General features: G+C 61.7%; 50 protein-coding genes (1 of these 50 only partly in view). 26 read left to right on the top strand and 24 right to left on the bottom strand.

From position 1 onward, the window contains the following. A protein-coding gene (locus ACIOVD_RS04345) for a dermonecrotic toxin domain-containing protein (RefSeq protein ID WP_401126323.1) crosses the window boundary here: on the top strand, window positions 1–1,355 show its final stretch. The gene continues 2,956 nt to the left of window position 1, outside the view; only the last 1,355 of its 4,311 coding nucleotides appear in the window; the start codon falls outside the window, past its left edge; it ends in the stop codon at window positions 1,353–1,355. A 147-nt stretch (window positions 1,356–1,502) separates the two neighbouring features. On the opposite strand, the gene ACIOVD_RS04350 is transcribed toward ACIOVD_RS04345, so the two are convergent. The 5 genes from ACIOVD_RS04350 to ACIOVD_RS04370 all read right to left on the bottom strand — a co-directional run bounded on the left by ACIOVD_RS04350 (window position 1,503) and on the right by ACIOVD_RS04370 (window position 7,205). Then, window positions 1,503–2,846, bottom strand: a complete 1,344-nt coding sequence (locus ACIOVD_RS04350) for an imelysin family protein (protein WP_401126324.1) — start codon at window positions 2,844–2,846, stop codon at window positions 1,503–1,505. 190 nt (window positions 2,847–3,036) lie between these two features. Then, entirely contained in the window at window positions 3,037–5,091 is a 2,055-nt protein-coding gene (locus ACIOVD_RS04355; RefSeq protein ID WP_095165867.1) for a bifunctional diguanylate cyclase/phosphodiesterase, read from the bottom strand. Between the two features lie 332 nt (window positions 5,092–5,423). After that, window positions 5,424–6,020 (bottom strand): superoxide dismutase, encoded by a 597-nt coding sequence (locus ACIOVD_RS04360; protein WP_095165865.1) that lies wholly within the window; start codon window positions 6,018–6,020, stop codon window positions 5,424–5,426. Window positions 6,021–6,195: 175 nt separating this feature from the next. Then, window positions 6,196–6,798, bottom strand: a complete 603-nt coding sequence (locus ACIOVD_RS04365) for a LysE/ArgO family amino acid transporter (RefSeq protein WP_095165863.1) — start codon at window positions 6,796–6,798, stop codon at window positions 6,196–6,198. Between the two features lie 5 nt (window positions 6,799–6,803). Continuing rightward, window positions 6,804–7,205 carry an ACT domain-containing protein gene (locus tag ACIOVD_RS04370; protein ID WP_401126327.1) on the bottom strand — a complete coding sequence of 134 codons (402 nt, stop codon included), beginning with the start codon at window positions 7,203–7,205 and terminating at the stop codon, window positions 6,804–6,806. A 96-nt stretch (window positions 7,206–7,301) separates the two neighbouring features. On the opposite strand from ACIOVD_RS04370, the gene ACIOVD_RS04375 reads away from it, so the two are divergent. The 4 genes from ACIOVD_RS04375 to ACIOVD_RS04390 all read left to right on the top strand — a co-directional run bounded on the left by ACIOVD_RS04375 (window position 7,302) and on the right by ACIOVD_RS04390 (window position 11,168). After that, window positions 7,302–8,201 (top strand): LysR family transcriptional regulator ArgP, encoded by a 900-nt coding sequence (locus ACIOVD_RS04375; protein ID WP_401126329.1) that lies wholly within the window; start codon window positions 7,302–7,304, stop codon window positions 8,199–8,201. Window positions 8,202–8,297: 96 nt separating this feature from the next. Further along, the gene (locus ACIOVD_RS04380; protein WP_095165858.1) at window positions 8,298–9,305 is read left to right on the top strand and encodes an NAD(P)-dependent oxidoreductase; all 1,008 of its coding nucleotides are present in this window, start codon (window positions 8,298–8,300) and stop codon (window positions 9,303–9,305) included. Window positions 9,306–9,398: 93 nt separating this feature from the next. Continuing rightward, window positions 9,399–10,232 (top strand): ATPase, encoded by an 834-nt coding sequence (locus tag ACIOVD_RS04385; RefSeq protein WP_401126331.1) that lies wholly within the window; start codon window positions 9,399–9,401, stop codon window positions 10,230–10,232. A gap of 87 nt (window positions 10,233–10,319) precedes the next feature. Next, window positions 10,320–11,168 carry a cache domain-containing protein gene (locus ACIOVD_RS04390; RefSeq protein WP_095165857.1) on the top strand — a complete coding sequence of 283 codons (849 nt, stop codon included), beginning with the start codon at window positions 10,320–10,322 and terminating at the stop codon, window positions 11,166–11,168. Between the two features lie 2 nt (window positions 11,169–11,170). Here the strand turns inward: ACIOVD_RS04390 and ACIOVD_RS04395 are convergent, their stop codons facing one another. Next, window positions 11,171–12,688 (bottom strand): MDR family MFS transporter, encoded by a 1,518-nt coding sequence (locus tag ACIOVD_RS04395; protein WP_320332918.1) that lies wholly within the window; start codon window positions 12,686–12,688, stop codon window positions 11,171–11,173. A 286-nt stretch (window positions 12,689–12,974) separates the two neighbouring features. On the opposite strand from ACIOVD_RS04395, the gene ACIOVD_RS04400 reads away from it, so the two are divergent. Further along, window positions 12,975–13,877 carry a helix-turn-helix domain-containing protein gene (locus ACIOVD_RS04400; protein ID WP_095165853.1) on the top strand — a complete coding sequence of 301 codons (903 nt, stop codon included), beginning with the start codon at window positions 12,975–12,977 and terminating at the stop codon, window positions 13,875–13,877. A gap of 293 nt (window positions 13,878–14,170) precedes the next feature. On the opposite strand, the gene ACIOVD_RS04405 is transcribed toward ACIOVD_RS04400, so the two are convergent. Then, complete coding sequence (locus ACIOVD_RS04405) at window positions 14,171–15,076, bottom strand: LysR family transcriptional regulator (RefSeq protein WP_095165850.1); 906 nt, start codon at window positions 15,074–15,076, stop codon at window positions 14,171–14,173. A gap of 115 nt (window positions 15,077–15,191) precedes the next feature. Between ACIOVD_RS04405 and ACIOVD_RS04410 the strand changes: the two genes are divergently transcribed. The 4 genes from ACIOVD_RS04410 to ACIOVD_RS04425 all read left to right on the top strand — a co-directional run bounded on the left by ACIOVD_RS04410 (window position 15,192) and on the right by ACIOVD_RS04425 (window position 19,514). Next, window positions 15,192–16,076 carry an MBL fold metallo-hydrolase gene (locus ACIOVD_RS04410; RefSeq protein ID WP_401126334.1) on the top strand — a complete coding sequence of 295 codons (885 nt, stop codon included), beginning with the start codon at window positions 15,192–15,194 and terminating at the stop codon, window positions 16,074–16,076. Window positions 16,077–16,122: 46 nt separating this feature from the next. Further along, on the top strand, window positions 16,123–16,737 hold the full coding sequence (locus ACIOVD_RS04415; protein ID WP_401126336.1) for an NAD(P)-dependent oxidoreductase: 615 nt from the start codon (window positions 16,123–16,125) through the stop codon (window positions 16,735–16,737). A 495-nt stretch (window positions 16,738–17,232) separates the two neighbouring features. Continuing rightward, window positions 17,233–18,459 carry an alpha-xenorhabdolysin family binary toxin subunit A gene (locus tag ACIOVD_RS04420; RefSeq protein ID WP_401126338.1) on the top strand — a complete coding sequence of 409 codons (1,227 nt, stop codon included), beginning with the start codon at window positions 17,233–17,235 and terminating at the stop codon, window positions 18,457–18,459. A 32-nt stretch (window positions 18,460–18,491) separates the two neighbouring features. Further along, entirely contained in the window at window positions 18,492–19,514 is a 1,023-nt protein-coding gene (locus ACIOVD_RS04425; protein WP_095165842.1) for an alpha-xenorhabdolysin family binary toxin subunit B, read from the top strand. A gap of 63 nt (window positions 19,515–19,577) precedes the next feature. Here the strand turns inward: ACIOVD_RS04425 and ACIOVD_RS04430 are convergent, their stop codons facing one another. Then, window positions 19,578–20,477: a LysR substrate-binding domain-containing protein gene (locus ACIOVD_RS04430; RefSeq protein WP_095165840.1), complete on the bottom strand. Its 900-nt coding sequence runs from the start codon at window positions 20,475–20,477 to the stop codon at window positions 19,578–19,580. Between the two features lie 160 nt (window positions 20,478–20,637). Here ACIOVD_RS04430 and ACIOVD_RS04435 point away from each other — a divergent pair, with 160 nt between their 5' ends. The 6 genes from ACIOVD_RS04435 (at window position 20,638) to ACIOVD_RS04460 (ending at window position 28,014) form a co-directional block, all read left to right on the top strand. Continuing rightward, window positions 20,638–22,275 (top strand): 5-guanidino-2-oxopentanoate decarboxylase, encoded by a 1,638-nt coding sequence (locus tag ACIOVD_RS04435; RefSeq protein WP_095165838.1) that lies wholly within the window; start codon window positions 20,638–20,640, stop codon window positions 22,273–22,275. Continuing rightward, complete coding sequence (locus ACIOVD_RS04440) at window positions 22,272–23,720, top strand: aldehyde dehydrogenase family protein (protein ID WP_401126342.1); 1,449 nt, start codon at window positions 22,272–22,274, stop codon at window positions 23,718–23,720. The genes ACIOVD_RS04435 and ACIOVD_RS04440 overlap by 4 nt, the downstream gene beginning before the upstream one ends. A gap of 216 nt (window positions 23,721–23,936) precedes the next feature. Next, window positions 23,937–25,040, top strand: coding sequence for an ABC transporter substrate-binding protein (locus ACIOVD_RS04445; protein WP_095165834.1), 1,104 nt, complete (start codon window positions 23,937–23,939; stop codon window positions 25,038–25,040). 146 nt (window positions 25,041–25,186) lie between these two features. Next, a complete protein-coding gene (locus ACIOVD_RS04450) occupies window positions 25,187–26,095 on the top strand; it encodes an ABC transporter permease (RefSeq protein WP_401126344.1) in 909 nt (302 codons plus the stop codon). Beyond that, the gene (locus ACIOVD_RS04455) at window positions 26,092–26,940 is read left to right on the top strand and encodes an ABC transporter permease (RefSeq protein WP_095165831.1); all 849 of its coding nucleotides are present in this window, start codon (window positions 26,092–26,094) and stop codon (window positions 26,938–26,940) included. The genes ACIOVD_RS04450 and ACIOVD_RS04455 overlap by 4 nt, the downstream gene beginning before the upstream one ends. Window positions 26,941–26,958: 18 nt before the next feature. Beyond that, entirely contained in the window at window positions 26,959–28,014 is a 1,056-nt protein-coding gene (locus tag ACIOVD_RS04460; protein WP_095165829.1) for an ABC transporter ATP-binding protein, read from the top strand. A gap of 61 nt (window positions 28,015–28,075) precedes the next feature. Here the strand turns inward: ACIOVD_RS04460 and ACIOVD_RS04465 are convergent, their stop codons facing one another. After that, entirely contained in the window at window positions 28,076–29,005 is a 930-nt protein-coding gene (locus ACIOVD_RS04465; protein WP_095165827.1) for an AraC family transcriptional regulator, read from the bottom strand. A gap of 336 nt (window positions 29,006–29,341) precedes the next feature. Between ACIOVD_RS04465 and ACIOVD_RS04470 the strand changes: the two genes are divergently transcribed. Then, window positions 29,342–29,707: a putative quinol monooxygenase gene (locus tag ACIOVD_RS04470; protein WP_159997667.1), complete on the top strand. Its 366-nt coding sequence runs from the start codon at window positions 29,342–29,344 to the stop codon at window positions 29,705–29,707. A gap of 9 nt (window positions 29,708–29,716) precedes the next feature. Further along, window positions 29,717–29,980 (top strand): hypothetical protein, encoded by a 264-nt coding sequence (locus ACIOVD_RS04475; RefSeq protein WP_174244595.1) that lies wholly within the window; start codon window positions 29,717–29,719, stop codon window positions 29,978–29,980. Between the two features lie 9 nt (window positions 29,981–29,989). On the opposite strand, the gene ACIOVD_RS04480 is transcribed toward ACIOVD_RS04475, so the two are convergent. From ACIOVD_RS04480 to ACIOVD_RS04505, 6 genes are all read right to left on the bottom strand, one after another. Continuing rightward, window positions 29,990–30,622: a flavin reductase family protein gene (locus tag ACIOVD_RS04480; protein ID WP_095165822.1), complete on the bottom strand. Its 633-nt coding sequence runs from the start codon at window positions 30,620–30,622 to the stop codon at window positions 29,990–29,992. A 127-nt stretch (window positions 30,623–30,749) separates the two neighbouring features. Next, window positions 30,750–31,007, bottom strand: coding sequence for a hypothetical protein (locus tag ACIOVD_RS04485; protein ID WP_095165820.1), 258 nt, complete (start codon window positions 31,005–31,007; stop codon window positions 30,750–30,752). Window positions 31,008–31,320: 313 nt separating this feature from the next. Further along, a complete protein-coding gene (locus tag ACIOVD_RS04490) occupies window positions 31,321–32,640 on the bottom strand; it encodes an MFS transporter (RefSeq protein ID WP_095165819.1) in 1,320 nt (439 codons plus the stop codon). Between the two features lie 171 nt (window positions 32,641–32,811). Next, window positions 32,812–34,140 carry a sigma-54 dependent transcriptional regulator gene (locus ACIOVD_RS04495; RefSeq protein ID WP_159997663.1) on the bottom strand — a complete coding sequence of 443 codons (1,329 nt, stop codon included), beginning with the start codon at window positions 34,138–34,140 and terminating at the stop codon, window positions 32,812–32,814. Then, complete coding sequence (locus ACIOVD_RS04500; protein WP_401126348.1) at window positions 34,140–35,900, bottom strand: ATP-binding protein; 1,761 nt, start codon at window positions 35,898–35,900, stop codon at window positions 34,140–34,142. Before ACIOVD_RS04500 ends, ACIOVD_RS04495 begins: the two co-directional genes overlap by 1 nt. Before the next feature lie 146 nt (window positions 35,901–36,046). Then, the gene (locus tag ACIOVD_RS04505) at window positions 36,047–37,570 is read right to left on the bottom strand and encodes a fumarate hydratase (RefSeq protein WP_401126349.1); all 1,524 of its coding nucleotides are present in this window, start codon (window positions 37,568–37,570) and stop codon (window positions 36,047–36,049) included. A gap of 371 nt (window positions 37,571–37,941) precedes the next feature. On the opposite strand from ACIOVD_RS04505, the gene ACIOVD_RS04510 reads away from it, so the two are divergent. The 3 genes from ACIOVD_RS04510 to ACIOVD_RS04520 are packed head-to-tail and all read left to right on the top strand — an operon-like array spanning window position 37,942 to window position 40,753. Beyond that, a complete protein-coding gene (locus ACIOVD_RS04510; RefSeq protein WP_095165812.1) occupies window positions 37,942–39,048 on the top strand; it encodes a diguanylate cyclase in 1,107 nt (368 codons plus the stop codon). Then, the gene (locus ACIOVD_RS04515; protein WP_095165811.1) at window positions 39,041–39,976 is read left to right on the top strand and encodes an iron-sulfur-binding ferredoxin reductase; all 936 of its coding nucleotides are present in this window, start codon (window positions 39,041–39,043) and stop codon (window positions 39,974–39,976) included. Before ACIOVD_RS04510 ends, ACIOVD_RS04515 begins: the two co-directional genes overlap by 8 nt. Before the next feature lie 27 nt (window positions 39,977–40,003). After that, window positions 40,004–40,753, top strand: coding sequence for an enoyl-CoA hydratase-related protein (locus ACIOVD_RS04520; RefSeq protein ID WP_095165809.1), 750 nt, complete (start codon window positions 40,004–40,006; stop codon window positions 40,751–40,753). A 139-nt stretch (window positions 40,754–40,892) separates the two neighbouring features. Here the strand turns inward: ACIOVD_RS04520 and pyk are convergent, their stop codons facing one another. Next, window positions 40,893–42,344, bottom strand: coding sequence for a pyruvate kinase (pyk, locus tag ACIOVD_RS04525; RefSeq protein WP_095165807.1), 1,452 nt, complete (start codon window positions 42,342–42,344; stop codon window positions 40,893–40,895). A gap of 156 nt (window positions 42,345–42,500) precedes the next feature. On the opposite strand from pyk, the gene ACIOVD_RS04530 reads away from it, so the two are divergent. Then, entirely contained in the window at window positions 42,501–42,872 is a 372-nt protein-coding gene (locus ACIOVD_RS04530) for a hypothetical protein (RefSeq protein WP_095165805.1), read from the top strand. A 230-nt stretch (window positions 42,873–43,102) separates the two neighbouring features. Further along, entirely contained in the window at window positions 43,103–43,462 is a 360-nt protein-coding gene (locus tag ACIOVD_RS04535; protein ID WP_095165803.1) for a PilZ domain-containing protein, read from the top strand. A gap of 24 nt (window positions 43,463–43,486) precedes the next feature. Here the strand turns inward: ACIOVD_RS04535 and ACIOVD_RS04540 are convergent, their stop codons facing one another. From ACIOVD_RS04540 to ACIOVD_RS04565, 6 genes are read right to left on the bottom strand one after another with little or no spacing between them, the layout of a single operon-like run. Then, complete coding sequence (locus ACIOVD_RS04540; RefSeq protein WP_401126352.1) at window positions 43,487–44,818, bottom strand: DUF58 domain-containing protein; 1,332 nt, start codon at window positions 44,816–44,818, stop codon at window positions 43,487–43,489. Window positions 44,819–44,858: 40 nt separating this feature from the next. Then, the gene (locus ACIOVD_RS04545; protein WP_095165800.1) at window positions 44,859–45,860 is read right to left on the bottom strand and encodes a MoxR family ATPase; all 1,002 of its coding nucleotides are present in this window, start codon (window positions 45,858–45,860) and stop codon (window positions 44,859–44,861) included. Then, window positions 45,857–47,017, bottom strand: a complete 1,161-nt coding sequence (locus ACIOVD_RS04550) for a DUF4350 domain-containing protein (protein WP_401126354.1) — start codon at window positions 47,015–47,017, stop codon at window positions 45,857–45,859. The genes ACIOVD_RS04545 and ACIOVD_RS04550 overlap by 4 nt, the downstream gene beginning before the upstream one ends. Continuing rightward, window positions 47,014–48,555, bottom strand: a complete 1,542-nt coding sequence (locus ACIOVD_RS04555) for a DUF4129 domain-containing protein (RefSeq protein ID WP_401126355.1) — start codon at window positions 48,553–48,555, stop codon at window positions 47,014–47,016. Before ACIOVD_RS04555 ends, ACIOVD_RS04550 begins: the two co-directional genes overlap by 4 nt. Continuing rightward, complete coding sequence (locus tag ACIOVD_RS04560; RefSeq protein WP_401126356.1) at window positions 48,542–49,522, bottom strand: stage II sporulation protein M; 981 nt, start codon at window positions 49,520–49,522, stop codon at window positions 48,542–48,544. The genes ACIOVD_RS04555 and ACIOVD_RS04560 overlap by 14 nt, the downstream gene beginning before the upstream one ends. After that, window positions 49,519–50,244, bottom strand: a complete 726-nt coding sequence (locus ACIOVD_RS04565) for an RDD family protein (protein ID WP_401126358.1) — start codon at window positions 50,242–50,244, stop codon at window positions 49,519–49,521. The genes ACIOVD_RS04560 and ACIOVD_RS04565 overlap by 4 nt, the downstream gene beginning before the upstream one ends. 185 nt (window positions 50,245–50,429) lie before the next feature. Between ACIOVD_RS04565 and sbcB the strand changes: the two genes are divergently transcribed. Beyond that, the gene (gene sbcB, locus ACIOVD_RS04570; RefSeq protein ID WP_401126360.1) at window positions 50,430–51,857 is read left to right on the top strand and encodes an exodeoxyribonuclease I; all 1,428 of its coding nucleotides are present in this window, start codon (window positions 50,430–50,432) and stop codon (window positions 51,855–51,857) included. 99 nt (window positions 51,858–51,956) lie between these two features. Here sbcB and mvaT read toward each other — a convergent pair whose 3' ends face one another. Further along, entirely contained in the window at window positions 51,957–52,331 is a 375-nt protein-coding gene (gene mvaT / locus ACIOVD_RS04575) for a histone-like nucleoid-structuring protein MvaT (RefSeq protein ID WP_005790963.1), read from the bottom strand. 346 nt (window positions 52,332–52,677) lie between these two features. Between mvaT and purU the strand changes: the two genes are divergently transcribed. Then, window positions 52,678–53,526, top strand: a complete 849-nt coding sequence (gene purU / locus ACIOVD_RS04580; protein ID WP_095165714.1) for a formyltetrahydrofolate deformylase — start codon at window positions 52,678–52,680, stop codon at window positions 53,524–53,526. A 71-nt stretch (window positions 53,527–53,597) separates the two neighbouring features. Next, on the top strand, window positions 53,598–53,771 hold the full coding sequence (locus ACIOVD_RS04585; protein ID WP_174244594.1) for a hypothetical protein: 174 nt from the start codon (window positions 53,598–53,600) through the stop codon (window positions 53,769–53,771). 18 nt (window positions 53,772–53,789) lie between these two features. Here ACIOVD_RS04585 and ACIOVD_RS04590 read toward each other — a convergent pair whose 3' ends face one another. Further along, window positions 53,790–55,679: a methyl-accepting chemotaxis protein gene (locus tag ACIOVD_RS04590; RefSeq protein WP_095165712.1), complete on the bottom strand. Its 1,890-nt coding sequence runs from the start codon at window positions 55,677–55,679 to the stop codon at window positions 53,790–53,792. Window positions 55,680–55,770: the final 91 nt, after the last annotated feature.

Consider the following 55,770-nt stretch of genomic DNA (forward strand, 5'->3'; position numbering starts at 1 on the left):
TGGGAGGTTTTTCACCGGAGCGCGCACTCAGGGACCTTTATCCATTTCTTGACGAGTTCCAGGCCCGGCGTGTGTTTGAGTCCTTCGCGTTTCCTCCTGGGCGCGAAATCGAGTTCAGATTGAGCCTGGTTCATTACTTACGCACAGGGGGGGCGTTAGGCATTTTCGACACCTACCTGATCGTGAGCCCCGCGCGATTCCAGATGCGCCTCAGAGGTCTGGATTGGGCGAATGCATGGAGTGGCGGTGGTATTGTTGATCCGGCTGCTCGACCCATCGCCGTCGAGCCAGTCCCAGGCCCAAGTCGTCCACGTCCGGTAGAACCGATTCCTGGGCCAAACCAACCGGTGGTCGTGCCGTCACGCCCAGCCAGGCCTGCCAGCGAGCAGTTTGTCGATTGGGGGCAAACCCTGGATCCGGCTCATGTTCAGTTACAAGACCCGCAGATGGGCATCTATCGGCGTATCGGTGGCGATCCGCAATGGATCGGGCGTGACTACGTCAAGATTGATGAGCGCTATTTCCCTGTTCTACCTTCAGGCGCCGCGATCAATACCGGTGTCGTGCTGATGCATGATCCACAGATGCCCACCAACAGCTTTGTGGCGTTCGAGCGGATGCTCAGTACTGATCTCTACAGGCAGCCAAGATTGGCGACGTTCGAGCAATCACTGTCTCGATGGATGCATTCAATTGAGTTGCCTTTCATCAAATCACTGGTCGCTTATGTGGCGGACGCGTTCCCGACATTCACGTCAATCTCTCAGACGCAGGTTGCCAACATGCTGTTCAACCTGGGCAATCCTACAGGCCTGACGGCCTGGGGGATTGCCGCCCTCCAGCGCACACTGCAGGGCTGGCGCTCTTTATCAGCCCAGGCGCTGCCTATGTTGGGCGAGCCGCTGTCCTTGCTCCCGATCACCCGCAAGACCGCAGGTGCATGGCGACTCGAAACCTTTCCCGACTTGTACCACCGCCTGAATTTCAGTACGGATGGCGTCCCAGTGCTGATGCATGAGGCGGTGGTCTCGGGGACCGAAAGAGCGCTGAAGACGCTGATGGTCGAGCGGCTGGTGGGCAGCCGTTACGAAATGGTCGCGGGGTTCAACCAGCCGTCCGAACTGCTGTTCAGGCGTGCGGGCAGCGATCAGTTGTTTTGGATGACGTTGCGTAGAGCGTTGGGCGAGGTGGTTGAGGGCCCCCATGATGTGACACTGAGAGTTGACCTGATGGAGCCAGCGACTCGAACCCTGGTCAGCCAGGCGCAAGCCAGCAACCACTTGGTACAGTTGATCGGCGGCATTCATCTGCCGGCGGTGGGTGCCCAGGCGAATATCTTTATTTTCCGGATCTGATCGGGCTCTACGTCGATCATGGTCGTGCACCTTAAAACGAGAAAAGCCCTGCAAGCGTGAGCCTGCAGGGCTTCTTGATCAGGCTGACCGGCTCATTGGCCCCGCGCGAGGCGGGGCATTTTCATGACGGGACTTGGCCTGGGTTGATCAGAACTCGTGATCAGCGTTATCCGGGTTCAGGTCGCTGATACCCAGCTTGCCAGCAGCCTGCTCGATCGAGCCGGTCTGCTTGACCAGGGCGGCGATGGCGTCGCGCACGATCTGGTTGCCTGCGGTGTTGCCAGCGGCGATCAACTGGTCGTAGTGCTCACCCTTGTTGGCATGATCGACCATGACCTGCAGCTTGGCTTCGGTCGCAGCCAGGTCCGCCTTGAGGGCGGTATCGGCAGCCGGGTCGGCCTTGGTCACCAGCGACGACAGGCTGGCGCCGGTCATCTTGGTGCCGTCGGTACGGGTGTATTCGCCCAGGTACACGTTACGCACGCCCTTGGCGTCGTAGAAGTGCGAGTTGTGGGTGTTGTCGCTGAAGCAGTCCTGCTCGTCTTCAGGCGAGTTGGCTTCCAGGGACACTTTCATCCGCTCGCCGGCCAGTTCGCCCAGCGAGAGGCTGCCCATGCCGAACAGCATTTTGCGCAGGCCGGTCTCGCCTGGCTCGGCTTCCAGGGTGGCGCGGTAGTTGTCGGCCACGTTCGGCTTCCAGTTACCGACCATTTCTTCCAGGTCGCTGACCAGCAGTTGGGTCACGGCCTTGAGGTAGGCGCGACGGCGATCGTTGTGGCCGCCGGTAGCGCCGGTGCCTTCCAGGTAGTCCGAGGCTGGACGGTTGCCAGCGCCTGGGCCGGTGCCGTTCAGGTCCTGGCCCCAGAGCAGGAATTCGATGGCGTGGTAGCCGGTGGCGACGTTCGCCTCGGAACCGCCGAGCTCGTTCAGGCTGGCGAGTTTTTCCGCGGTGATGTCTTTCACGTCAACTTTGTCTTCACCCACCTGGACTTCGGTGTTGGCGATGATGTTGGCGCTGGCACCCGGGTTACCCAGGGCGTGCTCGTAGCTCTTGTCGACGTAGTCGATCAGGCCTTCGTCCAGGGGCCAGGCGTTAACCTGACCTTCCCAGTCGTCGATGATGGTGTTGCCGAAGCGGAACACTTCGCTCTGCAGGTAAGGCACACGAGCGGCAACCCAGGCAGCCTTGGCGGCTTTCAGTGTTTCGTCGTTCGGCTTGGCGAGGAAGGCGTCGATCGCGGTTTGCAGGGTTTTCGCGGTGGATTCGGCATCGCTGTAGACGGCGAAGACGATATCGGCGTAATGCGCGACTACGGCCTTGGCAGCGGCTTCGTCGACTTTGCCTGTGGCAGCCGGAGCAGCAGGTGCTGCGGTGCTGGCGGCTGGAGTAGGCGCTTGAGGAGCAGCAGCCTTGTCTTTACCTTCGCCGCAACCGGCGAGGGAAATAGCGATGGCCAGCAAACTGGCGGTAGCCAGAGGCATACGAATCATGGCGAACATCCTGCTTCGGTAGATGAGGGACAAGCGCGGTGGACGCGCAAAACTGCGACATAATGCAAATCTTTCGCATTATGTGTAAAGGGTTGTACCTGGAAATATTTCTTATTCATCGACGCGGGATCAAGCGCGCCACGCACTTGTGTAGCAGCGGCCTCGCGGGCTCGACCGCTGCTACACGCTGCTACAGCGGGCTCAAGACGTTGCTGCGTTGCGCCTGTTTCAGGTACGCACTCAATTCCCGGGCCGGCAGCGGCTTGCTGTAGAAGTAACCCTGACCTTCGTGGCAGCCCTCAGAGATGATGTAGGCCTCTTGCTCAGCGGTCTCCACTCCCTCGGCAATCACCTGCATGCCCAGGCTTTTGCCCAACTGGATGATCGCGCGCACGATGGTGGCATCGTCATCGTCGTCCAGCAGGTCCTGGACGAAGCTCTTGTCGATCTTGATCTTGTCCAGCGGCAGGCTTTTCAGGTAGCTGAGGGAGGAGTAGCCGGTGCCGAAGTCGTCGATGGCGATCAAGGCGCCGGAGCGGCGCAGGCTGAGCAGGTGCTGGGCGGCGGTGCTGATGTCTTCCATCAGGCCGGTCTCGGTCACTTCCAGCTCCAGGCTGCGCGGCGGCAGGCGGTACATCTGCAGCAGGTTGTTGACCACCCGTGGCAGCTCGGCGTGGTGCAGTTGCACGGTGGAGAGGTTGACCGCCATGCGCAGGTCGCTGAAGCCCTGGTCGTGCCAGTCGCGCAACTGGCGACAGGCCTGATCCAGGACCCACTCGCCGATGGCGATGATGCTGCCGTTCTGTTCTGCCAGCGGGATGAACAGGTCTGGCGGTACCAGTCCGTGCTCCGGATGCTGCCAGCGAATCAGCGCCTCGACCCCTACCACCCGGTGATCGCGATAGCTGATCTGCGGTTGATAGACCAGGAACAGCTGTTCGCGACGCAGGGCCTCGCGCAGGTCCTTTTCCAGTTCGCGGCGCCGGCGCATTTCGCTGTCGACGCTGGCAATGTAGAACTGGTAGCGGTTGCGCGAGCGGGTCTTGGCCAGGGTCATGGTCTGCTCGGCTTTCTGCAACAGCTTTTCGGTGCTGTCGCCGTCCTCCGGGAACAGGGTGATGCCGATGGTGGCGCGCAGGCGGATCTCCTGATGATCAAGGGCAAACGGCTCTTCCAGGTCATCAAGAATGCTTTGCGCCAGTTCGGCGGCTTCATAGGGTTGCTCGATATCAGCCTGCACCAGGGCGAACTGGTCGCCACCCAGGCGTGCCAGCGCGCCGAGGCGACCGCTGTGGGCGCGCAGGCGGTCGGCCAGGGCCAGCAACAGTTGGTCACCGGTCTGGTAGCTGAATTGCTCGTTGATCCCCTTGAAATCGTCCAGGCCAACGCAGATCACCGCGACCCGGCGTTGCAAGCGCCCGGCATCCACCAGGATCTTGTCCAGTTGCTGCTGCAGCTGCTGGCGGTTGGGCAGGCCGGTGAGAAAATCGTACTGGGCCATGCGCAGCAGGCTGTTTTCCGCTTCATGGCGCAGATGGGTATTGCGTTCGATGGATTCGAGCAACTGATTGGCGGTATTGATCCACAGCCCCAGTTCGTTTTTCTCGTGGCCTTTGAGCTGGGGGATCTTGTGTTCGCTGGGGCGGTCGGGGTTGATGGTGGTCAGGTGCTCGATGATCCGCGACAGCGGCTTGGTCAGCAGCCAGTGATAGACCAGGTACAGCACCAGCCCCATGGCCAATGCCCGCAATACGCCGGAAATGAAGATGATCACCGAGCTGACAATAAACCCCTGGCCATAGGTGGCGGTGTCGAGGGTAATGCTCAGGTCGCCGTAGTACTCACTGTAGGGACCGCGACCCACCAACTGGGTGGTGAAGGTGCGCTCCTTGCCCAGGATCAGGTCGGTCAGCCAGCGACTATCGGAATGCTGCAGTTCACGGCTTTTTTCCGCCAGCATGGTTTCATTGGGATGGCCGATGGAGGCCATGCGCACGGCGTCATCCTGGAACAGCCCTTCGATCACCTGCATGCCCATTTCCCGATCCAGACTGTAGACGGCCTGGGTCGATGGGTCGCGAAACATGTCGAGGATGCGTTCGGCGTCGTTGGCCACTGCCTGGCGCGTCTTGTAGGCATCAAAGACGATCTGTGCGCAGCTCAAGACCACACCCACGATCAATGCCGACAACAGCACAACCCGGAGCAACTTCACCGACAAGCTGTTTTTGAGTTCCAGCTTCAAAGGGTAATTCCTTGTTCCGTGCGGGTAACGTCAAGATGCCATGAGTATTGGCAATCCCGTGATGGCAGTCAAAGGGACAATCGAGCCAGGTGGATGTTGTCCGCCGGCCTGGCCGCATAACCTTGGGTAAGCGGTTATTGAAGCCCATTTGTATTGTGTCGGTACGCACCTCCTGCAACTTGAGGGGCAGGGGAGAATATTTGTATTTGCTAGATGGTAGCCGCCTGCGGCGCTGGAGCAAGGGCAGGAGTGTTTTGCGTGGGGACAGGTGCCAGCCACAGGCATAAAAAAACCCGGCAATGCCGGGTTTTTTCACAGCACAGCAAGCGGACTCAAGCGGTGAAGGTTTTGCCTTCGAACTGCTCAGCCACGAACTTCCAGTTGACCAGGTTCCAGAACGCTTCCACATACTTTGGACGCACGTTGCGGTAGTCGATGTAGTAGGCGTGTTCCCAGACGTCGCAGGTCAACAGCGGGGTGTCGCCGTTAGTCAGCGGGTTGCCGGCGCCGATGGTGCTGGCCAGGGCCAGGGAACCGTCAGCCTTTTTCACCAGCCAGCCCCAGCCGGAACCGAAGGTACCGATGGAGGTTTTGCTGAACTCTTCCTTGAACTTGTCGAACGAACCGAAAGCAGCGTTGATGGCTTCAGCCAGCGCGCCGGTTGGTTGACCGCCGGCGTTTGGCGCCAGGCAGTTCCAGTAGAAAGTGTGGTTCCACACTTGAGCGGCGTTGTTGAAGATGCCACCCGAAGAAGACTTGACGATTTCTTCCAGAGTCTTGCCTTCGAACTCGGTGCCTGGCACCAGGTTGTTCAGGTTCACGACGTAGGTGTTGTGGTGCTTGTCGTGGTGAAACTCCAGCGTTTCCTTGGAAATGTGCGGCTGCAGTGCATCGTGTGCGTAAGGCAGTGGCGGCAATTCGAAAGCCATGGTGATTCTCCTAATCAGGTCAGTTGCGGTGAGCGCAAGGCCGATCACGGGCGGCCAGACTAGCGCCGGGGAGTTTGTACTCTTTGCGGCGCAGGTGTCGGATCATAGCACCGGGGGTGCGGCATAACCACGCAACAACTGTGTGGGATAGAGGTTCCAGAGCCTTTTGCGATATTCAACTGGCGACAATTAATTGAAAGGCCACCGCGAACATCATCACCGCCACCAGCAAGTCGAGAATCCGCCAGGTGCTGGGGCGAGCCAGCCAGGGAGCGAGCCAGGCCGCGCCGAGGGCCAGGGTGAAGAACCACAGCAAAGAAGCACTGGCCGCGCCGACCACATAGGCCCCGGGCTCGGTCTGTTGGGCGCCGAGCGAGCCGATCAGCAACACCGTATCGAGGTAGACGTGGGGGTTGAGTAGGGTCACCGCCAGTGCGCTGAGCAGCACTGCGCGCAACGAGCGCACAGTCTGGTCCTCACCTTGTTGCAGGCTCTGTTTCGAACAGGCCCGGCGCAACGCCAGGCTGCCGTACCAGAGCAGGAACGCCGCGCCGCCCCAGCGCGCGATGGCCAGCAGGGTCGGGTTCTGCGCGAGCACGGTGGCCAGGCCAAACACCCCGGCCGCCACCAGCAGCGCGTCGCAGACCACACACAGTGCGGCCACCGGCAGATGATGTTCACGGCGCAGGCTTTGCGCCAGGACAAAGGCGTTTTGCGTGCCGATCGCCATGATCAGGCCGAACGCCACCAACAGGCCGTTTACATAGCTTTGCCACATGAGCCTTACTCCGCGTTCGCCGCCAGTTGCGTCAGTACGATCATGGCGCGTTCTGCATCGCCCTGGCCGACAAACAGATGGTCGTGGTAGTAGCCGGCAATCACGTTGCAACTGATACCGGCCTGGCCCAGGGCTGTGGTGAAGGCGGCGGTGAGGCCGACAGCTTCCAGGGCCGAGTGCACGTTGAGGGTGATCCAGGCCGCCACGTAGTCGAAGGCCAGCCCACATTTCAGGGCGCTGGAGCGTTCGAGGATCACCGTCAGGCCTTCCTGTTCACGAAAGCTGCCGATGATTTCGCAGCCAACTGGCAGTTGCCCGTCGGCAATCGTGCAGAACACGTATTCGCCGTCGTTCAGGTGCGGGCTCATGCTGCGCAGCAAGGTGTTGAGTGAGGTTTCGCCAGCCATGTCGCTGATCCTTGGGCAAGAGTGGATGCTGGCTATTCTCCTGTTCCAAGCTGTATAAGAAAAACCAATATTGCTGATCGCTCATTAGGAAAACTGATGTTCGACTATAAATTGTTATCCGCTCTGGCTGCCGTGGTCGAGCAAGCCGGCTTCGAGCGCGCGGCGCAGGTGCTGGGACTCTCGCAGTCGGCGATTTCCCAGCGGATCAAGCTGCTCGAAGCGCGGGTCGGCCAGCCAGTGTTGGTGCGGGCCACGCCACCGGCACCGACCGAGATCGGCCGGCGTCTGCTCAACCATGTCCAGCAGGTGCGCCTGCTTGAGCGCGACCTGCAAAGTCTGGTGCCGGCGCTGGATGAAGCCGGCCTGCCCGAGCGCCTGCGCATCGCCCTCAATGCCGACAGCCTGGCGACTTGGTGGGCGGGGGCGGTGGGGGATTTTTGTGCAGAACAGCATTTGCTGTTGGATCTGGTAGTAGAGGACCAGACCGTCGGCCTCAAGCGCATGCGTGCCGGAGAAGTGGCGGCCTGCCTGTGTGCCAGTGAGCGCCCGGTGGGCGGTGCGCGTAGTGTCTTGCTGGGCGCCATGCGTTATCGGGCCCTGGCCAGTCCGGCCTTTATAAGCCGGCATTTCCCGCATGGGGTGCAAGCCGAACAACTGGCTCGCACCCCGGCACTGGTGTTTGGTCCTGACGATTTCCTGCAGCATCGCTACCTGGCGTCCCTGGGCGTCGAGGGCGGTTTTGAGCATCATTTGTGCCCGTCTTCCGAAGGTTTCATTCGCCTGACCGAAGCGGGCCTGGGGTGGGGCCTGGTGCCGGAATTGCAGGTGCGCGAACAACTTGAGCGCGGTGTGCTGGTGGAGTTGTTGGCAGATAAACCGATCGATGTGCCGCTGTACTGGCATCATTGGCGCAATGGTGGCCAACTGCTCGGCTTACTCACCGAGCATCTGGTGCGTTTATCCAGCCAATGGTTGGTGCCGTTGGAGCAGCGGTAAGCGTCAAGCAGCAAGCGATAAGTGAAGAGCTTGCGTACCGTTTTTAACTTGCAGCTTGTGGCTTGAAGCTTGGAACTGCATCTGTAGGAGCAATACATGAAAATTCTGGTCACCGGCGCAAGCGGCTTCATTGGCGGGCGCTTTGCGCGGTTCGCCCTGGAGCAGGGCCTGGACGTGCGGGTCAACGGTCGCCGGGCCGAGAGCGTCGAGCATCTGGTGCGCCGCGGTGCCCAGTTCGTCCAGGGCGACCTGACCGATGGGCAACTGGTGCGCGACCTGTGCGTGGACGTCGATGCCGTGGTGCATTGCGCCGGTGCGGTAGGGGTGTGGGGGCGCTATCAGGATTTCCATCAGGGCAACGTGCTGGTCACCGAAAACGTGGTCGAGGCCTGCCTCAAGCAAAACGTCCGGCGCCTGGTGCACCTGTCCTCGCCGTCGGTCTACTTCGATGGCCGCGACCACCTGGGTCTGACCGAAGAGCAAGTGCCCAAGCGGTTCAAGCATCCCTACGCGGCAACCAAGTACCTGGCCGAGCAGAAGGTCTTCGGCGCCCAGGAGTTCGGGCTCGAAGTGCTGGCCCTGCGCCCGCGCTTTGTCACCGGCGCCGGTGACATGAGCATCTTCCCGCGACTGCTGAAAATGCAGCGCAAGGGGCGCCTGGCGATTGTCGGCAATGGCTTGAACAAGGTCGACTTCACCAGCGTGCAGAACCTCAATGAGGCCATGCTCAGCTGTCTGCTGGCCAGCGGTTCGGCGCTGGGCAAGGTGTATAACATCAGCAATGGTGCCCCCGTGCCGGTGTGGGACGTGGTCAACTATGTGATGCGCCAGATGGAAGTCCCGCAGGTCACGCGGTACCGTTCCTACGGCCTGGCCTACAGCGTTGCGGCGCTGAACGAGGGCTTTTGCAAACTCTGGCCGGGGCGCCCCGAGCCGACCCTGTCGCGCCTGGGAATGCAGGTGATGAACAAAAATTTCACCCTGGACATCAGCCGCGCCCGGCATTATCTGGACTACGACCCGAAAGTCAGCCTGTGGGCGGCGCTGGATGAATTCTGTGGCTGGTGGAAGGCCCAGGACATCGGCGGACACCCCCGGCACTGAACCGAGTGACGGGTTCGGGGTCGATCAATGCGCCGAGTTCAAGGTTTATACTCGGCGCATTTAGCCATCTCTGTGGTTCCAAAAGGTTGACTCATGTCCATGCGTAACGATGCCAACGACGACTTCGATAATGTGCCGAGCCTGCGTGCCGACAGCTTCGATCACGATGACTTCCACACCGCCGGCCCCACCCGCGTGCAGGCGCGCAGCGTCCCTGCGGTCCAGGTCAAGGGGCCAAGCACCGGCCCGTTGTGGGCGTTGGTGGGCGCGCTGTTCTTTGCGTTCATTGGCCTGGCCTGGTGGAGCTTCCAGCAGATCTCCCTGATGGAGCAGCAGTTGGTGGCCACCCAGGAAAGCTTCGCGCGCATCAGTGAGGAAGCGGCCGGGCGCTTGCAGGACATTTCCGGCAAGGTCGTCGCCAGCCAGACCAACGTCAGCAGCGACAGTGAAGCGCTCAAGTTGCAAATCAAACAGCTGGAGAGCCAGTTGCTGGAGCAGGGCCAGCAACAGCAGGGCGTGGTGGGGCAGGCGACTGACCTGGACAAACGCCTGGCACAGATCGCGGCGCAAAGCGCCGAGCAGCGTACCCTCAATAGCCAGTTGCAAAGCGAACTCAAGACCCTGGGTACCGAGGTGACCACCCTCAAGAGCACGCCGGCCGATACCAGCAAGGTCGAGGCTGAGCTTAAAAGCCTCAGTGCCGAGATCGCCGCGTTGAAGAAACAGGGTAATCCGAGCGCGGCCATCGACCGTCTGGAGCAGGAGTTGCTGGTGATCAAGAGCGAGCAGGACAATCGCCCGGCGGCCCCGCAAGGCGGCGCTACAGTGGCCGAGTTCGATGCTTTCCGTGGCCAGGTCACACGCAACATCACCACCTTGCAGACCCAGATCCGCAATTTGCAGCAGCAGATCAGCACTCGCCCTTGATCGGGTCGGCTGGGTTTTGCTGAATATTCGTACATAGCCTCAAGCCGTCTACGCTCTTGAAACATCAACAAGAACGAGGGACGCGCAATGAGGTTTCTGCAAAAAGCCGTGCTGCTCGGCGGGTTACTGCTGTTGTGCCTGGGGCAGGTGCAGGCGGCAGCCAAGGTCGCCGATGAGGACAAGGCCGCGCTGGCCTTGCTGGAAAAGGCCCTGGCCTATTACCACGACCACGGGGACAAGGCGTTTGCCGCCTTCAGTCGCCAGGGTGAGTTTGTCGACAAGGACAAATACGTCTTTGTGCTCGACACCAAGGGCACGATGCTCGCCAGTGGCGGGCCGTCCTCGGCATTGATCGGGCGCGATGTGTCCGAAGTGCTCGGCCCTGATCTGCAGAAAGCCTTCAAGAACGCCTTGCTGGTGCCTGAGGGCAACGGCATCCAGACCGCCGAGTATCGCTGGCAGAACTGGGCTGACGGCAAGGTCGAGCGCAAGCGTGTGTACTACCAGCGCATCGGCCAGCGGATTCTTGCGGTCGGTTACTACCTGCCACGGGCGTCCGCCGAGCAGGCCAAGGCCCTGCTCGATAAAGCGGCGGCCGACCTGGCCAAGGATGAACAGGCCACGCTCAAATCGATCAATTCCCTGCAGGGTGGTTTCCTGCAGGACGACCTGTATGTGTTCGTGGTCAATCTCGACAATCAACGATACCTGGCCCACGGCACCAACTTGCGCCTGATCAACACCGACTTCGGCAAGATCAAGGACCCGGAAGGCAAACCGGTGGGCGAGCCGATCCTGGCGCTGATGGCTACGCAGGATCAGGGCGAGTACCAATACCGCTGGAAAAACCCGGTTACTGGCAAGGTGGAGAACAAGCACGCCTACTTGAAAAAAGTCGGCAACCGGCTGGTGGCGGTGGGGTATTACAGTCCTTGACCCTACTTGGCGTTGTGTTCGCGGCCGCGCAGCAGTTGGTTGGGCATCGCGATGGCGGCCGCCAGCCCTAGCAGCGACACCGCCGCACTGACCATCAGCAAATGCCGGAAGGTCAGCAGCAATTCGGCGCGCAGGGCGTGCTGCGCGTCGCCCGGGGCGGCGTTCAAGCCGTCGAGCAGGACGTTGCCGGAACTGCCTTCGCTCACCAGCGATGTGCCTGCCAGGTGGGCGAAGCTGGAATCCTGCAATAGCGCCAGCAACAGGGCCGACATCAATGCCACGCCCACCGCGCCGCCGAGCGAGCGGAACAGGTTGGTGGTGCTGGTGGCGACGCCGATGTCCCGTTGCTCCACCGAATTTTGCGTGCCCACCAGCGAGGTCGGAAACTGCATGCCGGCGGCGATCCCGCTGAGCAGCATGAACAGGCTGCTGAGGAGCATCGCTTGCGGCGGGCTGTAGGCCATGCCGAGGATCGCGATCGGGGTCAGCAGTGCGCCCGTGAGGATCATCGGTTTGTAGCGTCCGGTCACCGAGGTCCGGCGCCCGGCGTAGTAGGCCCCCATCGGCAAGCCCATGGCCAGCGGCAACAGGTGCAGCGCGGCGCTGTCGGCACCGGCGCCGGTGACGCTCTGAAAGCGCAGCGGCATCAGCACGATCAGGGAGATCGCCTGGAAACTGGTGAAGAAAATCGTGCACCAGCACAGCAGTGCATTGCGGTTGGCAAACAGGTGCATCGGCAGCAGCGGTTCGCGGGCACGGCGCTCGTGCCAGACGAACAGCGCCAGGGTCAGTACCGCGCCAGCCAGCAGCCCCAGCACCTCGGCACTGCGCCAGGCGTGACCCTGGCCAACCTGGGTGATGCCGAGCAGCAGGGCGGTCAGGCCGATGATCATCAGTAGCGTGCCGAGGTAGTCGATCAGCGGTTTGCGTTGCGGCACCGGCAAGCCCACCAGCGTGCGGTTGGCCACCAGCCAGGCGCCCAGGCCCAGGGGCAGGTTGATCAGGAATACCCAGCGCCAGGACAGGTACTCGGTCATGTAGCCGCCGAGCACCGGCCCGGCGACGCTGGCCACCGCGTACATGCTGCTGAAGTAGCCCTGGTACCGGCCGCGTTCGCGCGGTGGCACGATGTCGCCGATGATCGCCTGGCTGACCGAAATCATCCCGCCGGCACCGATGCCCTGGATGATCCGCGCCAGGACCAGTTGCTCCATGCTCTGTGCCAGGCCGCACAGCAACGAGGCCAGGGTGAACAGGCCCATGCCGAACAGCATCAGCTTGCGCCGACCGTAGAGGTCGCCGAGCTTGCCGTAGATCGGCACCGCCACCGTCATCGCCACCATGTAGCCGGAAATCACCCAGGCCAGCAGGCTGACGTCCTTGAACTGGGCGGAAATGGCCGGCATCGACACGGCAACGATGGTCTGGTCCAGCGCGCCGAGGAAGATCGCCAGCATCAGGGCGATCAGTACGCTGCGAATGGCCGGCTTGGGGGATTCAGGCTGATTCATGGTGGTCACGGGCAAACCCTGCGGGGGATGCCGCCAGTGTAAGTCGGTAGCAGGCTATTCGATAGCCTCGTAAGAAAGCTGATGGACGTTCTCCACGACACCGTTGTGCGTGGTTTGCGGGTCGTTATGGCTCAAAAGCGTCACTCGGACCGGCCGGCGGGTGGTTTTTATCGATCCAGCGCTTGCATTTTTCCTTGGTGAGTCGGTCAATTAAGGAAGAACGCTGAGCCAAAACCTGTACATTTCGCCAATCGGGGCGATTTTCGCCCGTTACGCTGAGGCCTGGACTGACGTTATGAACAAGCCTGCCCTTCCTGCGATTCCGGTATTCAAACTCTATGGTGAAAGTCTGGACTGGCCGACACCGGACTTGCTGCATTGCGAAACCATCTCCCAGCGCAGCCGCGAACACCAATGGAAAATCAAACCCCACCGCCATGCCGATTTATGTCAGTTGCTGTTTGTATTCAAAGGCCAGGCAGAACTCGAAATCGAAGGCCAACTGACCCGGCTTGACGAGCCTGGCATCCAGATCCTGCCGGCGCTGTCGATCCACGGTTTTCGCTTCAGTGAGGATGTCGAGGGTTTCATCCTGACCCTGGCGGCCCCGCTGGTGGTTCATCTGCAAGCTCAACTGGGTCATTCGGTCAACGCCCTGGCCCAAGCTGAAAGTTACCTGGCGGGCGCTCAGGCCGAGTACCTCAATAGCCTGTTCGGCGCCTTGCAGGCGGAGTACAACGGCCATCAACCGGCGCGCGAGATGCTCATGCATGCTTTGGTCAGCGTGATTCTGGTCTGGGTCAGTCGCCAGGTGATCCAGCGCCATAGCACCCACCAGCGCCCGCAGCGCGCCCGGGAATACCTCAACGGCTTCATTCAACTGGTGGAAGAGAATTATCGCCAGCACGTCAAGGTCGAGGATTTGGCCCACCGCCTGGGAATTTCCGTGTCCCACCTCAACGGCACGTGCCGTGAGCTGGCGGGGCAGCCGGCATTGCAGATCATGCACGAACGCCAGTTGCTCGAGGCCAAGCGCATGCTGACCTACACCAGCATGACGATTTACGAGATGTCCGATCTGCTGGGCTTTTCCGACCCGACCAATTTCACCCGGCTGTTCCGCCGCCGTGTCGGAATCTCGCCAAAGGCCTTTCGTGATCGCTTGAAGAGCGATCAAGAGGGCGCGCGGTCTACCTGAGTGCGTTCAAGGTCGCGCTGTGTGGAATGCACTGGTCAACGCCACAACTGGCCGCGACCCTGGGTTGCTGCCTGGCCTGTTCGACACGGTAGGCGGCGGTGCCATATAGCGCCAATGTGGCGGTGCAGGTAATGAAGATCGCGAAATACCGTCTGGTTTTAATGTTCATGGCATCGACCTCTGAACGAATACCCGGGGGTACTACTATCAGCATAGGTCAGTTGTGCCTGGACGCCATGAATGCTGCCTGCGTTTGTAGGCGGACATTCAGGCGGTTGATGGCGCCATAGCGCTTAAAGCCCCTTATCCCATTCCGGCTCTTGCGCAAACCTCACCACCAGGAAATCCAGCATGCTGCGCAATGCCGCCGGCATGTGCTTGCGTGAGGCGTACACCGCGTACATGTTCAGCTGCCGTGGCTCGGCGTGAGGCAGCAGGCGCACCAGTTCGCCGCGGTGAATGTGCACATGGGCCTGGTAGCTGGGCAGCATGGCTATCCCGGCGCCGGCCATGGCGGCGCGCAGCAGGGTGCTGGCCTCGTTGGCGCTGATGTTGCCCTGCACCGGCACCGAGACTTGTTCACCCGCCTGCTCGAAGTGCCACAGGCTCTTGCCGAAGTAGGAGTGAGTCAGGCAATTGTGCAGGCTCAGGTCTTCGACCCGCTGCGGCGCCGGGTGTTCGAGCAGGTACGCCGGGGAGGCGCAGATCAGCGAGCGGCAGACAGTCAGGCGCCGGGCGATCAGGTTCGGGTCCAGGTCGTTGCTGGTGCGAATCGCCAGGTCGATGCGTTCATCCACCAGGTTCACCGTGCGGTCGAGCATTTGCAGGTCGATGCTGACCCCGGGGAAGCGCTTGACGTAGACGGCCATGGCATCGGCCAGTTGCGCCTGGCCGAACGAAGTACTGACGCTGATGCGCAGCAGGCCGCGTGGGGCGTCATCCGGCTCGCTGACGGCGGCTTGCATGTCGCTCGACAGGTCGAGCATCTGCCGGCAGCGGGGCAGGATCTCGTTGCCGGCGGCGGTCAGGCTCAGCTTGCGAGTGGTGCGGTGCATCAGCCGGGCGCCGACCCAGTCTTCCAGTTCCGCCAGGTAACGCGACACCACCGGGCGGGAGAGGTCCAGATGATCGGCGGCGGCCGACTGGCTGCCGAGGTCGACCACGCTGACGAACACGCGCATTGCTTGAAGACGATCCATGATTTGCCCGCTTTCAGAAACAAACTATGTTCAAGCATCGCATTTTTTGTAGCGAGTAAGGCAACTAAGCTCTGTCCCATCGCCAAACCCGGCCCACGGAACACGGAGCAGCACCATGATCGGTTTCAGCACCTTCAAACGCCTTTTACTGGCCACCGCCACCCTCGGTTTTGCGGCGCATGCGGCGGCCGCCAGCCCGGCATTGACCCTGGATGTGTATAACCCGGGCACTGCTGCCACCTTCCCGGTGAGCTCGGTGCTGGTCAGCGGCGAAAAAGAGGCGATTCTGGTGGATGCCCAGTTCGGCAAGTCCCAGGCCCAGCAGGTGGTGGAGAAGATTCGCGCCAGCGGCAAACAGCTGACTACCATCTACATCAGCCACGGCGACCCGGATTACTACTTCGGCCTGGACACCCTGACGACGGCATTCCCCAACGCCAAAGTGCTGGCCTCGCAACCGACGGTGGATCACATCAAGGCCACGGTTGAAGGCAAACTGAAGTTCTGGGGCCCCCAGATGGGCGCTGACGTGCCGGCTAAAACCATCATCCCCGGCGTGCTCAAGGGCCATAGCCTGAGACTGGAAGGTCAGACCCTGGACATCGTGGGCCTGGACGGCAAGCAGCCGGATCGCAGCTTCGTGTGGATCCCGTCGATCAAGGCGGTGGTTGGCGGCGTGGTGGTCGCAGAAAACATCCACGTCTGGATGGCGGACACCCAGACCGCGCAGTCCCATGCCGACTGGTTGAGCACCCTGGACGGCATCGTCAAACTGCAGCCGCAGACGCTGGTTCCCGGTCACTACCTGGGTGACAGCAGCCGCTCGCTGGCCGCCGTGCATTTCACCGCCGAGTACATCAAGGCCTTTGATCAAGAAACCGCCAAGGCCAAGGACTCCACCGCGCTGATCGCTGCGATGCTCAAGCGCTACCCGAACCTGGGTGAGGAAAGCTCCCTGGAGCTGAGCGCCAAAGTCGCCAAGGGCGAGATGCAGTGGTAACTCGTCACCCTGTCATTAGCCAACCGCAATCACTGGAGCACTGTTCATGAGCAAGATCGCACTCATTGGCGCCACCGGCCGTGCCGGTAGCCAACTGCTGGAAGAAGCCCTGCGTCGTGGTCACAGCGTCACCGCCATCGCCCGCGACACCTCGAAACTCAGCCCGCGTCCGGGTGTGATGAGCAAGAACGTGGACGTTCTCGATGCAGCCGCCTTACAAGCTGCAGTGGCCGGTCACGACCTGGTGATCAGCGCCGCACATTTTGCGACCATCCCGGCCAGCGCTGTGATCGGCCCGGTGCAGGCGGCCGGGGTCAAGCGCCTGCTGGTGGTGGGCGGTGCCGGTTCGTTGTTGTTGCCAGATGGCAGCCGGGTCATCGACGCCCCGGACTTCCCGGCCGAGTACAAGGCCGAGGCCAGTGCCGGCGCGGTGTTCCTCGACACTTTGCGCCAGGAGCAAGAGCTGGACTGGACCTTCCTCTCACCGTCCGCGCTGTTCGTTGAAGGTCAGCGCACCGGGACTTTTCGTATCGGCCAGGATGACTTGCTGGTGAGTGCTGAAGGCAAGAGCTGGATTACTTTCGCCGACTATGCGATTGCAATGCTCGATGAAGTAGAGAAACACGCTTATTCCCGGCAGAGATTTACGGTAGGTTACTGATTGAATATTAAAAAAGGCCACTGAGTGTAATGCCGATCAGTTAAGCGACGCTGTCAATTGTAGGAGCGAGCTTGCTCGCGAAAAACGTCAACGATAACGCGTGTATTCAGTATAAACGCGGCGCCGTTGAGTTCTTCGCGAGCAAGCTCGCTCCTACAAAAGGGCTTAACTGATCGGCATTAGCCACTGAGTGGCCTTTTTTTTGCGCGCTTATCGGAGCCGGTGTGTGCTGTTATCGCGTCGAGTTGGGCGGAGCCGTTGAGTAGCTATAGAGTGTTTGGTCTATGTATAAGTTATTTTTAAGGGGGCGTTTTTAGAGGTCTTACAGTATTCAGGTTCAACGTCTTACGTTATCTGCTTCTGCTGGGGAATTGTGGGTAAGGGTGTTGGCGCGATACGGTGACTTGACAGTCAATGTGTTATTCGTTGCTTCAGGCAATGCATGAATAAGCATTTAAATCGTAGTCGTATTTTTAGTAGCGCGCCGGAGGATGTATGGAGCGGGAGTTAGAGTTGGCAGCTTATCAGTTGCAAATCATAGCGGAGAAAGTTGTTCCGAAGTTGGAGGGTGTTACTGATGTGGTGGAGGCCTCAAAATTAGTGCCGGTTCAGTATTTTGGGAAGCGGATGGAAAATATTGATGATGAGACGTTTATCGTAAAGAAGAGTCATGTGGTGTCAATTAAGCGCTATGTTCGTGCGGGGCTTGCCTTGCCGGTAAATATCAGTGAGGTTGAAGCTTTCCTGGGCTATCGTGAGTCGGGTTACGAAGCGCTTGACCCAGCGAGCATGCAACGGCTTCATCAGCAGATTCATCAGCATGCAATGTCATGGGCAACGCTGGAGCGTAGGACAAAGGATGTTGGCAATCACTTGGATTTGTTTGCCAGCACGTTTATCAAGTCGGGTGAAACAATTGTCGAGGTTTTGAAGGGCAGCGAAGCTTATAAAAATTTTGAGGGCAATGTTGATTCATTGAGCGAGGATGAGAAAGAAAGTTTGGCTGCCATTCCGCTTGGCAGTACCGATTCAAAACGTGTTGAAAACCTCGGCAAGGCATTGAAGTGGGCGAGAAAGGATATCGAGGTGTTCTATCTGGAGGTTGCCGACGTCAATCGGTTGGCAATAGATTTTTCACGCAAGATATCGGATGAGTTATTGATTCAGCTGGCGCAAAAGCAAAAAATTGTCGATGAGGTGCGTTTTGACAGGGACGACGAGGTCGATGCGCTTCGTGAGCAAATAAAGTCGCTTGATGAGCAGATTGCCGAAAAGCAGTCAGAGTATGACAGCCAAGTGGGATATGCTTTTACCGGGCTGGTGTTTGGTCCGATTGGACTGCTAGTGACCGGTGGTATATTTGGTGCTCAGGCGGAAGAAACAAGAGCGCAAAAAAATCAGTTGTTAAAACGTAAGGAGGACTTGGTTGGTAAGTTGTCGAAGGCTCGGTTGTCGCAAAGCCTGATTACCCTGGCGACCCGTTTTACCGATATGCGTTCATTGATGAAGGACGCCGAGCAAGGCATCAAGTGTATCGAGGATGTATTGGGTATTGTCTGGAGTAGCCTGCGTGTGTCTCTGGACGCATTTAAAGGCAATGCGACTGAGTTGGATCTGCTTTTGCTGGTGCTTAATCTTCAGGCTATTTTCGAACCGTGGAAAACCATTAAGGGGCATGCTCACGCGCTGTCAGCTGTTTTTAATCAGATTATTAAAGAATAATTAAGTTTTTTTATTCAGGGATGAATATAACTATGAATAACTATGGATTGTTGGCAGCTGGTCATTATGTGGTGCCCGATACTGCTGAGATGAGGGTCGCCAAGGACCGGCTGAATATGAGTGTGGCAGGTCAGGATTTTGATTTTCTACCCTCATTGAAAGAAAAACTCACGTTTGTCGGGGGCGAGCTGAATGACGCACATCAACAACTGTTCGACGATATCAAGATGGTTCACGCGTCATTGGCCAACACTGGGTTCGTCGCAACGTTGACCTGTATCAAGGAGGTTCGAAGCCTCACTGATTTGTCCTCCGTAGTGAAAGATCAACAAGCAGGCAAGCTCCTCAATCAAGGGGTTGAGCGGGTCAGCGCTTCGCAGGTGATGGTGGCTTCTGCCAATTGCAATCTGGCGAGGGTGGTCCGGGAGCTTGACTCGGTCAGTTTCGCTGAGTCGGTCGGTAATTTGCCTAGTACCTTCAGTTCTGAGGTGGCGACTATTGAACGGCGCATTGAGACCGACAAGGGGGACCTTGAGAAGCTCGCTGCGGAGAAGCAATTTATCGATGATGCCATTCAGCGGTTCAAGACGCCGGGCTGGCGGGCTATCGTCAAAAGCCTGCTGCCGAGCGTAGAGGAAATTCAGGGTGCGATGAAGCTGGTCGCGACAAAAAAGCCGGATAAGGACTTCCTGCAAATGCTGCTCAACAAGCTCCAGGGAAACCTTGAGGGTGTCGACCAGGGGCGTCAGTTCACCAATTTGGCGCAAGCCAGGGATGCCGTGCGCGAGCGCACGACGATGCTGGGTGCCAGCCTCAAGTCTGACGAGTTGCAAGTCCGTGAGTTGCGACGCAAGCTCCAAGCATTGGATGAGCTGGACGCACTGGGGGCAGTGATTCGTAGTTGGCGGGAAGAAGTCGCCAAGGTCGCTTTGGCCTACACACATTTTCTCCAGGACAACATGCCTGAGTCGATAACGGATGTGGCGGCATTGGAGGCGACTGCCGAACGTTATGAGGCATTTCAGCGCTATTTGAATGCCATCAAGAAAAGCTGATTCATCAAATGAACCGAAGGTCATGCCAAGTGCATGACCTTCTTTGTTTTGCAGGCAGTGGAGCTACACCGTCGAGCGCTCATCACGTTGTTGTGCCTGCAGTATCAGCCACGCCATCAACTCGCGCAGCTGCGGCGACGGTCCCGGCTTTTGCGGGAACACCAGATAGTACGCCAGCCCCGTACGCACCTTCAGCGCGAAGGGCATGACCAGCCGTCCGGCACTCAGGTCATCGCCAATCAACGACCAGTCACCAATCGCCACCCCGGTGCCTTGAGAGGCCACCGACATCGCCAGGTCGAGGGTCTCGAAGTGCTGGCCCTTGCCCACGGTGCTGAGGTTGACGTCCGCCGCTTTCAGCCAGGCTTTCCAGTCCCGTTGATCCCGCGTGGGGTGCAACAGCAAGTGCCGGTCGAGGTCTGCCGGGCTGTGCAGCGGCACCGGGCCATCGAGCAGCGGCTGGGAGCAGACGGGCGTCAGTTGTTCATCGAACAGGCGCAGCGACGCCAGCGCGCTGTCCGGTTGTGCGCCGTACATCACGGCGGCGTCGAACTGTTCGCGGTGAAAATCCACCCCGTGATGCACCGTGGTGGTCAGCTCCACCGGCACGTCCGGACGCTCCTTCTGCCATTGCAGCAAACGTGGCAGTAGCCAGCGCATCACGCAGGTCGGGGCCTTGAGCTGCAGGGTTTCGCGGTGCGCGCCGACCTGTTCCACCGCCTCGTCGATCAAACCGAACACCTGCTGGATACGCGGCAACCATTCCTGGCCTTCGGCCGTCAGGCTCAAGCCGCGTGCCTGGCGGTGGAACAGCGCGTACCCCAGGTGTTCCTCCAGCCCGGCAATCTGCCGGCTCACCGCGCCCTGGGTGATGTGCAACTGCTCGGCCGCCCGGGTGAAGTTGCAGCACTGGGCCGTGATCAGAAACGTGTGCAGGGCGGGGAGGGGAGGAAGTCGTTTCATGGGACGCCAAGGCATGAGGTGAGGACATGGCGAGTATGACTTTTTATCGATTGTTGCGGCTACCCGCAGACCGTTCCAATAACGCCATGACTGAGCCCCGTCGTGCAGCAACCAATGTCGCGCGGGGGTCAGCGTCTCAACGAACAAGAAGGGCAAAGACATGGCGACGTGCGGTGAAGTATTGGTCAAGTTACTCGAAGGCTACGGGGTCGAGCAGGTATTCGGCATTCCCGGGGTCCACACCGTTGAGCTGTATCGCGGGCTGGCCCGTTCGAGCATCAACCACGTCACGCCGCGCCACGAACAGGGCGCCGGGTTCATGGCCGACGGCTATGCCCGCACCAGCGGCAAACCCGGGGTGTGCTTCATCATCACCGGTCCCGGCATGACCAATATCACCACCGCCATGGGCCAGGCCTATGCCGACTCGATCCCGATGCTGGTGATCTCCAGCGTGCAGTCGCGCAGCCAGTTGGGCGGCGGTCGCGGCAAGCTGCACGAACTGCCGAACCAGGGTGCCCTGGTGGCAGGTGTGGCGGCGTTTTCCCATACGCTGATGTCGGCCGCCGAGCTGCCGGGCGTGCTGGCCCGGGCCTTCGCCCTGTTCCAGGCCGGGCGTCCGCGTCCGGTGCACATCGAGATTCCCCTCGATGTGCTGGTGGAAGACGCCGACGCCCTGCAAGGCAGCCAGCCGGTAAACATTACCCGCGCTGGCGCCGCGCCGTCGGCCGTGGCACAGATGAGTGAACTGCTGGCAAACGCCCAGCGTCCGCTGATTCTCGCCGGTGGCGGTTCGATCGATGCCGCCGTCGAAGTGACCCGCCTGGCCGAGCTGCTGGACGCGCCGGTGGCCCTGACCATCAACGCCAAAGGCATGTTGCCCGCAGAGCACCCCTTGCTGATCGGCTCGACCCAATCCCTGGTGGCGACCCGCGCCCTGGTAGCGGACGCCGATGTGGTGCTGGCGATCGGCACCGAACTGGCGGAAACCGATTACGACGTGACCTTTGCCGGCGGCTTCGAAATTCCCGGGACGCTGCTGCGGGTCGACATCGACCCGGACCAGACCGTGCGTAACTACCCGCCGAAAGTCGCGCTGGTGGCGGATGCGCAATATGCCGCCCAAGCCCTGCTCGATGGCGTGGCCAAACATGTCCTGGCCGAGCGCCGTAGCGATTGGGGCCAGGCCCGCGCGGCCAGCCTGCGGGCTGAGCTGGCAAGTACCTGGGACGCACCGACCCTGGCCCAGACGCTGTTCCTGGAAACCGTGCAGGAGGTCTTGCCAGAGGCGGTGTTCGTCGGCGATTCGACCCAACCGGTGTACAGCGGCAACCTGACATTCAATCCGCAGCGTCCGCGTCGCTGGTTCAACTCCTCCACCGGTTACGGCACCCTCGGTTACGCTTTGCCGGCGGCCATCGGCGCCTGGCTCGGCGGTGGCCAGGCGCGCGACACCCGGCCCCCGGTGGTGTGCCTGATCGGTGACGGCGGCCTGCAGTTCACTTTGCCGGAACTGGCCAGTGCCGTGGAAGCGCGCACGCCGGTGATCGTCCTGCTGTGGAATAACCAGGGCTACGAAGAGATCAAGAAATACATGGTCAACCGCGCCATCGAACCGGTGGGCGTCGACATCTATACCCCGGATTTCATCACCGTGGCCAAGGGCCTGGGCTGTGCGGCCCAGACCATCAATGGGCTGGATGAACTACGAGCGGCGCTGCGGGCCGCGGTGGATCGCCAGGGCCCGAGCCTGATTGAAATCGACCAGGACCAGTGGCAGAAGGCGGTGTTGGCATGAGCTTGCCGATCACCCAGGACGGTTTGTACATCGATGGCCAATGGTCGGCGGGCAGCGAACACCTGCGGGTCATCAACCCGGCGACCGAAGCCCTGTTGACCACGGTCAACGGCGGCGACGAAACGGCGGTGGATCGCGCACTGAGTGCCGCCACCGCGGCCTTTGCCCAATGGTCGAACACCTCGGGCGCCGCGCGCGGGGCGATCCTGCGCCGCATTGCCTCGGGCGTGCAGGCAGGCCGTGAGCGGCTGATGTACCTGCAGTCGAGCAACAACGGCAAACCGCTGTTTGAAGCCGGGATCGACGTCGATGACGTGATCGCCACCTTCGAGTACTACGCCGGCCTGGCAGAGGCGCTGGACGCCAGTCAGGACCGCCCGCTGGAGCTGCCGAGCGAGGCGTTTGCCGCCCGCGTGCGCCGGGAACCCTGCGGCGTGGTCGGGCTGATCGTGCCGTGGAATTTCCCCATGGTCACTACCGCCTGGAAACTCGCACCGGCCCTGGCCGCCGGTTGCTGCGTGGTGCTCAAGCCCTCCGAGGTCACTCCGCTGCCGGAGCTGGAACTGGCGGCGATCATCGCCCAGAGCGGCTTGCCCAACGGCGTGTTCAACCTGGTCTGCGGCACAGGCCTGGCGGTGGGGGCACCGTTGTCGGGCGATCCGCGGGTGGCGAAGATTTCCTTCACGGGCAGCAACGCGGTGGGCGTCCAGGTCATGCAACGTGCGGCTGAAACCATCAAGGGGGTGAGCCTGGAACTGGGCGGTAAATCGTCGTTGCTGGTGATGGCCGACGCCGACCTCGACCTGGCGGTGGAGTTGGCCAGTGGCGGCGGATTCTTCAACGCCGGGCAGATGTGCTCCGCCACCAGCCGGGTGCTGGTGGCCGATGCACTGGCGGATGAGTTCCTGCAACGCCTGAAGAGTCGTGCCGAGTCGATCCGCGTGGCTGAGCCGTTCGACCCCGAGGTGGAGATGGGCGCGCTGGTCAACCAGGCGCAATACCAGCGAGTGCTGGGCCATATCGATCGCGGCCTGAGCGCCGGTGCGCGGCTGGTGTGTGGTGGCGGGCGTCCGGCGGACCTGCCGCGCGGGTATTTTTTGCAGCCGACGGTGTTCACCGACGTGCCCCTGGACAGTGCGCTGTGGTGCGAGGAGATCTTTGGGCCGGTGCTTTGCGTGCGCCGTTTTGCCAGTGAGCAGGAAGCCATCGCGCTGGCCAACGACAGTCAGTTCGGCCTGGTGGCCAGTGTCGTCAGCGGCGATGCGAGCGCTGCGCAGCGGGTCGCCGACGCGCTGCAGGCGGGGCTGGTGTGGATCAACGTACCGCAAGTGATCTTCCCGCAGGCCGCCTGGGGTGGCTACAAGCAGAGCAGTCTCGGTCGCGAGTTGGGGCCGTGGGGGTTGCAGGCATTCCAGGAAATAAAACACGTGATTCGCGCCGTCTGACTGCCCGAAAACGGGCCCTGCATGCCTCGTCACGAGGCATGCGTGCGGGACATGGCACCAATGATTTTTTTTCGATTGTTGCGCCCAGGGCGTGACCTCAGGATGAACCCGCCGACATCGCCAAAGCCCTTGTAGCACAGGGGTTTGCAGCGATCGAACAGCGCGGTCGCAAGGGATGCAGCCACCTCAAATCAACAACAATAGAGGGAGTCCTTCATGGGCGAGCATGATCTGAACAGAAGACAATTCATCAAGACCGTTGGGGTCGCCTCGGTGGCGGCCGCCGCCATGAGCATGCCGTTCATCCGCGCCAACGCCAGTGATACGCGCTTTCAAGGCAAGACCTTGCGTCTATTGACCTGGTCCGATGACACCGGCCTTGCGGCACTGCGCAACATCGCCGCGACGTTCGAGGCCAAGACCGGCGCCAAGGTCATCGCCGACCGCACCGGCAGCACTTCGGAAATGGTCGCCAAGCTCAAGGCCGGTGGTGATCGCCCGCAGTACGACATCATCACCCTGGCCGGAGTCGGTGCCGAAGGCCTGGCCGCCGCCGGCCTGCTGGAAAAGCCCGACCTCAACCGGATTCCCAACCTGCTCGACGTGCCGGAGAAATACCGCACTGGCGCCAACGGCCACGGCATTGGTTACCTGCTGTGGTGCAACAGCCTGGTCTACAGCACCCGCACCCTGAGCGAAGCGCCAACCAGCTACGCCGCGTTGTGGGATGCGGAGCTGGCGCCGAATATCTTCCTGCCGCCGCCGAACTGGACCGAGGCCATGGACCTGATCATCATCGCCGCGAAACTGGCCGGCGGTGACGAGCACAACATCGAGCCGGGCTTCAAGAAGCTCGCCGAGCTCAAGGACCGGGTAGTGACCCTGGGGGAAAATCCCAACCAGATCGCCGAGCTGTTCCGCACCGGTTCCCTGGACATGGGTGGGCTGTACGCCCCGGCGTTTTTCCCCAAGCAGATCCGCGATCCGGCCTACGGCCTGGGCGCCACTTTTGGCATGAAGGAAGGTTTCTATACCGACCTGATGCTGTCGGTGATGCCGAAGAACCGTCCCGGCGACACCGACCTGGCCTACGCCTTCATCGACCACTCTTTGGACCCGCTGGTCCAGGGCAAGATGGCCGAAGACATCTTCAACGGCCCGGTCAACGCCAAGGCCATCATCTCTGCCGAGGCCCGCAAGAGCCCATTCATCCTGACGCCGGAGCAGATTGCCGAGAAGGCGATCATGCACGACAACGCCTTCCTGGCGAGCGTGCATGACCAATGGATTCGTCGTTACACGGAAATCTTTTCTTCCTGATCTGAATCGCGGGGAGGTTCTTCGAACCTCATCGCTGGCAAGCCAGCTCCTACAAGAATCATGCACGACCTGTGGGAGCTGGCTTGCCAGCGATCGAGTGCGCAGTACTCGCCATGCCCCGATCTTCCATTGACGAGATCATTGCTATGGAACACCAACCCCTGACCCATCCGGTCGGCGCAGCTGTCGTGCGCCGCAACCGGGGTGTATCGCCGACGGCGCGTGCCTGGTTTTTTCTCTCGCCCTCGATGCTGTTCCTCGGTGTGCTGATCATCGCCAGCCTGCTGGTGCTGCGCATGAGCGTGGGCACCAAAGGTGCGGAATGGAGCGGCTTCAGCCTGGCCAGTTACGCCCAGTTGCTGGAACCCTATTACCTCAAGTCCTTGCTGCTGACCCTGCGCCTGGCGCTGATCAGCGCGGTGATCGCCGTGGTGCTGGCGATCCCGGTGGCCTACACCATGTCGCGCCTGACTTCGCCTTTGCTACGGCGGGTGTTCCTGGCGGCGGTGCTGTTGCCGTTGCTGGTCAACCTGCTGCTGCAAAGCTATGGCTGGCTGGTGATTCTCGGCCCAGGCGGAATGCTCAACCAGGCCTTGATGGGCCTGGGGCTGATCAAGCGGCCGATCATGCTGCTGTACAACCAGAACGGCGTGTTGATGGGCCTGGTGCAAACCGCGTTCCCCCTGGCCGTGTTGCCGATCGCCGGCGCCATGCGTGGGGTTGCCCGGACCTATGAAGAAGCCGCGGCGACCCTCGGTGCCAGCCGCCTGCAGGTGTTTCGCCAGGTGGTGCTGCCCATGAGCCTGCCCGGCATCATTACAGGTGCGACCCTGGTGTTTGCCTACAACGCCAGCAGCTTCGTGGTGCCCTTGCTGCTCGGTGGCCGCCGCGTACCGATGCTGGCGGTGATGGTGCACGACCAGATCGCCCCGCTGATGAACTGGCCCGCAGCGTCTGCCGCCGGCGTGGTGTTGATTGTCACCACGCTGGCGATCATGACTCTTTCTGAATACATCACCGGCCGTCGCCGGCGCATGCTGGAGGCTTCGTTATGAGTCGTTTGTTCAAGCCACGCCAGGCGCTGTTGCCGGGCGACACCGGCAAGCTGGCGGGAGTGTTGTCCGGTTGCATCCTGCTGCTGGCGGTGTTGCCAATCCTGACCATGATCGTCATGTCGTTCAGTGGCGCGTCGAACCTCGACTTCCCGCCCAGCAGCTACAGCCTGCAATGGTACAAGGCCGCCTGGCACACCTTTGTCTCGCCGGATGCCAGCGATGTGCTGAGCCTGGGCAAGGCCATGACCACCAGCTTGATGGTGGCGAGCCTGACCATGGTGTTCGCTACCTTGATCGCAGTGCCCGCGGCCTATGCCCTGACCCGTTGCGAGTTCCGCGGCAAGGCGGTGGCCCTGCAACTGATGTCGTTGCCGCTGGTGTTCCCGATGGTGGTGCTGGGCTTGGCCTTGCTGCTGGTATTCGACAGCCTGCCGTTCCAGATGACCACCTCGCGGTTGGTGATTGCCCACGTGATCCTGGCCTTGCCCTTCGTGGTGAAGAACTGCACGGCGGCAATGCTGTCGATCGGCAGTGAAGTCGAAGAGGCGGCGCAGATGCTCGGCGCCTCGCCGACCCGGGCGATTGTCGATGTGGTGGTGCCCATGATGAAGTCGGGGATCCTGGCCGGGATGCTGCTGGCGTTCATCGTCTCGTTCAACGAGTTCACGGTGACCTACTTCCTCTACACCATCGATGTCATGACCGTGCCGATCTGGATGTACAGCCGCACGGTGTCATCGCTGGACCCCACCGTTTTTTCGTTTGCCGTGCTGATCGTGCTGATCGACTTCGTCCTGATCTGGGCGTTGGAGAAGCTGGTGGGCGAAGGCGGCGTTTCCTTCTGATTGCTTGAGGTGATTCACATGACTGGTCTGATTCTGGAAAACGTCGAGAAACACTACGGCTCGGCCTGCGCGGTAAGGGACGTCAACCTGCATTTGCCCGAGGGCAAGCTGGTGTGTTTTCTCGGCCCCTCGGGCTGTGGCAAAACTACCTTGCTGCGGATGATCGCCGGCCTGGAAACCCTCAGTGGCGGCGAAATTCGCCTGGACGGCGAGGACATCGGCCACACCCCGGCGCACCTGCGCAACTTCGGCATGGTGTTCCAGTCGCTGGCGCTGTTCCCGCACATGACCGTGGGCGAGAACATCGCCTACCCCCTGAAGCTGCGCGGCGTGAGCAAGGCTGAACAACAGGCGCGGGTGGTGGAGTTGCTGGAACTGATCCAGCTGCAAGCGATGATCGATCGCCCGGTCGCCAAGCTCTCTGGGGGCCAGCGCCAACGGGTGGCGATTGCCCGGGCAATTGCCGCGCACCCGAAAATCCTCCTGCTCGATGAGCCGCTGTCCGCCCTGGACGCCAAGCTGCGGGAGTCGATGCAGGTGGAAATCCGCCAACTGCAACAGCGCCTGAACATCACCACCATCATGGTCACCCATGACCAGCGCGAAGCCATGACCATGGCCGACATCGTGGTGGTCCTGGGCGAGCACCGGATCCAGCAGGTCGGCACGCCGATCGAGATCTACCGGCACCCGGCCAACGCGTTCGTGGCGGACTTCATCGGCTCCGGCAACATCTTCCCGGCAACCGCGCTGGGCAACGGCAGGGTCAGCTTGCCGGGCGGCGACGCGCTGGCGGTGCCGATCTGCAGCAGTATCGTGGTCGGCGAGAAGCTCAAGATGCTGGTGCGCCCCGAAGACCTGCAACTGTCCCATCCCCAGGCAACCGCGGGTAATCGCCTGCTGGGCAAGGTGACGTTCGTGCGAGATATCGGCGCGACCATCGAAACCACGGTGGAGTGCTCCGGAGTCTCGCTGACCGCCTTGAGCACACCGTGCCAGGGCATTGGGCTGAGCATCGGCAACCCGGTGTCGGTGACCATTCCGTCCGAGGCTTGCCGCGTATTGGGTGCCTGACTGGCCGCTCGCTCCTCTAATGTGGGAGCGAGCCTGCTCGCGATGGGGCCATCAGGTCTGATCAGACAGACAATCGCAACCGCGCCAGGTCCCGCAGCGGCGGTGCGCCAAACAGCCGGCTGTATTCGCGGCTGAACTGCGAGGGGCTTTCATAGCCCACGCGATATCCCGCCGCCGAGGCGTCGAGGCCTTCGGCCAACATCAGGCGCCGCGCCTCCTGCAGGCGCAGTTGCTTCTGGTACTGCAACGGACTCATGGCGGTCATTGCCTTGAACCGGTGGTGCAGGGTCGAGACGCTCAGGTTCACCTCGCGGGCCAGGTCATCGATGCGCAATGGTTGCTCGAAGTTGCCGTTGAGCCATTTGATCGCCTGACTGATGCGATGGCTCTGGCTGTTGGCGATGGCGATTTCGTACAGCCGGTGGCCTTGGGGGCTGCGCAGCAGACGGTAGAGAATCTCCCGGCGGATCAGTGGCGCGAGCATGGCGATGTCTTTGGGGGTGTCCAGCAAACGCGCCAGGCGCAGCACCGCGTCGAGCATCGGTTGATCCAGCTGTTCGACATACAGGCCCCGCCCGGTAGGGCGGGCAGGTACGCCAAGGGGGCCGGCATCGGCAATCAACGCGGTGATTTCCGTCGGGTCGATGTCCAGGCGCAAGGCCAGGATCGGCACTTGGGGCGAGACATCCACCACCCGTCCGCTAAGGGGCATCGAGACCGAGACCACCAGGTAGTTGAGCGGGTCGTAGTTGAACAGTTCGTCGGCCAGCCTGACCTCTTTGCGCCCTTGGGCCATGATGCACAGCGCTGGCTGCGCGAGCACCGGGGCAAAGTCGTGGGACTGGCTGTGGCGTGACAACACCAGCGCGTTGATGGCAGTGGTGTAGCTGCCGTCCTCCTGGGTGTTACGCCGGATGATGGCCGCCAGTTCCGCGCGCTGGTGCTCCAGGCTGGCGTCAAGTGGCGTGTGGTTGGAATCCACAGGTGACATGGCGAACATCCTCGGTAAGGCTGATGGGATGGGCATAGCTTAAGTTTGTGCAAGTCTTGGGGCTAGGCCGATCCTGCGCAAAACTTGCCTGATCCTGCGGTGGTGGTAGATACCGCCTGCAGAACCGCAGCAAAGGGCTGCGATCGTTGCTTGAAACACTCTTGTCATCTTCATCGGGTAGATGCGCTGGACACAGCGATGCGCCAGCGGTCGGCGCAGGATTGTGCAACAAGCCGGCAGGAATCGACTAACCAGTCTTGAGCCTGGCGTTTATTCTCTGGTCCTGTCGCAGCTTCTCTCAGGCTGCCGATTGTCTACATCCAGGGAGCGATGAACATGTCCATGCAAATCCCCGTCAGCCATATGGCGTTGGTCCGGGCCCAGGCAGGCCGCTCGATGGAGTTGGGCGCGCGTTTGAGTTGCCTGATCGAGCCTACGCGCCAGGCCAGTGGCAACCTGCATTTTGCCCTGCAGCACTCGTTGTGCGACCCCCAGCTGTGGCTGGTGTCCGGCTCCTGGGTTGACCAGCCGGCCATGACCGCCTATTTCAGCAGCCCGGCCATGGCCGTTTTCGGCGAGTTGGTCCAGGAGTTGGTAGTTCATAGCCTGGACTTCCACACCTTCAGCGATGTCGGCGCCGACCAGGCTCGCGCCGGGCATCCGTCCTGCGATGCGCTGGCCATGCAGCAGTTGGCCGGCTGAAGGTTTAGAATGGCCGACTTTCCATTGGCCAGGATCCGCAACATGGCACGTAAAGAGTTTGCACAGTTCGAAGCCGTTTCTGCCGCCGTGCGCGGTGACGAAGGTTACACCGCCGCCATCGCCGTCAAAGCCCTCGGTGGGGCGGGCGCCCCGCGTTTCAACAAGGTGCTGATCGACCAGACGTTCAACACCGCCCTGGAGGCCGACCTGGCTGCCGAGCAGCAACTGGCTCGATTGGCCGACGTCGGTGAGGACGGTGAACTCATCTGGTAAGTCAATACCTCAAGCCTTGGTCGCCCCCGGGCGGTGCATCTTGAACAGGGCCTCAGGCCCTAGCTGGAAGTAATCCGCCGGACCGCCGCCGCGCAGAATCGGTTCTGCCGCGGCGGTGTCGTACACCCCATCCTTGAGCAGCCACTTGGCGATATGCACGGCGACCACTTCGCCGAGGATCAGCCAGCTCGGCACCAATTGCTGGTCTGCACGCTGCAACTGAATGATCTGGGTCACCTTGCACTCGAAGGACACCGGGCTTTGCGCGACGCGCGGCACCTGGATGATTTTTGAGGCGACGGGGGTGAGCCCCGCCAGTTCAAATTCGTTGACGTCGGCGGGGACCATTGCGCAGCTCTGGTTCATCTGCTCGGCCAGCGGGCGGGTGGCCAGGTTCCAGGCGAACTCGCCGGTCTGTTCGATATTGTTCAGGCTGTCTTTGCGCCCGACGCTGGCGAACCCGATGATCGGCGGGATGTAGTTGAACGCATTGAAAAAACTGTAGGGCGCCAGATTCAGGCGGCCCTGGCCGTCCTGCGAGGAAATCCAGCCGATAGGCCGTGGACCGACGATGGCGTTGAACGGGTCGTGGGGCAGGCCGTGGCCCTGGGCAGGTTCGTAGAAGTGGATATCGTCGGGCATGGGGGGATTCCGTCAAGGTGAGGGGCAATAGTGCAGGGCGATTGCCGGTATTGCCAGTGTGCCGGGGCGAGCAAAAAGCACAAAGCCCGACGTGAGCCGGGCGTTGTGGGGGGGGGGCATTCACGGCTTAGCTGATGGAGGCAGAACCGGTACGATCGTAGCCATCTTCAACCAGGCCTTTTTCTTCCAGACGTTCGCGGCCACCTTCGGCAACGCTCTGGCCTTGGGGGGTGCGCTCGTAGCCATCTGCAGCCAAGGTAGCAGCGCCGGTACGGTCGTATCCATCGGCGGCGACTGCCGAGCCGGTACGGTCAAAGCCATCGGCGGCGAAGGTGTTGGCAGCCAGTACGGAGAGGGTCAAGGCGAGGATCAGTTGGATTTTCATGGTCTGTGCTCCAGGTTCGTTGACGTTTTGGGCGTGCGGTATGGAGTTCATACTACTCGTACAAAACTGATGTAAAAGCTCAAAAAATAGCCTTTAATAATCGATTAATTCGATATGTGTGCCGTCACTGATAGATTGCAGTGCGGCTTCCCCCAGGGGGGGGCCGAATGCCATGGACGGACTAGACGTCGTTCAGGATTCAGATGACAACAGAGTGTCGTAGGGGAATTAACGGATCATTAATCGGGAGGAGGGGGGAGGAGGATATGTCTGTAGGAAATGCCGCGGCCTGCGGCATTTCCCACGGGGGGTGTCAGTCAGTTTCGATCCGCGAGTGTTTGCGGGTGTCTTTCATGGTCACGTATACCAACAGGGACACAGCAATACACGCGGTGACGTACCAGTAGTAACCGGTTTCCATGCCGATGCTCTTGAACCACAGGGCGATGTATTCAGCGGTGCCGCCGAAGATCGAGACGGTCAGGGCATACGGCAGGCCTACGCCCAGGGCGCGGATTTCGGTCGGGAAAAGTTCAGCCTTGACCACCGCGTTGATGGAGGTGTAGCCGCTGACGATGATCAGCGCCGCCATGATCAGGAAGAACGCGCCCCACCAGGTCTGGATGGTGTGCAGGGTCGTCAGGATCGGCACAGTGAACAGGGTGCCCAATACGCCGAAGGCGATCAGGATCGGGCGCCGGCCGATTTTATCCGACAGGCCGCCGACGAGCGGTTGCAAGCACATGAACAGGAACAGGGTCGCCGCCGAAATGGTGGTGGAGTCGCTGATGCTCATGCCAACCGTGTTCACCAGGTACTTCTGCATGTAGGTGGTGTAGGTGTAGAACGCCAGGGTGCCGCCCATGGTCAGGCCGACTACAGTCAGCAGTTCCTTGGGGTGGCGCATCAAGGTGCGCATCGCGCTTTCCTTGGACTTCTTTTTCTTGGTGAACGACTCGGTTTCTTCCATGCCACGACGCAGGTACAGCGCGACCACGGCACACAGCGCACCGATGGCGAACGGGATACGCCAGCCCCAGGCGTACAGCTCTTCGGTGGTCAGCACTTGTTGCAGCACGATCAACACCGCCAGGGCGATGAGCTGGCCGGAAATCAGCGTCACATACTGGAAGCTGGAGTAGAAGCCGCGACGTTCCTTGGTGGCCATCTCGCTAAGGTAGGTGGCGGAAGTGCCGTATTCGCCACCCACCGACAGGCCTTGCAGCAAGCGCGCGAACACCAGCAGGATCGGCGCACCGATGCCGATGACTTCGTAACTTGGACTCAGGGCGATCAGCAGTGAGCCGAAGCACATCAGGTATACCGAAGCCATCAGGGCTTTTTTGCGTCCAACTTTGTCGGCATACAGCCCCATCAGCCAGCCACCGATCGGACGCATCAGGAAGCCTACGGCGAAGATTGCGGCGGTATTGAGCAGTTGGGCGGTGGTGTCGCCATGGGGGAAGAAGGTTTTGGCGAAGTACAGCGAGAATGCGGCGTAGACGTACCAGTCATACCACTCGACCATGTTGCCGACAGAACCGCTGAAAATTGATTTGATGCGACTGGCCGAGGTTCTTTCTTTGGCAGGCGAAGCCGCCGACCCGAGAGGCAGGGGTTGTGAGTTATCCATGACGGATCCTTCAATTAATTGTTTTTGTGGAGCGCGCAAAAACGCAGCCTGCAGGGGCTATAGCAGGAGCCGTGCCAGGTTGTGCAGGGCCGTTCTAGAGGGGTTTTGTCGGGTAAGTGAGCGGAAATCCGCTCATGCGCCAGATTCGCTGAGCGGAAATCCGCCGAGAATTCAGCCCAGGAACATTTCGCGGGTCAGGCCGTGGCGCTGGAGTTTTTCATTGAAGGTGCGGCGTGGCAGTTGCAACTCTTCGAGCACTGCCTTGATATCGCCCTTGTGCCGAGTCAGGGCGGCGCGCAGGCACTGCGCTTCAAACGCTTCCTGTTGGGCTGCCAGCGACTGGCCGGGTTCGATGGCGTCCGGTTCGGGATCATCGAGGCCCAGCACCTGGCGCTCGGCAACGTTGGCCAGTTCGCGCACGTTACCCGGCCAGTCATGGCTGAGCAGGCGACTCAACTGCGGACCGCTCAGGGGCGCGACGCTGCGGCCCAGGCGTTGCGCCGCCGCACGGCTGAAGTGGGCGTAGAGCAAGGGAATGTCTTCGCGCCGCTCACGCAGCGCCGGCAAACGCAACTGGGCCACGTTGAGCCGATAGGCCAGGTCTTCGCGAAAACGCCCGGCCCGGGCTTCATCCAGCAGGTCGGGTTTGGTCGCGGCGATGATCCGCAAGTCGACATCGATGCTCTGGTTGGCCCCCAGGCGCTCGAGCTTCTGTTCCTGCAGCACGCGCAATAACTTGACCTGCTGGGCCAGCGGCATGCTTTCGATTTCATCGAGAAACAGGGTGCCGCCGTCGGCATATTCCAGCTTGCCGATACGCTTGCCCTGGGCGCCGGTGAAAGCGCCGTGTTCGTGCCCGAACAGTTCGGCCTCGAACAGTTGCTCGGGGATCGCCGCGCAGTTCAGGGCGACGAAGGGCTTGGCGGCGCGCGGGCCGAAATCATGCAGGCAGCGAGCAACCAGCTCCTTGCCGCTGCCGGTTTCGCCGCGAATCACTACGTTGACCGGCAGGCCCGCGAGGTCCAGGACTTGCCGGCGCAGGGTCTGCAGGCCCGGGGACACGCCCAGCAGGCTGGCCTCCAGTTTGCTGCGGTGGTCGGCCTGTTCGTGCAGGGCACGGTTTTCCAGGACCAGCCGGCGCTTGTCGAGTGCCCGACGCAGGCTGTTGAGCAAGGTCTCGGGGCTGAAGGGTTTTTCCAGGAAGTCGTAGGCGCCATCGCGCATGGCATCGACCGCCATCGGTACATCGCCGTGGCCGGTCAACAGGATCACCGGCAGTTCGGCATCCCGTTGTTGCAGGGAGGCCAGCAGTTCCAGGCCGCTGATCCCCGGCATGCGCACATCGCTGAGAATCACCCCGGGGAAATTCACCGGCAACTGCGCCAGGCAGTCCTCGGCACGGCTGAACAGCTGGACCTGGAATCCCGAGAGACTCAGCCATTGCTCGACGGCGTCGCGAATGCTGCGTTCGTCATCGACCACTATTACCGAGTTCAACATCAGATCTGTGCCTCCAGGTCGACGGGCAGGGTCACGGTGAAGCGCGCACCGTCGCCGTGGTTCTCGGCCGTCAGGCGACCGCCGAGCTCATGAATGATCGCAAAGGATACGGCCAGCCCGAGCCCCAGGCCATCGCCCACAGGCTTGGTGGTGAAAAACGGGTCGAAGACATTGGGCAGGTCCTGCGCAAGAATCCCGCCACCGCTGTCGGTGACGCTCAGGCGCCACAGCTGTTGGTCGGCTTCAAGACTGATGCGCAGCCGCTTGAGTGACTTGTCGCGCATGGCATCCAGGGCATTGCGCAGCAGGTTGATCAGTACCTGTTCCAGGCGAATGGCGTCCCCACGAACCCGCGCCGGGCGGACCAGGTCCACAGTGAAGTTGATCTGTTCATCGCGCAGGCGGACTTCCAGCAGGTGCAGGGCCTGGTCGACCACCGCCGCCAGGTCCAGTGGCTCGCGCAAGCCGCTGGGGCTCTTGCGGGCGAAGGTCTTCAGGTGGCCAGTGAGGGCCGCCATTCGGGTGAGCATGTCATCCAGCGGTTTGAGTGCCTTGTAGGCATCATCGACGCGGCCGTGGTCCAGCAGCAGTCTCAGCGTGGCAAGCTGCATGCGCTGGGTGGTGAGCGGCTGGTTGATCTCGTGGGCCAGGGCCGCCGACATCTGCCCCAGGGCGGCGAGTTTGGCTGACTGCACCAGGCCGTCCTGAGCCGTGCGCAACTCTCGGGTGCGTTCCTCCACCAGGCGTTCCAGTTCCTCGCGACTGCGCTGGCGCAGCTTGGCGATACGCCAGCGCTGGCTGAGGAACAGCAGCACAAACACCAGCGTCAGCCACACGCCGGCTGCGGCCAGTGCGGCGTTGCGCAAATCCTCGAAGGCCACCTGCGGGCGCCGCAACAGGTGCAGCGTCCAGCCTTCGGCACTCAGGGGCAGTGACTCCCAGAGGTACTCGGCCGCCCCGTCGGGACCCTCGACCCGCGCCAGGTAACTGTTGTCGTCGAAGCGTCGAAGCCATTCGTGGGACAGGGGGACCAGCGTTTGTTTGTCGTACTGACGAGTAGCCTCGAGCTCGGCGAGGTCGGTCGGCGACAGGGTTTCAAGGAGGCGATAACGCCAGCCCGGCTGGTTGGCGATGAACACAATGCCGCGGGCGTCGCTGACCAGCAGGGTGTCAGTGCCCTGGCGCCATTCGCGCTCCAGTTCCGGAAACTCCAGCTTGACCACCATGGCGCCAAGAAACTCTTGGTTGTCGCCCAACACGGCACTGGACAGGAAGTAGCCGGGAATGCCGCTGGTCACGCCTACCGCATAAAAGCGTCCGGTGCCCTGGCTGCGGGTCTGGCTGAAGTAGGGGCGGAAGCCGTAGTTGTGGCCGACATAACTGCTGGGCAGGCGCCAGTTGCTGGCCGCGACGGCCAGTCCGTTGCGGTCCAGCAGTTCGAGGGTGGACGACTGGGCCGCGCCGTTGATTTTCTCCAGCTTGTGGTTCAGCGAGTCCTGCTGTTGCGGGCTTACCGGGCCTGCCAGCGCCGAGCGCAATTGCGGGTCCAGCGCCAGCACGGCGGGCAGGGCGCGGTAACGTTCAATCAGCGTATGCAGGGACGTGGCGTACAAGGCTAATTGCTGGTTGGCGCGTTGAGCGTCGTCCTCCAGGGCCTGGCGCTCGGCGTGGCGCACGGCGGCGGCGCTGACCAGGACTGTGCCGGCCACGATCAGCAGTACATAGAGCATCAGGCGCAGGGAACGATAAATAGGTGGCATGCGATGGGCACAGACTACGGGGTCGGGGGGCGCACGATAGCATGCAGCGCGGCGACGGCGCAGAGTCCGCGCAGTGCGCAGGGACCATAAAAAAGCCGCGCTGTTCTGACAAACAGCGCGGCTTTTCCTGACTGGGGTGTGGGTGCTTACTGCACTTCTACCGCCAGGCTGTCACTGATCTTCTTCTGCCAGATGGCAGGACCGGTGATGTGTACCGACTCGCCGTTGCTGTCGACAGCAACAGTCACTGGCATGTCCTTGACGTCGAACTCGTAGATCGCTTCCATGCCCAGTTCGGCGAAAGCGACTACGCGGGATTTCTTGATGGCTTGCGCCACCAGGTAAGCCGCACCGCCGACTGCCATCAGGTAGACGGCCTTGTGGTCCTTGATCGCTTCGATGGCGGTCGGACCGCGCTCGGATTTACCGATCATGCCCAACAGGCCGGTCTGCTCGAGGATCTGGCGGGTGAACTTGTCCATCCGCGTCGCAGTGGTCGGGCCTGCCGGGCCAACCACTTCTTCGCGCACCGGATCAACCGGGCCGACGTAGTAGATGAAGCGACCCTTGAGGTCCACCGGCAGGGTTTCTCCCTTGTTCAGCATCTCGACCATGCGCTTGTGCGCGGCGTCGCGACCGGTGAGCATCTTGCCGTTGAGCAGCACGGTTTCGCCCGGCTTCCAGCTTTGCACGTCTTCCGGGGTCAGGGTGTCGAGGTCGACGCGACGGGCCGACGGACCGGCTTCCCAGACGATTTCCGGGTAGGCGTCCAGCGATGGCGCCTCCAGCGAAGCCGGGCCGGAACCGTCGAGCACGAAGTGCGCGTGACGGGTGGCGGCGCAGTTCGGGATCATGCACACCGGCAGGGACGCGGCGTGGGTCGGGTAATCCATGATCTTCACGTCGAGCACGGTGGTCAGGCCACCAAGGCCCTGGGCGCCGATGCCCAGTTGGTTGACCTTCTCGAACAGCTCCAGGCGCATTTCTTCGATACGGTTCTGCGGGCCGCGAGCCTTGAGCTCGTGGATGTCGATGGATTCCATCAACACTTCCTTGGCCATTACCGCGGCTTTCTCAGCGGTGCCGCCGATGCCGATGCCGAGCATGCCCGGTGGGCACCAGCCGGCGCCCATGGTTGGAACGGTCTTGAGCACCCAGTCGACGATCGAGTCGGACGGGTTGAGCATGGCCATTTTCGACTTGTTCTCGGAACCGCCGCCCTTGGCTGCCACGTCGACTTCCACGGTGTTACCCGGGACGATCGAGTAGTGGATCACGGCCGGGGTGTTGTCCTTGGTGTTTTTGCGAGCACCTGCCGGGTCGGCGAGGATGGACGCACGCAGGACGTTTTCCGGCAGGTTGTAGGCGCGACGCACGCCCTCGTTGATCATGTCGTCCAGGCCCATGGTCGCGCCATCCCAGCGCACGTCCATGCCCACGCGGACAAACACGGTGACGATACCGGTGTCCTGGCAGATCGGGCGGTGGCCGGTGGCGCACATGCGCGAGTTGATCAGGATCTGTGCGATCGAATCGCGGGCCGCTGGCGATTCTTCGCGCAGGTAGGCCTCGTGCATCGCCTGGATGAAGTCCACGGGGTGGTAATAAGAAATGAACTGCAGGGCGTCAGCAACGCTCTGAATCAGGTCGTCTTGCTTGATCACGGTCATGAGTCGCGCTCCTCTAAAAGACGGGAACATTTTAATAGGGCAGCTTTGAGCATCGAGCGTCGAGCGGCAAGTTAAGGGCAGTACGTGGACTGCTTGAGCTTGCGGCTTGAAGCTCGCAACTTGAAGCTGGCCCTTTGGGCCGGGCACGCCGGGGTTGCTGGCGCGACGCTAAAAAGGCGCGGCAGTATAGCGCGCCTCGCCGCCGGGCACACCCGCCGGCAGTCAAACCAAGGTCGCATAACAATGATGACGCGACCCGAGGCAGCCCGACAAAAATTGGATGGTCATTTTCGAGCAGCAACACTAAAGTGATCCAAGGCCTTTAGGGTAGGACACTCTTATCAGCCCCCCTTTGCACGGTGAGTCAACGATTGACCCATAACGCGATCCAGAATCTATTGCTCAAGCGCTTTATTCTGGCGACGGGCACCTATGTGCTGGCGTTATTGCTGCTATGGCTGGCGATCCTCAGTGGGCACTTCCAGGGCTCGGTGCGCAGTGCGCTGGTTGCCACCGCGTTGGTGATGCTCAGTCAGTCGTTGCTGTTCGCGATCTTCTTCAGCGGGCGCAACCTGCGGTTTCCCGATCCCAGCCTGACCGAAGTCCAGGTGCTGCTGGGCATTGGTTGGCAAACCTGGCTGATCGCCCATCTGGACGCTGCTCGTGGCGCCTTCCTGATCTTTTACGTACTGATTCTGATGTTCGGCCTGTTTCACCTGCCGCGCCGGGCGTTTGTGCGCTGTGCGGCCCTGGTGTTCTTCAGCTTTGCCTGCCTCAACCTGTGGGAAGGCTACCATTTCGAACTGGCCGACCCGACTCTGGCGGCCTTGCAGGTCTGTGTGCTGTTTATTGTGTTGGTCTGGCTGGCGTTGTATGCCAGCTATGTGCAAGCTTCGCGCCTGCGTATGCGCCAGCGCCGGTTTGCCCTGCAGGCGCATCAGGACACGCTGCGCGGGATGATGCGTCAGCTCGAGGATCTGGTGGCCACCGATGAGTTGACCGGTTTGTTCAATCGTCGGCATTTCCTGCGCTTGGCCACCCGTGAATTGCAAAACATGGAAGCCTCGGTGGAGCATGGCCTGGCGCTGATCGACCTGGACCACTTCAAACGTATCAACGACCTGCATGGCCATGCCGCCGGCGACCAGGTCCTGCAGGCATTTGCCGGCGTCGCCACGGCCTGTTTGCGCGAGGGCGATGTACTGGCCCGGTATGGCGGTGAGGAGTTTGTGTTGTTGTTACCTGATTGCAATCCCGAGCGCTTGACCTCCTGTTGTGAGCGGTTGCGCCTGGCGTTCACCGAAGTGCAGTTGATTGGCCTGTCTGTGCCGGATCTTAGCCTGTCTGCGGGGATGACCCTGCTGGCCGTCGGCGATGACCTCGACGACGCCTTGCAACGTGCCGACCAGGCGCTTTACCGGGCCAAGCGCGATGGCCGTAATCGCTGTGCGGCGGCCTGGGAAAACATCGATGCCTGAAGTGACTGTCGGTGAGCGTCAATGGACGGTAGCGGCGGGCAGCAACCTGCTTGATGCCTTGAATCAGCAGGGTTTGCAGGTGCCTTACAGTTGCCGGGCAGGCAGTTGCCACGCGTGCCTGGTGCAGTGCCTGCGCGGTGAGGTCGGCGACCGTCGCCCGGACGCTCTGAGTGCCGGGCAGCGCCAGCAGGGCTGGCGCCTGGCCTGTCAGTGCGAGGTGCTGGATGACCTGCAGGTGGCGGTGTTCGATCCGCTGCGTGACGGCGCCCCCGCCGTGGTCGAGGCGCTGGACTGGTTGAGTCCCTGTGTGTTGCGCCTGCGTTTGTTGGCCGAGCGCCCGCTGCGCTATCAGGCCGGTCAACACTTGGTGCTGTGGGCCGGCCACGTGGCGCGTCCGTACTCCCTGGCCAGCCTGCCGCAGGAAGACCGATTCCTCGAGTTTCACCTCGACTGCCGACTGCCCGGTGCCTTCAGCGATGCCGCCCGGGCGCTGAAGATCGGTGATTCGATCCGCCTCGGTGAACTGCGCGGCGGGGCCTTGCACTACGACCCTGACTGGCAAACCCGTCCGCTGTGGCTGCTGGCCGCAGGTACGGGGCTGGCGCCGCTGTTCGGGGTGTTACGTGAAGCGCTGCGCCAGGATCATCAAGGGCCTATCCGGGTGATTCACCTGGCCCATGATGGGGCAGAGCATTACCTGGCCAAACCCCTGGCGGCACTGGCAGCCAACCGCGCCAACCTGAGTGTCGAGCTGTGGACAGCGGCCGAGCTGTCAGCGGCTTTGGCGCAATTGCGCCTTGTTTCCCGGCAAACCCTGGCCTTACTCTGCGGGAGCCCTGAGAGTGTCGACGCCTTTGCCCGGCGCTTGTACCTGGCAGGGCTGCCACGTAATCAACTGCTGGCCGATGTGTTCCTGCCGCGTGGTTGAGCTGACTTTCTTTGCATGAGATTGACCATGACCGATGCCATTTTGCTGGAACGCGAAGGCGGGCTGCTGACGTTGCGCCTGAATCGCCCGGACAAGAAAAACGCCCTGACCCGCGCCATGTACAGCCAACTGGGCGCAGCCCTGCAACAGGCGGATACCGACCCTGAGATCAATGCGGTGCTGATCACTGGCAGCCTGCAGTGCTTTACCGCCGGCAATGATATCGCCGACTTTCTCCAGGAGCCGCCGAGTGATCTCGACAGCCCGGTGTTCCAGTTCATGCGCAGTCTGCTGGAGTGCCGCAAGCCGGTGGTCGCCGCCGTTGCCGGAGCCGCGGTAGGCATCGGCACCACGCTGCTGCTGCATTGCGATCTGGTGTACGTCAGCGCCGATGCCAAGTTGCGCATGCCATTCGTCAACCTGGGTCTGTGTCCGGAGTTCGGCTCCAGCCTGATCCTGCCGCGACTGCTCGGCCAGGCCAAAGCGGCCGAATTGTTGCTGCTGGGCGAAGCGTTTACCGGCGAGCAGGCCGCCGCCTGGGGCATTGCCAGCCAGGCATTGCCGAGCGCGGAAGCGACCTTCGCCAAGGCGCGGGAGATGGCGCTGCGCTTCGATCAACTACCGCCGCAAGCTGTGCGCATCAGCAAGCAACTGATGACGGCCCCGGACCGCGAACTGCTGCGCAGGGTGGTCGAGGAGGAGGGCAAGCTGTTCGTCCAACGACTGCGCTCGCCGGAAGCGTTGGCGGCATTGTCGGGGTTTCTCAAGCGGTCGTGAATGTTGGGTGGTCGCGCGGGCCCCATCGTGGGCAAGCCCACTCCCACAGGGTTCTGTGTTGACCTGGAATCACTGGATCGCAAAGCAAAAAGCCCCGCCATTCACATGGCGGGGCTTTGGTTTTTCAGCGCTTGGTCAATCAGACCATCTTGTCGCCAACGTGCAGGATTTTCATGCCGTTGGTGCCGCCGATGGTGTGGTAGCTGTCGCCCTTGGTCAGGATGACCCAGTCGCCTTTCTCGACCACGCCGCGAGCCAGCAGCTCGTCGATGGCCGCCTGGCTGACTTGCTCAGGTGGCAGGGATGCCGGGTCGAACGGGACGGTGTAGACGCCACGGAACATCGCCGCGCGGGCCTGGGTTTCACGATGCGGGGAGAACGCGTAGATCGGCACCGAGGAACGAATGCGCGACATGATCAACGGCGTGTAGCCACTTTCGGTGAGGGCGATGATCGCCTTGACGCCCGGGAAGTGGTTGGCGGTGTACATGGCGGCCAGGGCGATGCTCTGGTCGCAGCTTTCGAAGACCTTGCCGATGCGGTGGCTGGAGGTCTTGCTGGTCGGGTGCTTTTCCGCGCCGACGCAGATACGCGCCATCGCCTGCACAGCTTCCAGTGGGTACAGGCCGGCAGCACTTTCCGCCGAGAGCATCACGGCGTCGGTGTAGTCGAGCACGGCGTTGGCCACGTCGGACACTTCGGCACGGGTCGGCATCGGGTTCTGGATCATCGACTCCATCATCTGGGTCGCAACGATCACCGCTTTGTTGTGGCGGCGTGCGTGCAGGATGATCTTCTTCTGGATACCCACCAGCTCGGCGTCGCCGATTTCCACGCCGAGGTCGCCACGGGCAACCATCACTGCGTCGGAAGCCTTGATCAGGCCATCGAGGGTTTCGTCGTCGGCCACGGCTTCGGCACGTTCGATCTTGGCCACCAGCCAGGCGGTGCCGCCGGCTTCGTCGCGCAATTGACGGGCGTATTCCATGTCGGCGGCGTCACGCGGGAAGGACACGGCGAGGTAGTCGACCTGCATTTCGGCGGCGAGCTTGATGTCAGCCTTGTCTTTTTCAGTCAGGGCCGGAGCGGTCAGGCCGCCACCACGACGGTTGATGCCCTTGTGGTCCGACAGCGGGCCGCCGATGGTCACGGTGCAATGCAGTTCGGTGGCGCTGGCGGTATCAACACGCATGACCACGCGGCCGTCGTCGAGCAGCAACTCGTCGCCGACGCCGCAGTCCTTGACCAGGTCCGGGTAGTCGATGCCGACCACTTGCTGGTTGCCTTCGGTCAGAGGATGGCTGGTGGAGAAGGTGAATTGATCACCGATCTTCAGCTCGATCTTCTTGTTGGCGAATTTGGCGATACGGATTTTCGGGCCTTGCAGGTCGCCCAGCAGGGCGACGAAGCGCCCGTGCTTGGCCGCGAGGTCACGGACCAGCTTGGCGCGAGCCTTGTGCTCGTCGGGGGTGCCGTGGGAGAAGTTCAGGCGGGCAACGTCCAGGCCAGCGAGAATCAGCTGTTCGAGAACTTCCGGCGAGTTACTGGCCGGGCCAAGGGTAGCGACGATTTTGGTACGACGGACGGACATGCAAAGACTCCTGAGTTCAAGCGCTGAGTGAGGCTACTATGCTGGGAAGTTGTAGTCATTGTTCGTTTGCACTACTTATTGGATTCTTTATTGAACACGCCGCACTGAAGATTTTTGCCGCCGGGTCGATACAAAGCCCAAGACAGGAGAACTCTCATGCGATTCGTGCTTTTAGCTGCCCTGGCCCTGAGTGTCGTGGGCTGTACCCGTTGGTCGATGGACCATCACCTGAACACCGCCTACCGTGCCTACGACGCCGGCAACTGCGAGCGGGTGATGCTCGAACTGTCCCAGGTCGATCGCAAGAGCCGGGCGCGGCGCTACATCCAGCCTGAAGTGTCGATGTTGCGTGGCCAGTGCCTGGAGCGGCAGAAGCTCTATGTCGATGCCGCCCAGACCTACCAGTTCATCATGGCGCAGTACCCGAACAATGAGTACGCCTACCGTGCCCGCGCGCGCCTGGAAACCTTGCAGTCGCTGGGCTGGTACCCGCCGCGCAGCGCCAGAAGCATTCCCGCGGCATTGTAATGTCGGGTCTCATTTAACCACTGGCTGTGTTTCAGCCTTGAGCTAGTCTCTAGTGAGACGTTTCAGCGGGTCGACCCTGGACGTCGTTGATACCTGAGAACGGCAGAAATAGCGCGAGCGCAACGCGGGGGCGTTCGCACCGCAATCGGGGACAGCGAGCTCGCTCTGCAGGCTCGTTGCGAAGCAGTAGTGCGACCCTGCTCAAGGGCCTTGGCAAAGCGATACTCAGTATGTTCACAGAACGCCGGATCGAGCGGCACCAGTTGCCGTATTTTCTCAAAGTCTTCAACCGTATCACCGACAAACCCATTGGCTACATCGGCAATGTCTCGGAAGACGGGCTGATGCTGATCAGTCAGTTGCCGCTGATGCTGGGGGCGGTCTTTGACTTGCGCCTGAAGATCCCCGACGGCGATGGAGCCTGTCAGGTCATCGACCTGCGGGCCTGTTGCCTGTGGTGCCATGAAGACGCCACGCCCCATCATTACGACGCCGGGTTCGCCCTGCAGAATCCCCCGCCTGAATACGGCCAGATGGTCAGCGCGTTGCAGCGCTATTTCAGTTTTTATCCGGTCTCGGCATCGGCCTAGCCCCGGCCATGTGCAGGGGCAGCGCTAAAGCACGCCAGCTTTCTTCCAACTCAGGTAACGGGTGACCAGTTCGGTGCCCAGCTCACCGGGGCGGGTGTCCAGCACCGGCACGCCATGGGCGCTCAAGCGTTCATGCTGATCGGCCCGGGCGTTCAGGTAGTCCACCGTGCCGCAGTAGGCCAGGGCTTCGGGCAGGGTTTGCACCGGGACCTGGTGTAGCCGGTCGAGGACTTCCTCGCGCAGGCTCGCCACCAGCACCCGGTGCTGTCGGCCCAGGCGCTGGACCGCGCCGAGCAGGGTTTCGTCGGCTTCATCGCGCAGGTTAGTGACCAGCACCACCAGTGCCCGGCGCTGCTGGCGGGCGAGCAGTTGGCTGGCGGCGGCCAGGTAGTCAGCAGGGCGCTGGCTGCTGTCCAGGTCATAGAGGTTATTGAGCAGCACGTTCAATTGACCGTTGCCCTTACTCGGGGGCAGGTAGCGCGCCTGCTCGGTGGCGAACGTCATCAGGCCGACCGCGTCGCCCTGGCGCAGGGCGACGTAGCTGAGCAGCAGGCATGCATTGAGGGCGTGATCGAAGTGCGACAACTCGCCGTCCTGACTACGCATCGAGCGACCGCAGTCGAGCATGAAGATGATCTGCTGGTCCCGTTCGTCCTGGTACTCCCGGGCAATCGGTGTGCGTTGTCGGGCCGTGGCTTTCCAGTCGATCTGGCGCAGGCTATCGCCTTCGCGAAACTCGCGCAGTTGATGAAACTCCAGTCCCAGCCCGCGCCGCTGGCGCTGGCGTACGCCCAGTTGGCTGAGCCAGTTGTCGACCGCCAGCAGTTGTGCGCCATACAGGTGGGCGAAATCCGGATAGACCCGGGTGCTGTCCTGCAGCGTCAGGTACCTGCGGGCCGACCAAAGCCCCAAGGGCCCCGGCAGGTTGATTTCGCAACGCTCGAAACTGAAGTGCCCACGGCGCAAGGGGCGCAGTCGGTAGCTGAGTAGGTGAGTCTGGTCGGGATGCAGTTCGACCGTCTGGGGCAATCCCTCGAAGTCCAGGCCATCGGGAACATGATCGAACAGCTGCACGCTCAGGGGCTGTACGTAATCATGTTGCAGGCTGATCTGCACTTCGCTCCAGCGCCCCAGTGCCAGGCTGCCGGGCAGTTGCCGTTGCGCCCTGGGGGAGGGCCGGCGAATCAGGCGCGCAGCGTCGAGCAGGGCCAGCAGCAATAAAGCCAGCAACAATCCCCAGTTAATCGCCAGCAAGCTAGGTGCCACGTCGACGCCCAGGGCCCGGCAGGCGCCCAGCACGATGCTCAGACCCAACAGGGTGGCGAGCCAGGCCAGCAGCAGACGGGTCGGCTTCATGCTCAGGGCTTCCCAGGGACGATCATTGTCATGGTGCTATTCACAATCTGGGCGCCGGTACCTGGTCAAGCATTAGCTTGAGCACCTGGTCGACGTCCAGCCCTTCGATGTCCAACTCCGGTGCAATCCGCACGCGGTGGCGCAGCACCGCCAGCGCGCAGCCCTTGATGTCATCCGGGATGACGAACTCACCGCCGCGCAGCAGAGCCCGCGCCCGGGCCACCCGCACCAGCGCGATGGAGGCTCGAGGACCGGCGCCCAGAATCAGCCCCGGCCAACTGCGGGTGGTGCGGGCCAGGCGTACGGCATAGTCCAGTACCTGCTCGTCCAGCGGCAGATCGCTGGCAATCCGTTGCAGGGCGAGGATGTCCTTGGCTTGCAGCAAAGTGCGCAGCGGTTGCACGTCGAGCATGTCGGCGCGGGTCGAGCGACTGACCTGGCGCACCATGTCCAACTCCTGCTCGGCATCGGGGTAGTCCATGCGCACCTTGAGCATGAACCGATCGAGCTCGGCTTCCGGTAGAGGGTAGGTGCCTTCCTGTTCGATGGGGTTTTGCGTGGCCAGGACCATGAACGGCTGGGCGATCGGCAAGGCGCGACCTTCCAGTGTCACCTGGCGTTCCTGCATGGCTTCGAGCAAGGCGGCCTGGGTCTTGGCCGGGGCGCGGTTGATCTCGTCGGCCAGCAACAGGTTGGTGAACAGTGGGCCCTTGCGCAACTTGAACTGCTCGGTCTGCAGGTCGTAGACGGCATGCCCGGTGACGTCGCTGGGCATCAGGTCGGGAGTGAATTGAATCCGCGCGAAGTCGCCGCCAAAGCAGCGGGCCAGGGCGCGCACCAGCAAGGTCTTGCCCAGGCCAGGTACACCCTCGAGCAGCACATGGCCCCCGGCAATCAAGGCGCTCAACACATCGTCGATCACGCTTTCCTGGCCGATCACGGCCTTTCTCAATTCGACACGCAGGGCTTGCGCCAGTTGGCTGGCGCGTTGCCGTTGTTGCGCTGCGCGGGGTTGGCTAGGTGGTTCGAAGGCTTCACTCATAAGGCATTCCTGAGGGTTTGCAGGTGGGCGACCTGGCGGCTGAATTCGCTGCTGGACAGTCGTCGTTTCGCCAAGGGACCGAGCAACTGGCCAATGGTGTCGGCCGGGTGGCCGGTCAAGCGTGCGATGACCTGCCATTGTTCGGCAGTTTCCAGCTGTTCCAGGCCCGGGTGCCGCTGCCGGGCGCGGCGTTGCACATCGTGTTGCAGGCCTTGCAGAAGGCTGTGTTGCCCGGCGTTGCGCAGCAGGAAGTCAGCACTGGCGCCCACGTGCTCCTGCAACTGCCGGCGAGCCTTGGTCGCGGGGGCGATCAGTGGGCCCTGGCGCCAGCCGACGTGCCAGCACCACAGGCCAAGCAATGCAGCGAGAGCCACCAGCGCCTGGGGGAAATAGCGCAGCAACAGGGTCAGCAGGTGGTCGTGGGCAATGTCGAACAGCAGGGTGACTTCGGTGTCGGCGTTCAGGTACCAGAGCAGCCAGGCGTTGTCATAGTGGCCGATGTTGGGGTTTTTCCACAGGTCGGCATCGGTGATCACCGTGATCAGGCCTTCGCCGTAGGGCAGTTGCATCATGTGCGTGGCCAGGGCGCTGTTGGCCCAGGCCTGGGCCAGGTTTTGCGGGTCTTCGAGGTGGAACTGCGGATCGAAGCTGGCATAGGCCGGCGCTTGTTCGTCTTCCAGGTAAAGCTTGGTCAGCGTGGGATAGGGGACTGTCGTAGCCTCGGGCGGTGGCTCCTTGAGGTCCTTGCTCATGGATTGCTGCACCTGGACCCGGTCCAGCAGCAGGTCGGCGCTTTTGCCGGCCTTGGCGTCCCACAGGGCCTCGGCAACCAGCAGCAGGCGGCCGCCGGCGTGGGCCCAGGCCAGCACTTGCTCGACCTGCGCCGGGGTCATGTCGACACGCTCCCCCAGGAGCAACAGGCTGTGTTGCCGGGAGGGCAGCGGGGGCAGGGTCTCGAGGCTGTTGGCGTGGCTGACGCGCAGCCCTTGCTGGCGCAAAAAGTGCTCGGCGGCCAGGTACGGGTTGGCCTGGGCTTCGGGGGAGGGGCCGTGGTCGATGGTTTCTGCATAGGGCGTGGCCTGTAGGAACAGGTAGACCGCGACCGCCGCTAGCAGCCCGGCCAGCAGTGTGCCGAGAACCATCTGCAGCCGGTTCATTGACCCACTCCGTGGCCGAACAGCGCGCGCCAACCTGCGCAGAGTTGTGTTTGCAGGGCGAGTGGCGGGACGCGGTGACCGTAGGCGATATTTTGCCAATGCACGGTGAGGGTGCTGCTGAAGGCATGCAGTTGCGGCTGCTGCAGACGCTGGACATGGTCCAGCACCTGGCCTTCGGTGTCGGCACTGGTCAACGGCAACGCGTAGTCGTGCAGCAAGCGCACCAGCAGCGCCCGATACAGCAAGCCGAGGGCCTCACGAGGCTGGCTCGCCCAGAGCCGCTCGACCTCGGCGGCGACGTCGTCCGGCAGGGAGTCACGGCCTAGGTCGAGGCCGAACAGTTGCGCCGGCAGCGGGCGCTGGGGGCTGAGTTGAGGTGCCGGGCGGCGGCTGACGAAGGTCTGCAGCCACTCGCGGTAGCGCCAGGCCAGTAACACCAGCAGGCCGATGACCGTCGTCCACAACAGGACTTCGATGATGGACGCCAGGCTGGCCAAGCGCGGGCTGTCGAACAACTCGAGCAACGCCTTGAGCCAGCCGGGTGCCTGGCCCGCCTGGGTTCGTTCGGGCTCGCCGTCACCCAGGCGATAGCGGGTCAGGGTCTCGGTGTTCTTGAACGGCGGGGCGTCGAGTATGGCATTGATGGCGCTGCTGGCAGCCTGGCTGTTGAGGGGTTGCTGGAGCAGGCGCGGGCTGGCGGGCGCGGCGCTCGATTCGGCGGCCAGCAGCGGTTGCCCGGCAGGCCCTACCAGCAGCAGGCCGAGCATCAGCACGCTGGCGACCACCGCGCTCAGGCGTTGGCGCAGGCGCCGGAATACCAGCTCGATGTCCCAGGCTTCCAGCGTGGTGCGCCGGTTCAGGTATAGGCTGAAACCACAGGCCACATACACCGGTTCCCAGACGATCAGGATCAGCACGTACAGCGCGTTACTCAGGTGCTCAAGCCACAGCCAGTCCTGAGCGCTGCTGGCGATCATGGTTTGCCAATCCCAATCCAGTTCGATCTGCCCAGGTAGGAACAGGTAGAACAGGCTGATGGTGCCGATCCACAGCACGCTTTCCAGCAGCATCCCAATGAGTGTCAGCCAGCGCGCTGCCCCGGCGTCGCGTTGCTGCAACACCGCCAGGCGCTGCTGGCGCGCCACGCCGCCCAGTCCCTCTAGCTGCAGCACCGGCAAGGTGAAGCTGCGGCTCAGGCTCAGGCGTCGCCAGGTCAGGCTGGCGAGCAACTGTGGCTTGAGCAGGCGTGGCCATTGGCGCAAGGCCTGCTGCACGCTGGGCGCCTGGCCGAACAACGCGCTGGAAAGGATGTACAACGGCAGGCGCTCGAACGCCGGCTTCAGCCACCAGAACAGCCCCAGGGCGAGTGCGGGGGATTCCCACAGCAGCACGCTGAGCAGGACAAACACTGGCACGGTGACCAGCGCCCAACTGCCCATCAGCACCCGGCGATGACGCTGGCTCAGCAGGATCCCCAGGTCCATGGCTTCCCAGGTGGTGCGTGGGCGAATCACGACGCTGGCGTCATTCAGGCGCATGGCGACCCCGTCCCGCACCGAACAGGTAGAGCCCCACCAGTAACCACAGGGCCGCCCCGACCAGGTATTTGCTCAGCGGCGCCGGCCCGGTGTGTGCCGACCAATAGGCCTCGATGAACGCAGCAATCAGCAGGAACAGCATCACCCCGCAAATCATCAGCACGCTCTTGCGCGCGGCCAGGCGCAGGGCTTCACCTCGGGGTAGCCGCCCGGGGGCGATCAGCGCCCAGCCCAGTTGCAAGCCAGCCGCACCGGCCAGGGCGATGGCGCTGAGTTCAAAGGCACCGTGGCCGACGACGAACGACCAGAAGCTTTCGCCGTAGCCGATGCGCGTCAGGTGGCCGGCAATGGCCCCGATCAGCAGCCCGTTGAACATCAGGAAAAACACACTGCCCAGGCCAAACAGCAGGCCGCTGGCGAAGGTCTGAAAGGCTATGCCGATGTTGTGCATGATGTAGTAGCCGAACATCACCCAGTTATCGCTGGCGGCGCGCTCGGTGTCGCGGCCCAGGTGTCCGGCGGCCGGGTCGTACATACCTTGCATCTGCGCGACCTGATCGCCCGGCATGATGCTGTAGACCAGGTCGGGAAACAGGTACACCAACAAGGCGGTGCCCAGCAGCGAGCCGAAAAACAACAAGCCGGCCGCCAGCACGAACGGCCATTGCTCACGCACCAGGCGCGGAAAGCCGGCCAGGACAAAGGCTAGCAACTGGGCGCCGAGGTGGCTGCGATGGCGGTACAACTGCTGGTGTCCGCGCAGCACGAGGTGCTGCAAGGGGTCGACCAGGTAACTGCTGTAGCCGCGCTCCTGCGCCAGCGCCAGGTGTTGGCACAGGCGCCGATAGTCCCTGGGGAATGCGCGGGCCTCCTCGGCGCTGGCCTTGCCGCGCTCCAGTAGATCGAGCCGGTGGGCGAACTGCTGCCAGTGGGCTTGATGGCGGATTTCGAACTGGCTTTGCTTCATGTCGGCCCCAACAAGCCACGGGCGATGCCATTGAGCTCGGCGACTGCCTGCGTCGGCGCGACCTGCAGCGGCTCGGCGAGCAGCGTCGCCAGTTCAGTGACCCGTGCGCTGGAAAGCTGCGCCTGGCGTTCGGCAAAACCCAGCACTGCGCGTTGCTCATTCAGGCTCAAGGTAAAAGGCGCGCGCAGGGGCTGGGCGGCTGGCAACTGCGGGCAGTGTACCGGCTGTTCGCGATAGATCACCAGGGTGCCGGCGGCCATGTCGCCCAGGCGCTTGAAGGTCGGATGCTGCAGGCAACTAATGGCGCCCAGGGCGTAGCCCAGGGGCAGCATGTCGACGAACCGCAGTAGGTTGCGGATCAGCGAGGCCGACCAGCCGACCGGGGTACCGTCGTCCTGCACCACGCGCAATCCCAGCAGTTGTTTTCCGGGCGAACGGCCTTGGTTGAGGACTTCGAACAGCACCATGTACCACCAACTGACGACAAACAGCAGCAGCGAGCCCAGCCCCATACCCAGCTTGCCGAGAAACCCCAGGCCGAGGAACAGCAGGCCCAGTACCAGGGCGCGCAGCCCAAGGTCGATGGCAAATGCCAGGGCGCGGGGCGGCAACCCGGCCGGGCGCAGTGGCAAGTCGATGCCTTCGGGCGTTTCGACCTGGTACCGCGTATCCAGAGGCGGGGGCAGCGGTGCTTTCCTTGGCAGTGCTGAGGTAGGGATCATGGGCAGCCTGGTGATGGAGCCAGTTCGGGACGTTACCTGGGCTCGATGCTAGCAGCCTTCGCCAGCGCAAACGACCTGTGTCTGGGCGATCCTGACTTTGCCACGTAACGTTCTAAAGCAAGATAGCTGGCCGGCACTGCGTTTGAGCGCCTAGACTTCGTCGGTCTCAAGTTCAGGAACAGCCCGTGACCTCTATCTTCTGGTACGACTACGAAACCACCGGGATCACCCCGCGCTGCGACCGCCCGCTGCAAGTGGCCGGGATCCGCACCGACTTCGAACTCAACGAGATCGATGCGCCGGTCAATCTCTACTGTCAGCCCAGCGACGACATCCTGCCGCATCCGGCCGCCTGCGCGATCACCGGGATCACCCCGAGTCGCCTGGCCGAGCAAGGTTTGAGCGAGGCGGATTTCATGACCCGGGTGCATGCCCAACTGGCAGCTCCAGGGACCTGCGGCGCCGGTTACAACACCTTGCGTTTCGACGATGAAATGACGCGCTACAGCTTGTACCGCAATTTTTTCGACCCCTATGCTCGCGAATGGCAGGGCGGCAACAGCCGCTGGGACCTGATCGACGTGGTGCGTGCGGCCTATGCATTACGCCCGGACGGTATCGTCTGGCCGCAGGAAGAAGGGCGTGTCACGCTCAAGCTCGAACGCCTGACGGTCGCCAACGGCCTGGACCATGGCCAGGCCCACGAAGCCTTGTCCGATGTGCGCGCCACCATTGCCCTGGCGCGGCTGATTCGTGACCGTCAGCCCAAGCTCTATGACTGGCTGTTCAAGTTGCGCAGCAAACAAAAAGTCATGGACCAGATTCGCCTGCTGCAACCGATGGTGCATATCTCCGGGCGCTTTTCTGCCGAGCGCAGTTATGTGGGCGTCGTCCTGCCGCTGGCCTGGCATCCGCGCAATCGTAATGCACTGATTGTCTGCGACCTGCACCTGGACCCCGAGGGCCTGCTGGCAGATGACGTCGAAACCCTGCGTCAGCGCCTGTACACCCGCCATGCGGATTTGCCCGAGGGGGCGCTTGCGGTGCCGCTCAAACTGATTCACATCAACCGCTGCCCGGTAGTGGCGCCGTTGTCGGTATTGCGGGCCGAGGATCAGCAACGACTGCAATTGGACATGGCGCTGTATCAGGCGCGGGCGCTGCGGCTAAGTGACGCACAGGAACTTTGGCGAGATAAAGTTCCAGCCATTTATGCCCAGGACGACTTCACCCCCAGCGATGACCCTGAGCAACAGTTGTACGATGGTTTCATTGGTGACCGTGACCGACGTTTATGCGAGCAAGTGAGAGCGGCCGACCCACAGCAATTAGCGCAAGAACAATGGCCGTTCGATGATGAACGTTTACCGGAATTATTATTTCGATATCGCGCGCGCAACTTCCCCGAGACCTTGAATGAACAGGAGCAAGAACGTTGGAAATTATTTTGCCAGCAGCGTTTGAGCGATGCTCGATGGGAAGCGCCCAATACCGTGCAGGCATTTGATCAAGCCTGCGAGCAATGGTCGCAGAATGCCGCGGGCGGAACGCTTGAGGTTCTGCAGGAATGGCGCGAGTACGTGGCGCTATTGCGCAAACGTTTGGATATTTGAAATGCCCTGATGAAATGTGTTGAATAACATGGATAAAAAAACGCCAGCGAAAGCTGGCGTTTTTTTGTTCGCAAGTGAACCTGCGAGACGGGTCGCGGCTTAGCCCAGCAGGGTTGCCCAGCCTTCAACCACGTCGCCGCCCCACTTGGCTTTCCACTCTTTCAGAGTCTTGTGGTTGCCACCTTTGGTTTCGATGACTTCGCCGTTGTGCGGGTTCTTGTATTGTTTAACCTTGCGTGCACGCTTGGTGCCGGTAGTTTTCACTGCGCCGCGTGGGGCTTTAACTTTAGATTCCGGATCCAGCAGGGCGATGATATCGCGCAGGGATTTGGAGTATTCGCCCATCAGGGTGCGCAGTTTGCCTTCGAATTCCAGCTCGGTTTGCAGTTTGTCGTCTTGGGACAGGTTCTTCAAACGGGCTTGCAGCTCTTTGATAGCTTCTTCGGTGGCGCGGTATTCGTTGATCAGGGACATGAGGACTACCTTATGTTAGGCACAGGATGCAGGGGACAGTGGCGCAATAATAGTCAGGGTGTTTCATCAAGTAAACATATAAGCGAACTTTTATTTGATTTGATTAGAGTCAATGGCAGACAAATACACTGACAGTTAAAACATCAGCGGTAATGATCACAGTTATTCACAAAGGCCTTCTTGCGTATTCTCACAAGGCGTCCTGCGCCAGCATGCAGTGCTGCTAATCGGCCGACGACGGCCTGCTTGCGCAGGCGGCAGATGGGGCAATTGCTGATCAATACTGCAGTTTTGCTGCGCAATCGCTAGAATGGCGGCCTTTGCGAAGTTCTGGAGTTTTCCCCCTATGCGCACTTTTCGGCTAGTGATCGCTTGCCCGGACGGCGTCGGCATCGTTGCTAAGGTCAGTAACTTTCTGGCGTCACACAATGGCTGGATCACTGAAGCGAGCCATCACTCGGACAATCTCAGTGGCTGGTTCTTCATGCGTCACGAAATTCGGGCCGACTCCTTGCCGTTTGGTCTGGAGGCCTTTCGTGAGGCATTTGCCCCGATCGCCGAAGAGTTCTCGATGAACTGGCGTATCACCGACACCGCGCAGAAAAAACGCGTGGTGTTGATGGCCAGCCGTGAATCCCACTGCCTGGCCGACCTGCTGCACCGCTGGCACAGCGACGAGCTGGACTGCGAAATTTCCTGTGTGATCTCCAACCACAACGACCTGCGCAGCATGGTCGAGTGGCACGGCATTCCTTACTACCATGTGCCGGTGGATCCGCAGAACAAAGAGCCGGCGTTTGCCGAAGTGTCGCGCCTGGTCAAGCAGCACGATGCTGAAGTGGTGGTGCTGGCGCGCTACATGCAAATCCTGCCGCCTGAGCTGTGCAGCGAGTACGCGCACAAGGTGATCAACATCCACCACAGCTTCCTGCCGTCGTTCGTGGGGGCCAAGCCTTACCACCAGGCCTCGATGCGTGGTGTTAAGCTGATTGGCGCCACTTGCCACTACGTCACCGAAGAGCTGGACGCCGGTCCGATCATCGAGCAGGACGTGGTGCGCGTCAGCCACAGCGATAGCATCGAAGACATGGTGCGTTTCGGCCGTGACGTCGAGAAGATGGTGTTGGCCCGCGGCCTGCGCTATCACCTGGAAGACCGCGTGCTGGTGCATGGCAACAAGACCGTGGTGTTCTGATTCGCCGCCGACAGGCACGAGGGCCTCAAGCGTTGTACGCTTGAGGCCCTTTTTTATTGAAGGTGCGGACCATGAGCGATCCACTGGACAAGGCCACCTCCACAGCCCCCGCCACCCTGGGTGAAGGCTGCCTGAGCCGTTACGACCCCGATGACTTGAGTAGCGAGGACGGCACCGAGTTTCCCGGTGCGGCCGAGTTGTGGCAGCAGTTACAGGACCAGCCGGAACCTGAAGGCAAGTCCTGACAGATCCTGCCAGCGCATTCAGATACGGAAACTGCCCACCAGTTGCTTGAGGCGCGCCGCCTGTTGTTCCAGGTCGGAGCAGGCCCGCAAGGTCGACTGCAGGTTTTCCACGCCTTCCTGATTGAGGGTGTTGATCTCGGTGATGTCCACGTTGATCGACTCCACCACGGCAGTCTGTTCCTCGGTGGCCGTGGCCACCGACTGGTTCATGCCGTCAATCTCGCCAATGCGCAGGGTCACGCTATTCAGGCGCTCCCCGGCGAGGTTGGCGATCTCCACGCTGTCCTGGCTATGGCGCTGGCTGTCGCCCATGGTGCTGACCGACTCGCGGGCGCCGACCTGCAGCTCCTCGATCATGGTCTGCACCTGTTGCGCCGACTCCTGGGTGCGGTGCGCCAGGTTGCGCACCTCATCGGCCACCACTGCAAAACCGCGTCCGGCCTCACCGGCCCGTGCGGCCTCGATCGCCGCGTTGAGCGCCAGCAGGTTGGTTTGCTGGGAGATGCTGGTGATCACTTCGAGAATCTGCCCGATGTTCACGGTCTTGCTGTTGAGCGACTCGATGTTGCTGCTGGAAGCGCTGAGCATGCTCGACAGTTGATTCATCGCGGCGATGCTGCGATCGACCACTTGCTGGCCATCCTCGGCCAGGCTGCGGGCATCGCTGGCCTGGTGCGATGCTTGCGCGGCGTTGCGCGCGATTTCCTGGGTGGCGGCGCCCAACTGGTTGATGGCGGCCGCGACGCTGTTGGTGCGGCTCGATTGTTCATCGCTGTTGAGCATCGACGAGTTCGAGGCGCTGACCACCCGCAAGGCCACTTCGTTGACCTGCTCGGTGGCTGACGAGACTTCGCGGATCGAGCCGTGGATGCGCTCGACGAAGCGGTTGAACGCAACGCCCAGGGTGCCGAATTCATCATGGTTCTGGATGGTCAGGCGGCGGGTCAGGTCGCCCTCACCGTCGGCGATGTCCTGCATGGCGCGGGTCATGACGTGCAATGGCTGGATCAACAAGCGGATCAGCATGCCGAGCAGGGCGATGATCACGGTCACGGCAATCACCGTGGCGACGATTGCCGAAGTGCGGAACTCGCTGAGCATCGCGAAGGCGGTGTCCTTGTCCACGGACAGGCCGATGTACCAGTTGACCGATGGCAGGCCCTTGATCTGGCTGAAGGTGAAAATGCGCGTCTTGCCGTCCACCTCGACTTCGCTGAAGTCGCTGCCGATGCGCGGGGTGCTGTGCGGATAAGCCTCGCTGAGGGACTTCATCACCAGGGATTTGTCCGGGTGCACCAGGATCTTGCCGTCGGCGTTGACCAGGAAGGCATAACCCATGCCGTCGAAGTCCACGGCCTTGAGGTTGTCGATCAGGGTCTGCAGGCTCAGGTCGCCGCCCACCACCCCGACATTGCTGCCGGCTTTTTTCGAGGCGCTGGCAATGGAAATGATGGTCTGGCCGGTGGCCGCATCGACATACGGTTCGGTCAGCGTGGCGCTGGCGCTGTTCTGCGCGCCGGTGTACCAGGGCCGTCCACGCGGGTCGAAGCCGTCGGGCATTTTTACATCGGGACGGATGGTGAAGCTGCCACCGGCATTGCCCAGATAGGAGGCCATGAAGGTCGAAGTCAGGGCTTTTTGTTCCAGCAGCTCGGCGACGTGCGCATCATCGGCATTGATGGCGATGTTCTGCGCCAGGTTATCGATCAGAAGAATGCGCCCGGACAGCCAGGTCTGAATGTTGCTCGCGGTGACATCCCCCATTTCATTGAGGTAGCTGTCGAGGTCCTGGCGAATTGCATTGCGCTGCAGATAATCGTTGTACAGCGTAAATGTGGCGAACGCGGCAATGACGATAAGGGCGGCGGCAAGCAGGATTTTGTGGCTGAAGCGCAGATTGTTGTTCATGGCTTGTGGTGTCCGCTAATGTCTTATTGTGTGGGGCGTGTTGCGACAAAAAAGCGCGCACGATAGGCGCTGTGGCACATAAGCTGATATT

The sequence above is a fragment of the Pseudomonas sp. NPDC087626 genome, assembly GCF_044743405.1.
GTDB lineage: Bacteria > Pseudomonadota > Gammaproteobacteria > Pseudomonadales > Pseudomonadaceae > Aquipseudomonas.

What these genes read in the sequence shown, in the direction of transcription:
- ACIOVD_RS04365 (WP_095165863.1), bottom strand. Translation starts at nt 6,798, where the DNA reads ATGTGGCAAAGCTATGTAAACGGCCTGTTGGTGGCGTTCGGCCTGATC.
- ACIOVD_RS04505 (WP_401126349.1), bottom strand. Translation starts at nt 37,570, where the DNA reads ATGACCGTGATCAAGCAAGACGACCTGATTCAGAGCGTTGCTGACGCC.
- ACIOVD_RS04550 (WP_401126354.1), bottom strand. Translation starts at nt 47,017, where the DNA reads ATGAACCGGCTGCAGATGGTTCTCGGCACACTGCTGGCCGGGCTGCTA.
- ACIOVD_RS04470 (WP_159997667.1), top strand. Translation starts at nt 29,342, where the DNA reads ATGTCCATGCAAATCCCCGTCAGCCATATGGCGTTGGTCCGGGCCCAG.
- ACIOVD_RS04360 (WP_095165865.1), bottom strand. Translation starts at nt 6,020, where the DNA reads ATGGCTTTCGAATTGCCGCCACTGCCTTACGCACACGATGCACTGCAG.
- ACIOVD_RS04405 (WP_095165850.1), bottom strand. Translation starts at nt 15,076, where the DNA reads ATGGATCGTCTTCAAGCAATGCGCGTGTTCGTCAGCGTGGTCGACCTC.
- ACIOVD_RS04410 (WP_401126334.1), top strand. Translation starts at nt 15,192, where the DNA reads ATGATCGGTTTCAGCACCTTCAAACGCCTTTTACTGGCCACCGCCACC.
- pyk (WP_095165807.1), bottom strand. Translation starts at nt 42,344, where the DNA reads ATGTCCGTCCGTCGTACCAAAATCGTCGCTACCCTTGGCCCGGCCAGT.
- ACIOVD_RS04490 (WP_095165819.1), bottom strand. Translation starts at nt 32,640, where the DNA reads ATGGATAACTCACAACCCCTGCCTCTCGGGTCGGCGGCTTCGCCTGCC.
- ACIOVD_RS04565 (WP_401126358.1), bottom strand. Translation starts at nt 50,244, where the DNA reads ATGATCCCTACCTCAGCACTGCCAAGGAAAGCACCGCTGCCCCCGCCT.
- ACIOVD_RS04375 (WP_401126329.1), top strand. Translation starts at nt 7,302, where the DNA reads ATGTTCGACTATAAATTGTTATCCGCTCTGGCTGCCGTGGTCGAGCAA.
- ACIOVD_RS04400 (WP_095165853.1), top strand. Translation starts at nt 12,975, where the DNA reads ATGAACAAGCCTGCCCTTCCTGCGATTCCGGTATTCAAACTCTATGGT.
- ACIOVD_RS04540 (WP_401126352.1), bottom strand. Translation starts at nt 44,818, where the DNA reads ATGAAGCCGACCCGTCTGCTGCTGGCCTGGCTCGCCACCCTGTTGGGT.
- ACIOVD_RS04535 (WP_095165803.1), top strand. Translation starts at nt 43,103, where the DNA reads ATGTTCACAGAACGCCGGATCGAGCGGCACCAGTTGCCGTATTTTCTC.
- ACIOVD_RS04440 (WP_401126342.1), top strand. Translation starts at nt 22,272, where the DNA reads ATGAGCTTGCCGATCACCCAGGACGGTTTGTACATCGATGGCCAATGG.
- ACIOVD_RS04385 (WP_401126331.1), top strand. Translation starts at nt 9,399, where the DNA reads ATGTCCATGCGTAACGATGCCAACGACGACTTCGATAATGTGCCGAGC.
- ACIOVD_RS04520 (WP_095165809.1), top strand. Translation starts at nt 40,004, where the DNA reads ATGACCGATGCCATTTTGCTGGAACGCGAAGGCGGGCTGCTGACGTTG.
- ACIOVD_RS04500 (WP_401126348.1), bottom strand. Translation starts at nt 35,900, where the DNA reads ATGCCACCTATTTATCGTTCCCTGCGCCTGATGCTCTATGTACTGCTG.
- ACIOVD_RS04445 (WP_095165834.1), top strand. Translation starts at nt 23,937, where the DNA reads ATGGGCGAGCATGATCTGAACAGAAGACAATTCATCAAGACCGTTGGG.
- ACIOVD_RS04350 (WP_401126324.1), bottom strand. Translation starts at nt 2,846, where the DNA reads ATGATTCGTATGCCTCTGGCTACCGCCAGTTTGCTGGCCATCGCTATT.
- ACIOVD_RS04475 (WP_174244595.1), top strand. Translation starts at nt 29,717, where the DNA reads ATGGCCGACTTTCCATTGGCCAGGATCCGCAACATGGCACGTAAAGAG.
- ACIOVD_RS04495 (WP_159997663.1), bottom strand. Translation starts at nt 34,140, where the DNA reads ATGTTGAACTCGGTAATAGTGGTCGATGACGAACGCAGCATTCGCGAC.
- ACIOVD_RS04380 (WP_095165858.1), top strand. Translation starts at nt 8,298, where the DNA reads ATGAAAATTCTGGTCACCGGCGCAAGCGGCTTCATTGGCGGGCGCTTT.
- ACIOVD_RS04515 (WP_095165811.1), top strand. Translation starts at nt 39,041, where the DNA reads ATGCCTGAAGTGACTGTCGGTGAGCGTCAATGGACGGTAGCGGCGGGC.
- ACIOVD_RS04450 (WP_401126344.1), top strand. Translation starts at nt 25,187, where the DNA reads ATGGAACACCAACCCCTGACCCATCCGGTCGGCGCAGCTGTCGTGCGC.
- ACIOVD_RS04415 (WP_401126336.1), top strand. Translation starts at nt 16,123, where the DNA reads ATGAGCAAGATCGCACTCATTGGCGCCACCGGCCGTGCCGGTAGCCAA.
- ACIOVD_RS04370 (WP_401126327.1), bottom strand. Translation starts at nt 7,205, where the DNA reads ATGGCTGGCGAAACCTCACTCAACACCTTGCTGCGCAGCATGAGCCCG.
- ACIOVD_RS04585 (WP_174244594.1), top strand. Translation starts at nt 53,598, where the DNA reads ATGAGCGATCCACTGGACAAGGCCACCTCCACAGCCCCCGCCACCCTG.
- ACIOVD_RS04480 (WP_095165822.1), bottom strand. Translation starts at nt 30,622, where the DNA reads ATGCCCGACGATATCCACTTCTACGAACCTGCCCAGGGCCACGGCCTG.
- ACIOVD_RS04420 (WP_401126338.1), top strand. Translation starts at nt 17,233, where the DNA reads ATGGAGCGGGAGTTAGAGTTGGCAGCTTATCAGTTGCAAATCATAGCG.
- ACIOVD_RS04460 (WP_095165829.1), top strand. Translation starts at nt 26,959, where the DNA reads ATGACTGGTCTGATTCTGGAAAACGTCGAGAAACACTACGGCTCGGCC.
- mvaT (WP_005790963.1), bottom strand. Translation starts at nt 52,331, where the DNA reads ATGTCCCTGATCAACGAATACCGCGCCACCGAAGAAGCTATCAAAGAG.
- ACIOVD_RS04390 (WP_095165857.1), top strand. Translation starts at nt 10,320, where the DNA reads ATGAGGTTTCTGCAAAAAGCCGTGCTGCTCGGCGGGTTACTGCTGTTG.
- ACIOVD_RS04435 (WP_095165838.1), top strand. Translation starts at nt 20,638, where the DNA reads ATGGCGACGTGCGGTGAAGTATTGGTCAAGTTACTCGAAGGCTACGGG.
- ACIOVD_RS04485 (WP_095165820.1), bottom strand. Translation starts at nt 31,007, where the DNA reads ATGAAAATCCAACTGATCCTCGCCTTGACCCTCTCCGTACTGGCTGCC.
- ACIOVD_RS04425 (WP_095165842.1), top strand. Translation starts at nt 18,492, where the DNA reads ATGAATAACTATGGATTGTTGGCAGCTGGTCATTATGTGGTGCCCGAT.
- ACIOVD_RS04530 (WP_095165805.1), top strand. Translation starts at nt 42,501, where the DNA reads ATGCGATTCGTGCTTTTAGCTGCCCTGGCCCTGAGTGTCGTGGGCTGT.
- ACIOVD_RS04560 (WP_401126356.1), bottom strand. Translation starts at nt 49,522, where the DNA reads ATGAAGCAAAGCCAGTTCGAAATCCGCCATCAAGCCCACTGGCAGCAG.
- ACIOVD_RS04430 (WP_095165840.1), bottom strand. Translation starts at nt 20,477, where the DNA reads ATGAAACGACTTCCTCCCCTCCCCGCCCTGCACACGTTTCTGATCACG.
- ACIOVD_RS04555 (WP_401126355.1), bottom strand. Translation starts at nt 48,555, where the DNA reads ATGCGCCTGAATGACGCCAGCGTCGTGATTCGCCCACGCACCACCTGG.
- ACIOVD_RS04590 (WP_095165712.1), bottom strand. Translation starts at nt 55,679, where the DNA reads ATGAACAACAATCTGCGCTTCAGCCACAAAATCCTGCTTGCCGCCGCC.
- ACIOVD_RS04455 (WP_095165831.1), top strand. Translation starts at nt 26,092, where the DNA reads ATGAGTCGTTTGTTCAAGCCACGCCAGGCGCTGTTGCCGGGCGACACC.
- ACIOVD_RS04465 (WP_095165827.1), bottom strand. Translation starts at nt 29,005, where the DNA reads ATGTCACCTGTGGATTCCAACCACACGCCACTTGACGCCAGCCTGGAG.
- ACIOVD_RS04545 (WP_095165800.1), bottom strand. Translation starts at nt 45,860, where the DNA reads ATGAGTGAAGCCTTCGAACCACCTAGCCAACCCCGCGCAGCGCAACAA.
- purU (WP_095165714.1), top strand. Translation starts at nt 52,678, where the DNA reads ATGCGCACTTTTCGGCTAGTGATCGCTTGCCCGGACGGCGTCGGCATC.